Origin of the sequence: Xanthomonas sp. BRIP62411, from assembly GCF_003993525.1 — a bacterium.
GTDB classification, from domain to species: Bacteria; Pseudomonadota; Gammaproteobacteria; order Xanthomonadales; family Xanthomonadaceae; genus Xanthomonas; species Xanthomonas euroxanthea.
In genome coordinates, this window is sequence record NZ_QEZI01000011.1 from 57672 (window position 1) to 115342 (window position 57671).

Annotated in this window: 43 protein-coding genes (2 of these 43 cut by a window edge); 8 read left to right on the top strand and 35 right to left on the bottom strand. The window is 66.2% G+C overall.

Features of this window, described 5'->3' with window-relative positions; all coding sequences use genetic code 11:
- The 11 genes from EO139_RS08345 to EO139_RS08395 form a co-directional block, all read right to left on the bottom strand.
- Window positions 1-824: the 5' portion of a methyl-accepting chemotaxis protein gene (locus EO139_RS08345; protein WP_126970214.1), read on the bottom strand. Its footprint begins 1435 nt before the window's first position; the window shows 824 of its 2259 coding nt (coding positions 1-824); the start codon lies at window positions 822-824; its stop codon lies off the left edge, out of view.
- 211 nt (window positions 825-1035) lie between these two features.
- Complete coding sequence (locus EO139_RS08350) at window positions 1036-3822, bottom strand: methyl-accepting chemotaxis protein (RefSeq protein ID WP_164739789.1); 2787 nt, start codon at window positions 3820-3822, stop codon at window positions 1036-1038.
- 51 nt (window positions 3823-3873) lie between these two features.
- Window positions 3874-6051, bottom strand: a complete 2178-nt coding sequence (locus tag EO139_RS08355) for a methyl-accepting chemotaxis protein (protein WP_115677184.1) — start codon at window positions 6049-6051, stop codon at window positions 3874-3876.
- Window positions 6052-6400: 349 nt separating this feature from the next.
- Complete coding sequence (locus tag EO139_RS08360; protein WP_047125429.1) at window positions 6401-6928, bottom strand: hypothetical protein; 528 nt, start codon at window positions 6926-6928, stop codon at window positions 6401-6403.
- 452 nt (window positions 6929-7380) lie between these two features.
- Window positions 7381-9384: a chemotaxis protein CheA gene (locus EO139_RS08365; protein WP_104648668.1), complete on the bottom strand. Its 2004-nt coding sequence runs from the start codon at window positions 9382-9384 to the stop codon at window positions 7381-7383.
- Window positions 9385-9416: 32 nt separating this feature from the next.
- Complete coding sequence (locus EO139_RS08370) at window positions 9417-9782, bottom strand: response regulator (protein ID WP_002806565.1); 366 nt, start codon at window positions 9780-9782, stop codon at window positions 9417-9419.
- On the bottom strand, window positions 9779-10087 hold the full coding sequence (locus EO139_RS08375; RefSeq protein ID WP_026064926.1) for an STAS domain-containing protein: 309 nt from the start codon (window positions 10085-10087) through the stop codon (window positions 9779-9781). Before EO139_RS08375 ends, EO139_RS08370 begins: the two co-directional genes overlap by 4 nt.
- Before the next feature lie 103 nt (window positions 10088-10190).
- Entirely contained in the window at window positions 10191-11444 is a 1254-nt protein-coding gene (locus tag EO139_RS08380) for a chemotaxis protein CheW (RefSeq protein WP_119106955.1), read from the bottom strand.
- On the bottom strand, window positions 11441-12223 hold the full coding sequence (locus EO139_RS08385; RefSeq protein ID WP_016904758.1) for a ParA family protein: 783 nt from the start codon (window positions 12221-12223) through the stop codon (window positions 11441-11443). The genes EO139_RS08380 and EO139_RS08385 overlap by 4 nt, the downstream gene beginning before the upstream one ends.
- Before the next feature lies 1 nt (window position 12224).
- Complete coding sequence (gene motD / locus EO139_RS08390; RefSeq protein WP_104585116.1) at window positions 12225-13199, bottom strand: flagellar motor protein MotD; 975 nt, start codon at window positions 13197-13199, stop codon at window positions 12225-12227.
- A gap of 7 nt (window positions 13200-13206) precedes the next feature.
- Window positions 13207-13947, bottom strand: coding sequence for a flagellar motor protein (locus EO139_RS08395; protein WP_026064871.1), 741 nt, complete (start codon window positions 13945-13947; stop codon window positions 13207-13209).
- Window positions 13948-14595: 648 nt separating this feature from the next.
- On the opposite strand from EO139_RS08395, the gene EO139_RS08405 reads away from it, so the two are divergent.
- The 8 genes from EO139_RS08405 (at window position 14596) to EO139_RS08445 (ending at window position 28560) form a co-directional block, all read left to right on the top strand.
- Entirely contained in the window at window positions 14596-17748 is a 3153-nt protein-coding gene (locus EO139_RS08405) for a TonB-dependent receptor (protein ID WP_206515134.1), read from the top strand.
- A 326-nt stretch (window positions 17749-18074) separates the two neighbouring features.
- Window positions 18075-23480: an ATP-binding protein gene (locus EO139_RS08410; RefSeq protein ID WP_206515131.1), complete on the top strand. Its 5406-nt coding sequence runs from the start codon at window positions 18075-18077 to the stop codon at window positions 23478-23480.
- Window positions 23481-23852: 372 nt separating this feature from the next.
- Window positions 23853-24197: a hypothetical protein gene (locus tag EO139_RS08420; protein WP_241235936.1), complete on the top strand. Its 345-nt coding sequence runs from the start codon at window positions 23853-23855 to the stop codon at window positions 24195-24197.
- The gene (locus EO139_RS08425; RefSeq protein WP_126970220.1) at window positions 24194-24610 is read left to right on the top strand and encodes a SymE family type I addiction module toxin; all 417 of its coding nucleotides are present in this window, start codon (window positions 24194-24196) and stop codon (window positions 24608-24610) included. The genes EO139_RS08420 and EO139_RS08425 overlap by 4 nt, the downstream gene beginning before the upstream one ends.
- An 85-nt stretch (window positions 24611-24695) precedes the next feature.
- A complete protein-coding gene (locus tag EO139_RS08430) occupies window positions 24696-25301 on the top strand; it encodes a hypothetical protein (RefSeq protein ID WP_126970222.1) in 606 nt (201 codons plus the stop codon).
- 100 nt (window positions 25302-25401) lie between these two features.
- Entirely contained in the window at window positions 25402-26103 is a 702-nt protein-coding gene (locus EO139_RS08435; protein ID WP_241235937.1) for a hypothetical protein, read from the top strand.
- Between the two features lie 104 nt (window positions 26104-26207).
- Window positions 26208-27110, top strand: a complete 903-nt coding sequence (locus tag EO139_RS08440) for an XVIPCD domain-containing protein (RefSeq protein ID WP_164739808.1) — start codon at window positions 26208-26210, stop codon at window positions 27108-27110.
- Between the two features lie 340 nt (window positions 27111-27450).
- Window positions 27451-28560, top strand: coding sequence for a serine hydrolase domain-containing protein (locus EO139_RS08445; RefSeq protein WP_126970228.1), 1110 nt, complete (start codon window positions 27451-27453; stop codon window positions 28558-28560).
- 292 nt (window positions 28561-28852) lie between these two features.
- On the opposite strand, the gene EO139_RS08455 is transcribed toward EO139_RS08445, so the two are convergent.
- From EO139_RS08455 to fliF, 24 genes are all read right to left on the bottom strand, one after another.
- Window positions 28853-30505 (bottom strand): chemotaxis protein CheA, encoded by a 1653-nt coding sequence (locus EO139_RS08455; RefSeq protein ID WP_104585130.1) that lies wholly within the window; start codon window positions 30503-30505, stop codon window positions 28853-28855.
- Window positions 30506-30507: 2 nt separating this feature from the next.
- Window positions 30508-31134: a protein phosphatase CheZ gene (locus tag EO139_RS08460; RefSeq protein ID WP_104585132.1), complete on the bottom strand. Its 627-nt coding sequence runs from the start codon at window positions 31132-31134 to the stop codon at window positions 30508-30510.
- The gene (cheY, locus tag EO139_RS08465; protein WP_002813536.1) at window positions 31134-31526 is read right to left on the bottom strand and encodes a chemotaxis response regulator CheY; all 393 of its coding nucleotides are present in this window, start codon (window positions 31524-31526) and stop codon (window positions 31134-31136) included. Before cheY ends, EO139_RS08460 begins: the two co-directional genes overlap by 1 nt.
- A gap of 35 nt (window positions 31527-31561) precedes the next feature.
- On the bottom strand, window positions 31562-32329 hold the full coding sequence (locus EO139_RS08470; protein ID WP_047125417.1) for an RNA polymerase sigma factor FliA: 768 nt from the start codon (window positions 32327-32329) through the stop codon (window positions 31562-31564).
- On the bottom strand, window positions 32326-33210 hold the full coding sequence (locus tag EO139_RS08475) for a MinD/ParA family protein (RefSeq protein WP_047125416.1): 885 nt from the start codon (window positions 33208-33210) through the stop codon (window positions 32326-32328). The genes EO139_RS08470 and EO139_RS08475 overlap by 4 nt, the downstream gene beginning before the upstream one ends.
- Window positions 33197-34879 (bottom strand): flagellar biosynthesis protein FlhF, encoded by a 1683-nt coding sequence (gene flhF / locus EO139_RS08480; RefSeq protein WP_126970230.1) that lies wholly within the window; start codon window positions 34877-34879, stop codon window positions 33197-33199. The genes EO139_RS08475 and flhF overlap by 14 nt, the downstream gene beginning before the upstream one ends.
- Before the next feature lie 906 nt (window positions 34880-35785).
- Window positions 35786-37858 (bottom strand): flagellar biosynthesis protein FlhA, encoded by a 2073-nt coding sequence (gene flhA, locus EO139_RS08485; RefSeq protein WP_024937671.1) that lies wholly within the window; start codon window positions 37856-37858, stop codon window positions 35786-35788.
- A 17-nt stretch (window positions 37859-37875) separates the two neighbouring features.
- Window positions 37876-39006 (bottom strand): flagellar biosynthesis protein FlhB, encoded by a 1131-nt coding sequence (gene flhB, locus EO139_RS08490; RefSeq protein ID WP_104585136.1) that lies wholly within the window; start codon window positions 39004-39006, stop codon window positions 37876-37878.
- 369 nt (window positions 39007-39375) lie between these two features.
- A complete protein-coding gene (locus EO139_RS08495; protein WP_126970232.1) occupies window positions 39376-41463 on the bottom strand; it encodes an EAL domain-containing protein in 2088 nt (695 codons plus the stop codon).
- 306 nt (window positions 41464-41769) lie between these two features.
- Window positions 41770-44691: a ligand-binding sensor domain-containing diguanylate cyclase gene (locus tag EO139_RS08500; protein WP_164739792.1), complete on the bottom strand. Its 2922-nt coding sequence runs from the start codon at window positions 44689-44691 to the stop codon at window positions 41770-41772.
- Window positions 44692-45093: 402 nt separating this feature from the next.
- The gene (locus EO139_RS08505) at window positions 45094-48045 is read right to left on the bottom strand and encodes a ligand-binding sensor domain-containing diguanylate cyclase (protein ID WP_164739793.1); all 2952 of its coding nucleotides are present in this window, start codon (window positions 48043-48045) and stop codon (window positions 45094-45096) included.
- A 119-nt stretch (window positions 48046-48164) separates the two neighbouring features.
- Complete coding sequence (gene fliR / locus EO139_RS08510; protein WP_053051291.1) at window positions 48165-48956, bottom strand: flagellar biosynthetic protein FliR; 792 nt, start codon at window positions 48954-48956, stop codon at window positions 48165-48167.
- Window positions 48957-48969: 13 nt separating this feature from the next.
- Entirely contained in the window at window positions 48970-49239 is a 270-nt protein-coding gene (locus EO139_RS08515) for a flagellar biosynthetic protein FliQ (RefSeq protein WP_005917968.1), read from the bottom strand.
- A 375-nt stretch (window positions 49240-49614) separates the two neighbouring features.
- The gene (gene fliP, locus EO139_RS08520; protein WP_039521458.1) at window positions 49615-50460 is read right to left on the bottom strand and encodes a flagellar type III secretion system pore protein FliP; all 846 of its coding nucleotides are present in this window, start codon (window positions 50458-50460) and stop codon (window positions 49615-49617) included.
- A 1-nt stretch (window position 50461) separates the two neighbouring features.
- Window positions 50462-50869, bottom strand: a complete 408-nt coding sequence (fliO, locus tag EO139_RS08525; RefSeq protein ID WP_104582709.1) for a flagellar biosynthetic protein FliO — start codon at window positions 50867-50869, stop codon at window positions 50462-50464.
- Window positions 50866-51204, bottom strand: coding sequence for a flagellar motor switch protein FliN (fliN, locus tag EO139_RS08530; RefSeq protein WP_104648690.1), 339 nt, complete (start codon window positions 51202-51204; stop codon window positions 50866-50868). The genes fliO and fliN overlap by 4 nt, the downstream gene beginning before the upstream one ends.
- Entirely contained in the window at window positions 51201-52214 is a 1014-nt protein-coding gene (gene fliM, locus EO139_RS08535) for a flagellar motor switch protein FliM (protein ID WP_104582707.1), read from the bottom strand. The genes fliN and fliM overlap by 4 nt, the downstream gene beginning before the upstream one ends.
- Before the next feature lie 10 nt (window positions 52215-52224).
- On the bottom strand, window positions 52225-52773 hold the full coding sequence (locus tag EO139_RS08540; RefSeq protein ID WP_180496968.1) for a flagellar basal body-associated FliL family protein: 549 nt from the start codon (window positions 52771-52773) through the stop codon (window positions 52225-52227).
- Window positions 52774-52938: 165 nt separating this feature from the next.
- Complete coding sequence (locus EO139_RS08545) at window positions 52939-54219, bottom strand: flagellar hook-length control protein FliK (RefSeq protein ID WP_126970236.1); 1281 nt, start codon at window positions 54217-54219, stop codon at window positions 52939-52941.
- Window positions 54216-54671 (bottom strand): flagellar export protein FliJ, encoded by a 456-nt coding sequence (gene fliJ / locus EO139_RS08550; RefSeq protein ID WP_104582704.1) that lies wholly within the window; start codon window positions 54669-54671, stop codon window positions 54216-54218. Before fliJ ends, EO139_RS08545 begins: the two co-directional genes overlap by 4 nt.
- Before the next feature lie 3 nt (window positions 54672-54674).
- Window positions 54675-56057, bottom strand: coding sequence for a flagellar protein export ATPase FliI (gene fliI / locus EO139_RS08555; RefSeq protein WP_104648693.1), 1383 nt, complete (start codon window positions 56055-56057; stop codon window positions 54675-54677).
- A complete protein-coding gene (locus EO139_RS08560) occupies window positions 56054-56674 on the bottom strand; it encodes a FliH/SctL family protein (protein ID WP_104582702.1) in 621 nt (206 codons plus the stop codon). Before EO139_RS08560 ends, fliI begins: the two co-directional genes overlap by 4 nt.
- On the bottom strand, window positions 56671-57660 hold the full coding sequence (fliG, locus tag EO139_RS08565; RefSeq protein ID WP_016904678.1) for a flagellar motor switch protein FliG: 990 nt from the start codon (window positions 57658-57660) through the stop codon (window positions 56671-56673). Before fliG ends, EO139_RS08560 begins: the two co-directional genes overlap by 4 nt.
- A gap of 10 nt (window positions 57661-57670) precedes the next feature.
- On the bottom strand, window position 57671 holds a 1-nt sliver of the coding sequence (gene fliF, locus EO139_RS08570) for a flagellar basal-body MS-ring/collar protein FliF (RefSeq protein WP_104582701.1). 1730 nt of this gene lie beyond the right edge of the window; only 1 of the gene's 1731 nt is visible here; its start codon lies off the right edge, out of view; its stop codon straddles the right edge of the window (only 1 of its three bases is visible, at window position 57671).

Here is a 57671-nt window from a genome sequence, read left to right on the forward strand (position 1 = left end):
AGGTGCGACATGCGCGCGGTCTCGTCGCTGAAGCGGCGCAGCATCTGCGTCATGCCGCCGGTGGCCTCGAGCATCTGGCCGATCTCGTCGTTGCTGGTCTTGTGGACCTGCACGCTCAGGTCGCCGCGCGAGACCGCCTTGATGGCGCCCAGCGCCTTGGACAGCGGATTGGTGATGCTGCGTGCGATCAGCCAGCCAAAGGTTACCGACAGTGCCGCCATCAGCAGCGTGCCGAGCAGCAATACCACGCTGGTCAGCTTGAACGAGGCGGCGCTGGCCGCGACCATGTCGCTCAGTGCCTTGGACTGCTGTGCATAGAGCTTGTCGACCGAGGCGAACACCTCCTTGCGCAGTTCGCCGGACTGATTGCGCGAAAATTCCATCGCCGCGCTGCGATCGGGTTGTGCATAGAGCGCGCGCAGCTGCCGGTTGGCGGCGAAATAGCGCGTGCTGGCATCGGTCAGCCTGGCGTATTCGGCCTTCAGCGGCGAGGCAGCGCCGATCTTGGCGTCCAGGAGCTTTTGCGTCTCCACGTACTTGGCCTGGATCTCGTCCATGCGCTTGAAGAACATCGCATAGCGTTCCGGGTCGTCCAGATTGGCGAACTGGCCCACTTCATAGACGCGGAATTCGCCGGCAAAGCCACGCAGCTCGGACAGGCGGCTCAGCACCGGCACCACGTCCTGGTTGATCAGGGTGGTCTGCTGCTGCATCTGCCGCATGCGGGAATAGCCCAGGCCGCCCAGCAAGGCGGTGAGCACGGCGCTCAGGCAGAAGGCAACCATCAGTTTGCGGCGGATCGGCCAATCGTTGAACTTGTTCATCAGTGACTCCGGGACATTGCGCAGGGACGCTCTCCAGCACGCTAACGGCCGCCCGGGATGATTCTTTATTTTTGAAGGACGAACGGTAGGGCCGCCGGCCGGTGTGTGCGGCGATCAGCCGCCGGCAACGCGGCCGTGGCGGGCAGGGTGCGCACGCCGGTGGCGCTGAAGGTGCACGGGAGCCGCCCCGGTCAGGGCAGCGCCGCTGCACTCAGAAATCCTGCCACTGGCTGTCGTTGCCGGCGACACTGCCGGGCGACTTGCGGGTAGGGGGACGCGGCGGCATGGCAGCGCGCTTGCCGGCCGGTGTCCGTGTGGAGGGCGCAACCGGGCTGACGCCGGGTGTGGCGGCGGCAATCGCCGCCGGCCTGCCAACGTGGCCGAGCTTGAACACCGCCACCGCATCGGTCAGCTGGCCGGCCTGTTCTTCCATCGCGCGTGCCGCGGCGGTGGCTTCTTCCACCAGTGCCGCGTTCTGCTGGGTGGCTTCGTCCATCTGGGTGACGGTGAGGTTGACCTGCTCGATGCCGCTGGACTGCTCCTGCGAGGCGGCGGAGATCTCGCCCATGATGTCGGTCACGCGCTGCACGCTGGCCACGATCTCGGCCATGGTGGTGCCGGCCTGCTGCACCAGCGACGCGCCCTGCGCGACCTTGCCCACCGAGTCGTCGATCAGGTGCTTGATCTCCTTGGCCGCGCCGGCCGAGCGCTGCGCCAACGTGCGCACTTCGGTGGCGACCACGGCGAAACCACGGCCCTGTTCGCCGGCACGCGCCGCTTCCACCGCCGCGTTCAAGGCCAGGATATTGGTCTGGAAGGCGATGCCGTCGATCACGCTGATGATCTCGGCAATCTTCTTCGAGGAGATCTCGATGCCGGACATGGTGGTGACCACCTGCGCCACCACCGCGCCGCCATGCGAGGCGACATCGGCCGCGCCGATCGCCAGCTGGTTGGCCTGGCGCGCGTGCTCGGCGTTCTGCTTGACGGTGGAGGTGAGCTCCTCCATCGAGGCGGCGGTTTCCTCCAGGTTGGCGGCCTGTTGTTCGGTGCGTTGCGACAGGTCGCTGTTGCCGGCGGCAATCTCGCTGGCGGCCGCGTTGATCTGCGTGGCCGAGGTCTGGATGCCCGCCACGATGCCGGTCAGTTGCGCCACGGTGGCGTTGGCATCGTCGCGCATGCGGGCGAACACGCCCTGGAACTGTCCGTCCATGCGCACGGTGAGGTCGCCCTCGGCCAGCGCGCTGAGCAGGCTGGAAATACGTTCCAGGCCTTGCGAGGTGGTTTCCAGCAGGCCGTTGAGCTGACGGCCGAATTCCAGATAGAAGCCGTGCTTATCGTCCAATGCCAGGCGTTGGCCGAAGTCGCCCATCAGCGCCGACTGCACCAGCGCGGCGACCTCTGCCTGCGTGCTGACCTCGGCGCTGACATTGCGCCACAGCAGCATGCTGCCGCTGCGATGACCATCGGCGGCGTACAGCGGGGTCATGCTCAGATCCAGCGTCACCGGCCCGAAGGCGTAGCGCTCCAACGTGGTGGACTGCAGTTGCTGCAGGCGCTGCATGCGTGCCTTGCCGTCGGCATCGGTGCCGAACACATAGTCCAGCGGGTTGCCGACCACCGCATCGGCGCTGAAGCCCTGCTGGCCCTTGGCATGAAACGCCGCTTCGCTGCGCTTCAACGAGTTGTGCAGCGCCTGGGTGATGAACACCGCCGTGTGCTGCTCGTCGGCCAGCAGCACTTCCATCTCCGAATGTTCCAGCGCGGTGCGGATGCGCAGGTTCTCGTTGGCGATCTGCGCATCGCGTTCGATGCGCTGGCGCAGGTCGGTCTGCATGCGCTGCATGGCGCCCATCAGGCGGCCCACCTCGTCCTGGCGCTGCGCGGCGATCTGGTTGTCCAGCTTGCCGGAGGCAATGGCACCTGCCACCTTTGCAGCGGCATCCAGCGGGCCCACCACCTGACGGCGCAACAGTGCGAACAGCGCAACGCTGAGCACCAGCGCCGAGCCCAGGCCGACCGCCAGGATGGTCCACAACAGGCGATGTGCCTGCTGCATGATCGCCGCATACGGCACCACCACGCCCAGCGCAAAACGCTCCTGCGCGTGGCCGATCTGCAACGGCACATAGGCGCTGACCGTGCCGGCGGCGTCCGGCGTGAAGTCCAGATAGTCCTTGCCGGCCCTGGTGGCCTCCAGCATCGCGCGGTAGTCGGCACCGTCGGCCGGCTTGCCGATCCGCGCAGCGTCGCGCGAGGCCAGAATCACCCCGGCCGGCGAGATCAGCTCGACATAGCCATCGTCCATCGGGCGCAACGCGCTCAGGCGCTTCTGCAATGCTGCCAGGGCGAAATCCACCGACACCACGCCCACATACTTGCCCTGGTCCAGGATGGGCGTGGACAAGGTGGTCATCAGCACCGGCTTGCCGCCGATCTGGTAATCGTAGGGGCCGGCCACGATCTGCCGGCCCAGCTCGCGGGGCTTGAGGTACCAGTCGCCGTCGCCGGGCTTTTCGTAGCCGACCAACGGCTCGCGGATCAGCGACTGCCCGTTGTAGGCCCAGTAGGTCATGAAACGGCCGGTGTTGTCGTGGCCCTGGGCATCGACATAGTCGCCGTCCTTGCCGTCGAAGGCCTGCGGCTCCCACAAGGTGCCCATGCCCACCCATTCGGGATGGTTCTGCAACGCGTCGTGCACGATCGCCGCCGCCGCCTCGCGGCTCACCCCGCCATGCGCACGCTGCGCCAGCAGGGCGCTGGCGAGCGACTGGCCAGTGGTGAATGCCTGCCCCAGCTCGCTGCCGATCTGCTCGGCCTGATAGCGCGCCGCGTTCTGCATCGTGGTCTGCGCCGACGCGATCAGCGCGCGACTGCTTTGCCAGTAGCTGATCGCCGCGGTCAGGCCGAAGCACAGCAATGCAGCGACCGCGGTGCCGAGCATCAGGCGGTACGCCAGACTGCCGCCGGAGCGGGATTGCGTGGGGGGCGAGGGCATGGGCGTGGCTTCGAAGTGAGGAGGTGGTACGGGAGAGCGATCTGGTGGCGATCAGCTGGCGACGCGCAGGGCCTCCGCGCGCGCGGCACCACGGCCGGGGCCGCGCTGCACGGGCGAGGCCGCGGTCACCCGGAAGCTGGACACCGCCTCGTCGAGCTGCTGCGCCTGCTGCTGCATGGCGTTGGCGGCGGCGGTGGCTTCTTCCACCAGCGCGGCGTTCTGCTGGGTGCTCTCGTCCATCTGGGTGACGGTGAGATTGACCTGCTCGATGCCGGCCGATTGCTCCTGCGAGGCGGCAGAGATCTCGCTCATGATGTCGGTCACGCGCTGCACCGAGGACACGATCTCGGCCATGGTCTTGCCGGCCTGATCCACCAGCGCCGAGCCCTGCGCCACCTTGCCGACCGAGTCGTCGATCAGGTGCTTGATCTCCTTTGCCGCGCCGGCCGAGCGCTGCGCCAGCGTGCGTACCTCGGAGGCAACCACGGCAAAGCCGCGGCCCTGTTCGCCGGCACGGGCCGCTTCCACCGCCGCGTTCAAGGCCAGGATGTTGGTCTGGAAGGCGATGCCATCGATGACCGAGATGATCTCGGCGATCTTCTTCGACGAGGTCTGGATGCCGGACATGGTGTCCACCACCTGGCTGACCACCTGGCCGCCTTGCGAGGCCACCGATGCCGCGCCGATTGCCAGCTGGTTGGCCTGGCGGGCGCTTTCGGCGTTCTGCCTGACCGTGGAGGTGAGCTCTTCCATCGAGGCGGCGGTTTCTTCCAGGTTGGCTGCCTGTTGTTCGGTGCGCTGCGACAGGTCGTTGTTGCCGGCGGCGATCTCGCTGGCCGACCCGGTGATGGCGCCGGCGGCCTGCTGGATGCGCCCGACGATGCCGGCCAGCTGCGTGGCGGTGGTGTTGGCGTCATCGCGCATGCGCGCGAACACGCCGTGGAACTCACCGTCCAGGCGCGCAGTGAGGTCGCCCTCGGCCAGCGCGGCCAATAGCTCGGAGAGCTTGCCCAGGTTGCGGTCGCTGACGTCCATCATCGCGTTGAGGTCGTTGATCATGCGTGCCGAGTCGTGCCTGAAACGCGTGGCATCGCCGCGCTGGCTGAAGTCGCCATTGGCCGCAGCCTGGGCCAGCCGCTTGATCTCGGTGTTGATCGCCAGCAGGCTGGCCTTGGCGGCATCCATCGCTTCGTGCAGCACCGCCCGGGTACCGGGCAGGCGCGCGGCGTCGCGCGACAGATCGCCTTGCGCGTACTCGTTGAGGATGCCGATCGCATCGATGATGGCGTCCAGGTGTTCGAAGATCATCGTGTTGATGCCGCCGGCCAGCTCGCCGTAGACGCCGGGAAAATCGGTGGGCATGCGGTGGCTGACGTCTTCGCCGGCGTGCATGTGCATCATCACCTTGGTCTGCGCGGAGAAGCGCTCCAGCGTATGCACCATGTCGTCGGTGGCCTTGAGCATCTGGCCGATTTCATCGCTGCCATGCTGGGCGGTGCGCACGCTCAGATCGCCACGCGCCACGCCCTTGATGGCGGCAAGCGCGCGCGACACCGGCTCCAGCACCGAATTGCCGATCAGCCAGCCCACCAGCAGGTTGAGCAGCACCAGCACGCCGCCGGCCAGGGTGACGATGCCGGTGAAGACCAGCGCCTGCGCCTGGGTGTCGTCCAGATACACGCCGGTGCCGATCACCCAGCCCCACGGCTTGTACAGCGAGGCGTAGGAGGTCTTCTGCACCGGCTCCTTTTCGCCGGGCTTGGCCCAGGCGTAATCGACGTAGCCGCCGCCGGCCTGCGCCGCGCTGACGAAGGCCGGGAAGATGCGCTTGCCGTCAGGGCTCAGCACATCGTTGAGCGGCTTGCCGATGAGGTCCGGGCGGGTGGGGTGCATCAGCATCACCGGCGTCTGGTCGGTGACGTAGATGTAATCCACGCCGCCACGTGCGCGCATGGTGGACAAGGTATGCAGCGCGGCCTTCTTGGCGCTGTCCACATCCATCTCGCCTTTCTCGGCGCGCTCGGCATAGCCATTGACCACCGCGATGGCCATTTCGATCTGGCTCTTGAGCCCGTCGCGGCGCGTATCGGTGAGATCCACGTATTGCAAGCGTGCGGCGATCACCGCCAGCACGATGATGCCCAGCGCCACCAGCGCGGTCTGCGCCAGAAACTTGCGCTTCAGCGGTACGTTGGCCAGCGTGTTTGCAATCGTGGTCTTGAAGGTCATGGCAGGTATCCAGCAAAGGAATGTGACCGAGGTAAGTCGAATAGCGACCTGATCCCCAAAATGTTGAGCAGTGCGCGACAGCCGGCATGAGGGCGTTTTTCAGTGCGTTTTTGCAGGTGCGCCAGCCGCACCTTGGGGGCGTCATACGGTTGCCATGGCGATGCGGTGGCGCGTATCGGGCCGGGCAGGGCACGCGGCCCGTGGACCCGCTGGCAAAGGCAGTGCGCACGAGGGCGATAGGACCTGCAGCGCAGGCCGGCGCTTCGGCGCACGTCGCGCAGCGCGGGGCTGGCTGGCTGGAGAGCCTACGACGCCGCTGCGACCATCGCGGTCGCGAGGCGGGCAATGCTCAGTGGCGTTGCGTTGTGCCCACGCTGGCCATCGATTGCTGCAGGGTGTGCAGTTGCGTCCACAGCCGTGCGTCGCCTGCATGGTCCAGCGACAAGGCCTGCGCAGCCTGCAGGTCGCCGGCATGCAGGGCGCGGTTGGCCTGGCGCTGCTGCGCCAGATACTGGCCCAGTTGCTGCTGCACCAGCGCAAACTGGCGCGCCTGCTCACCCTGTGGCGCGCTGGCCTGGACGTAGCCCGCATGCCGTGCGATGCGTTGACGCAGGTTGCCCAGGCGCTCGTCGTAGGCCTCGATGCGGGCGGGGTCATGCGCTGCGGCAAGCTGCGCCCGCTGCTCGTCGCGCAACTGCACCAGGTCGATGGCGAGCGACTGCAGCGCGTTCACCGGCACGTTGTCCAGCAGGACCGACACCGGCGCGGCCGGTGCTGCGAAGGACGGCGGCAACGAGATGCTGGCAGCCAGCAGCGCGGCGGCGCACACCGAGCCCAGCAGGTGGCGGACAGCGCGTGGTGAGTTGACGGTGGGCATGCGGACTTCCTTCGACGTGGCGCGGGCCAGGCAGCCCTCATTGCTCCCTGTATCGGCCGCCGCGGCGCGGGCTTGATCACCTTTCGACGGACGGCACGTTTGCGGGGAAACGCAGCGGGTATTACGAAGCGCGTGCGTCTGTCGGTCGCTGCCAAATGGCAGAACGCCCCGGCAGGATCGGGGCGTGTTGAGCATCGTCGTGGTTGGCCCTGCGCGCGTGGATAGGCGCTGCGCCGGACATGTTCCGACACGCCGGGGCAGCGGCTGCAGGCCATGCGGCACGCGTCGCGGGGCAGGTGCGCAATTGCAGGACTGCGCCGGGCACTGCGGTGCCTGGCAGAAATGAAAAGCCCCGGCATCGCTGCCAGGGCTTTGTCGTGACCGCACATAATCTGCGGCCTTTCTCCCGCGGGAGAAGGAGCCACACCGCGCTTGTTGCGTGGCCTGGCGTGTTACGCGGCCTGCGGCACACGCAGCGAGCGCACCAGCCCGCCGATGTCCACGATCAGCGAGACCCGGCCATCGCCCAGGATGGTGGCGCCTGAGACACCCGGGATACGGCGGTAGTTGTTCTCGATGTTCTTGACCACGACCTGTTGCTGGCCGAGCAATTCATCCACTTCCAGCGCGATCTTCTGGCCGTCGCCTTCGACCACCACCACCAGCGGTTCCTGCGAGGACTGCTGCCCGCCGAAGCCGTAGTAGTCGGTAAGCGACAGGATCGGCAGGTACTCGCCGCGCACCCGCAGCACCCGACCGTCGCCCGCCATCGAGCGGATGTCTTCCGGCGCCGGCTGCAGTGCCTCGAGCACGTAGGCCAGCGGCAGGATCAGGGTTTCGCCGGCGACCGAGACGGTCATGCCGTCCAGGATGGCCAGGGTCAGCGGCAGGCGGATCAGCACGCGGGTACCGCTGCCGGCGTTGCTTTCCAGCTGCACTTCGCCACCCAGGCCCTGGATGTTGCGGCGGACCACGTCCATGCCCACGCCACGACCGGACAGGTCGGTCACTGCGTCGGCGGTGGAGAAGCCCGGCGCGAAGATCAGGTCCCACACCTGCGCATCGGTCGGGTTGTCCGGCACGGCGATGCCGCGTTCGGCGGCTTTTTCCAGGATCTTGGCGCGATTGAGGCCGCGGCCGTCGTCGCTGACTTCGATCACGATGTGGCCGCCCTGGTGCGAGGCCGCCAGGGTGATCGTGCCGGTCTCGTCCTTGCCGGAGGCGCGACGCGCATCGGGCATTTCCAGGCCGTGGTCGATCGAGTTGCGCACCAGGTGCACCAACGGATCGGCAATCTTTTCGATCAGACCCTTGTCCAGCTCGGTGCCTTCGCCGATGGTGCGCAGGCGGACCTGCTTGCCGAGGCGGCTGGAGAGGTCGCGGACCAGGCGCGGGAAGCGACGGAACACCGCGTCCACCGGCAGCATGCGCACGCCGATGACCGCTTCCTGCAGATCGCGGGTATTGCGTTCGAGCAGATCCAGGCCGGCGAACAGCTGTTCGGCATGCGCCGGATCCAGGCCGGTGGAGACCTGCTTGAGCATGGCCTGGGTGATGACCAGCTCGCCGACCAGATTGATCAGGGCATCGACCTTGTCGACGCTGACGCGGATCGAGGTTTCCGCTTCGGCTGCGGCGGCCTTGGCCGGCGTGGCAGCGGCGGCGGCAGGCTCGGCAGCGGCGGCAGGTGCCGCAGCAACGGCGACAGGCGCAGCGGCGGCTTCGACGGCCAGGCTCGGCGGCGGGCCGGGCACCGCCATCGGGCGGATCTCCAGCTCGCAATCGTCCACCACCCAGGCGAAGGTGTCTTCGATCTTGCTGCGCGGAATCTTGCCGATCAGGCCCAGATCCCAGGCCAGGTAGGCTTCCAGCGGGTCGATGTTCTCAAAGCCCGGCATGCGCTCCAGGCGCGCGGCAATCTGCAGCGGGCCCAGGTGCTCGAGCTCGCGGATGATGCGCAGCGGGTCGTTGCCGCTCATGAACAGCGACGGCGCCGGGGTGAAGCCGATATGCCAGGCTTCGGGTTCTTCTTCCTTCGGCTTGGCCACCGCCGCGGCGGTCGGCGCTTCGCCGGCCAGCACCGCGTTCAAGCGGGTATGCACGGCCTTGACCGCGGCCGGGTCGGCCGGGGTGCCGTGTTCGGCTTCGCGCAGCAGCGCGCGCAGCACGTCGACCGAGCCGAGCATGGCATCGACCGCATTGGGCTCGAGCTGGCGCTTGTTGGAGCGCAACTCGTCCAGCAGCGTCTCCAGCACGTGGGTCAGGCCGGCGACCGCTTCGAAACCGAAGGTGGCAGCGCCGCCCTTGATCGAGTGCGCGGCGCGGAACACCGAGTTGATGATTTCCGGGTCGCGGTTGCCCTCTTCAAGGGACAACAGCCCGGCCTCCATCGCGTCCAGCCCTTCGCGGCTTTCCTCGAAAAAGGTGGCGTGGAAACGTTGCAGGTCCATGCTCATGGGCGTGACATCCGATGGTGAGGCAAGTGGAATTAACCCAGAACTTTCTGGACGGTGGCGATCAGCTGTTCCGGGTTGAACGGCTTGACCAGCCAGCCGGTGGCACCGGCGGCCTTGCCTTCGGACTTCTTGTCGGCCGCCGACTCGGTGGTGAGCATCAGCATCGGGGTGAACTTGTAGTCCGGCAGCTGGCGCAGCTCACGGATCAGCGAGATGCCGTCCATGTTGGGCATGTTCACGTCGGTCACCACCGCGTTGAAGCGTTGGCCCTTCGCGCGGCCCAGCGCCACGGCGCCGTCCTCGGCTTCTTCGACGGCAAAGCCGGCAGAGGTGAGGGCGAAAGAGACCATCTGGCGCATTGACGCCGAATCGTCCACCACCAAGATACGTGCGCTCATGCGGCGTTCTCCACAGATTTCAGGTTGTCATTGGATGCGGAAAGTCCGAGCGCGTCGGTGACGCCGAGCAGACGGGCCGCATCTCTAAAAGTGTCGTTGCAGCCATCGAATTCGGTATGCAACCCCGCCTGGCGGCGGGTCTGCACAAAGGCACAGAGCAACTGCACGCTGGCGGTATGGATACGCCGGACGTCGCCGGCATTGAGCACCACTTCGCCGTCCTGGGCCAGGAACGCGGCAAGCTTCTGCTTGAGGTCGGCGCTGGTCTCGATGCCGAGATCCTCACCCAATGTCACTGTGCTCATTGTTGCTCCGAACGGATGGTTCTATGCGTACTAACGGCGGGCGGCGGGAAAGCTTTAACGGTGAATCGTTGCGCGTGCAGGTGCGCGTCAGCTGCGTGCCGGATCAATGCAGCAAATGGCTGGCATCGAGCAGGATCATCGGCTGATGGCCCAGCCGCGCGACGCCGCGGAACAGGTTGTTGGAAATGCGGCACAGGCGTGCGTTGTCCGGTGGTTCGATCTGCTGATCGGTCAGGCTGGTGACATCTTCCACCGCCGACACGCGCAGGCCCATGGTCTCGCCGTTTTCCTCCAGCACCACCACGCGCGTCTGCAGATCCATGTTGATCGGCGCCGAGCCCAGGTGCATGCCCAGGTCGATCACCGGCACCACCTGGCCACGCAGGTTCATGATGCCGAGCATCGCGCTGGCGGTGCCGCGCAGTGGCAGCAGCGGCACCGGCAGTACCACCTCCTGCACCTTGAGCAATTCCAGCGCATAGGTCTGTTCGCCGCAGCGCAGGCGCAGCCAGCGCGTGCTGCGTTCGGCCGCGCGCCGCTCGGCCTGGATGTGCTCGGCCTGGCCGGGGGCCAGCAGTGCCTGCAGGCCTTGCGGATAGATCGGCGACGGCGGCGCGCGGTGCGGTGCCTGCATCGGTGCCGGCGCAGGCCGCGCAGGTGCCGGCGCGGCGGGTGCGGCATCGGCAAAGGCCGGGTCGGCATCCATCTCCGACAGCAGATCGGCGGCCAGCAGGTCGGCGCCGGAGGCAGCGCTGGCGAAGGCCGGGTCTGCGTCCATCTCGGCCATCAGGTCGGCGGTGCTCATGAACGGGCTGGGCGCCGCCGTGGCGAACGCCGGGTCGGCATCCATTTCGGCGAGGAAATCGGCAGCGATGTCTGCAGCGCTGGGCGCGGCGACCACCGGCGGGCCGAAGGCCGGATCGGCATCCATTTCGGCGAGGAAATCGGCGGCGATGTCCGCGGCGCTGGGCGCGGCGACCACCGGCGGGCCGAAGGCCGGGTCGGCATCCATTTCGGCGAGGAAATCGGCGGCGATGTCCGCGGCGCTGGGCGCGGCGACCACTGGGGGGCCGAAGGCCGGGTCGGCATCCATTTCGGCAAGGAAATCGGCGGCGATCGCATCGGCGCTGAGCACCGCGGCGATCGCGTTGGAAGTGGCCGCTTCGGAGACAGCGGCGGCTTCGGGGGCCGCGTCGGCCTGCACCGGCGCTTCGGCCAGCGTGACGTCTGCCTCGGCAGTTGCCGGTGCCGCCGCGACGGTGGCAGTGGCAGCCGGGGCAGTGGGCTCGACGCCGGCATCGTGCAGCAGGCCTTCCAGATAATCGTCCAGCTCACCGTTGGCGGTGTGGTTGCTCATGCGGCTTGCTCCATACGCACCGCGTCATCGGCCAGCACCCATTCCAGCGCACGGCGATAGGCGGACAGGCCGCGGCCCTGGTAGTCGCCGCCGGTGGCGGGGACGGTCAATGCGGCGGCATTGCAGATTCGGGTATCCACCGGTACCGCGTCTTCCCAGACGACGGCGCCGTAGGTGTCCTGCATCTCCTTGAGCGTCTCGGTGCCGGCGCGGGTGCGGCGGTCGAACAGGGTCGGCAGGATCGACACCGGCAGTGCGCGGCGACGCGAACGCTGCACCATGTCGGCGGTACGCACCATGCTGGCCAGGCCATGCAGCGCCAGCGGCTCGGCCTGGGTCGGCACCACCACGCGGTCGCAGGCGGCCAGCGCGTTGATCATCAGCAGGCCGAGCGTGGGCGGGCAGTCGAGCAGGATGTAGTCGTGCTGGCCGGCATGCCGGGTCATCGCGTTCTGCAGGGCCAGGCCCAGCCCGGGCTGGTTGGCGCTGCGGCGTTCCAGCGTGGCCAATGCGGCTTGCGCGCAGACATAGGACAGGCCGGGGATGGCGCTTTCGTGGGCCAGGCTGGCCAGGTCGCTCGGCGGGGTGCCGAACAGGTCCAGCACCCCGCGCGGCGGCGGGTCGATCGCCACACCGAACGCGCGGGTGAGTGAGGAGTGCGGATCGAGGTCGATCAACAATACCCGGTGGCCGAGCGCGGCCAGGCCACGACCCAATGCCAGCGTCGTGGTGGTCTTGCCGACGCCGCCCTTCTGGTTGGCGATTGCCCAGATACGCATCTCACTGCACTCCTTGAATTACGGCGGGAACGGAACTTGTGCCGCTTTCGGTGGTGACGGCCGTTTGGCCGCCGTCAGACTTGGGAAGCTTGGGCGCCCCGGCGGCGGTCGCATGCAGCTGCGATGGCGGATCGGGTGCGAGTGAGCCAGCCGAGTCAGCGAGGATGATCAACACCACACGCCGGTTCGCATTCCGTCCCGCCTCAGTGCTGTTATCGGCACGTGCGCGGAATTCTCCATAGCCCACCATCGCCAATCGCTGCGGGGCGATGCCGTCGTCGGCAAACAGGTGCACCACGCTGGCGGCGCGCGCGGCCGACAGCTCCCAGTTGGAGGGAAACTGTGCGGTGGCGATCGGCTGGTTGTCGGTATAGCCCTCCACGCGCACGCCGTTGGGCGCATCGCGCAGCACCGCGGCCAGCGCCGAGAGGGTGCCGCGGGCGCTGCCGGCCAATGCCGCCGAGCCGGTACCGAACAGGATGTCGCTGTTGATCTCCACCTCGATCCACAGATCGTTGCGGCGGATGGTGATGAGTTTCTGGTCGATCAGCGGTGCCAGCGTCTTGCCCAACTGCTGGGCCACCGCGTCCATCTGCCGCTGCGCACGCGCCAGCTGCGCCTGGTTGCGCAGCGACACCGGCATGCGCATCTGCGCGGCCATCGACGGCAGCAGGGTGGGGTCGGTCGGTCCTCTAGACGCGGCCATCGGCGCGCCGGCCTTGATCACCGACGGGCGGTCGTAATCGGCCCCCAGGGTCTGGGTCCTGCCGACCTGCACCGGGCTGGCGGCGGTGGACGCGCCACCGAAGGCGGTGGTCAGCGCCTGCGCCATGACCTTGTACTTGCCCTCATTGAGCGAGGAGATTGCGTACATCACCACGAAGAACGCCAGCAGCAGCGTCATCAGATCGGCATACGGAATCGCCCACGCTTCGTGGTTGCCATGGTCTTCGTGATGTTTGCGACGGCGGGCCATGACGGGACTAATGCAAGTAGCCTGCCAGTTTCGACTCGATGTTGCGCGGGTTCTCGCCCTGGGCGATCGCGATCAAGCCTTCGATCGCCATTTCGCGCTCGTTGGTGCTGCAATGGATGACGCTCTTGAGCTTGGCGGCGACCGGCAGGAACAGCAGGTTGGCCGAGGCGATGCCGTAGATGGTGGCGGTGAAGGCCGCGGCGATGCCATGGCCGAGCATGGCCGGGTCGGCCAGGTTCTTCATCACCGCCATCAGCCCGAGCACCGCACCGATGATGCCCAGCGTGGGCGCGTAGATGCCCATGCCTTCGAACACCTTGGCCGCGGCAAGATCCTGCCGCTCCTGGTTGTCCATTTCGATCTCGAGCATATGCCGCATGGATTCGGGCTCCACGCCATCGACCAGCATCTGCAGGCCCTTGCGCAGGAACGCGTCGTCCTGGCGCGGCAGCTGGTCTTCCAGGCCCAGCAGGCCCTGGCGGCGGGCGATGTTGCTCCACTCGACGATGCGCGCCAGCAACTGCGGGCGGTCGCTGGCCGGCGGCTGGATCACCCAGCGCAGGATCTTGAAGGCGCGCCGGAAAACCGCCGGTGAGGTGTGCAGCAGGATCGCCGCCACGGTGCCGACGATCACGATCACGAAGGCAGCCGGCGACCACAGCGACGAAATGCCGGCGCCTTTCAACACGCTGCCGCCCACGATCGCCACGATCGCGAGCACCAGTCCGATAATGCTGAGTCTGTCCATGGAGGCGATATCGGCGCAAGCGCGGCGGACTTGATAGAGCAGATGGTCGAGAGCGCCAGAAAGTTGTCGTTTTGCGGCATGGGCCGCTTCCAAGCTGGCGTCGATGCAGGGGTGACAGGTCATCGGCGCATGCGCTCCCGACCAGCGCGTGTCATCAATGCCGCGGCAGGCCCGCCCCCCTTGCGCGTGCACGCAGGCAACAAGCGCGCGCATGTTCGGTGTGGCGACCGCGTTGGCGATGGCCGCCACGCGGCGTAGGGTGGGCGATGCCCTCAGCTCCATCCAGTCTCTTGCTGAGCTCGGTTTTAAACAAGGTGTGTGCTGGCGCTTCGGCAAACCGCTTGCGTCCGGTTGCGGGCGAGGCTGTGTTGCTTGCAGCGATCACGCTGCTGCAGCCGCGACGCGGTCGGCTGTGCCGTGCCGCGTGCACGCGTGGCGGGCCGGCCGCCCATCGTGGATGCCTCGCAACGCCGCCGGTCTGTTGCGCGGCAGAATGCGCTGCCGCTTGGGCTGTGCTACTTAGCTTTCCACGGCATTAGAACGATCTAATCGCATCTGCGTGGAAGCGGACGCAAGAGGAGGGGGCAGGTTGCCGCAACGGCGACGGATCGTTTTTGTGTCACTTCGCGCAGCGTTCTTGGCCGATCGCTGGATCGACAGAAATCCGCCGAAGCCAATCACCTTTGGGAGAGCATGATCGAAATGAACTGCATGCCATTCGCACGCCACCGCAGCACGCTGTCCGCCGGTATCGCCATCGCCTTGTTCGCGAGTGCCGCCTCCACCGCCGCCGCCCAGCAGGCCGACGGCACGCCGGCGCCCACGGGCCAGGCCGAGGTGCAGGCCACGGACCTGGACGCAGTGACGGTAACCGGCTACCGCTACGCGATCGAAAAAAGCCTGGAGCAGAAGCGCAACGCCAACGCCGTGGTCGATGTGATCACCGCCGAGGACGTGGGCAAGTTCCCCGACAAGAACGTGGCCGATGCGCTGCAGCGCGTGCCCGGCGTGGTCATCAGCCGCGACGGTGGCGAGGGCAAGAACGTCAGCGTGCGTGGCCTGTCCTCGGAGCTGGTGCTGACCGAATTGAACGGCAACTACATCGCCACCGCCGAGTCCAACGGCGACCCGACGCGCTCGTTCAACTACACGCTGCTGCCGTCAAACCTGCTGGGCAGCGCGGAGCTGTACAAGACCCCGGAAGCACGCATCGACGAAGGCGGCATCGGCGGCACGGTGATCCTGCAGACGCGGCGCCCGCTGGAACTGGAGCCAAACTCCGGCTTCGTCTCTGCCGAGGGCACCTGGTCCGATACCAGCAAGAAGACCGACGGCCAGTTCTCCGGTTCGTATTCGTGGCACGACAAGGACAACCGCTTCGGTGTCTTCGTCGGCTACACGCAGCAAAAGCGCACCGCACGTACACTCGATGCCAGTACCGAGAGCTGGCAATGGTACGGGCGCGACGAAGTCGGCCCGGCGGTCGACGTGAACGGTAATCCGTCGGACTTCAATGCCAACTGGTGGGGCGGGACCGGGTTTTGGAACCAGGACGGCAATTACTCCACCGGTTTCATGATGCCGACCGCGGTCAGCCTGGGCGCCAAACGCGAGGAGCGCGAGCGCAAGGGCGGGCAACTGACCTTGCAGTTCAAGCCGACCGACGACCTGACGCTGACCGCGAACTACTTTCGCTTCGACCTGTCGCAGGACTCGCAGACCAATACCATCAAGATTCCCGAGTGGAACATCGCGCGCTATGACGGCGACGGCAACTGGCGCGGCGGGCGTCTGCTCGACCGGCTGCAGTTCGATCCCAGCGGCACCATCGTCACTGGCGCCGCCTACAGCCTGCGCCCGGGCAAGACCTACTACTGCAACGAGGCGCAGGCCGCTGCGGCCGGCCTGCCGCCGGGCGGCTGGGGCTCGGACGACTGCACGGTGCCTACGCCGCAGATCACCGGCAGCTACAACATCGAAAAATCGCTGTCGCAGACCGTGGACCTAGGCGGCGAATGGCGTGGCGAGCAGGTGGACGTGGCGTTCAAGGTCGGCCGCACCTGGGCCAAGGGCGGGCCGGAGCTGCAGTTCTCCCTGCCGATCAAGCCGCGCCTGCAGAACGCCGACGGCAGCTGGACCAACGGCAACTTCGCCAGCGCCTGGGACCTGACCGGCACGCCGTCCATGACATTCTCGCCGCAGCTGATGCAGAACCTGCGCGACGGCATCCTGCAGGTCGACCTGGGCTCGACCGGCTCGTCCTGGACCCGTAACACCAATCAGCAGCAGTACGCGCAGATCGATACCACCTGGCATTTCGACGGCGAGGTCTTCGACTCACTGCAGTTCGGCATCAAACGTCGCGACGGCGGCATCCACCGCAGTACCGGCAACAACTACTGGGTGTGCCCAGGCACCGACCCGAGCGACTACGACAACCGCTACTGGAACGGGCGCTGCAATGCCATCGCCACACAGTTCTCGCCGGGGCTGCTGTTCGCGCAGGACAACCTGGCCGGTGGCGTCAATGCCAGCGCGTTCCCGGCGATCAACTTCCCGGGCTACATCGGCTACTTGAACCAGACCTACGGCGCGATGCAGACCCGCAGCGAAAACAACTTTGTCTACAACGTCGACGAAGAGATCTATTCCAGCTACCTGCAGCTCAACTTCCACACCGAGCGGCTGCGTGGCAACGTCGGCGTGCGGGTGGCGCGCACCGGCCAGCGTGCCGATTCCACCGACAAGGTGACCGCCTACAACGACTATTTCTTCGACGGCGCCGACGGCAACCCGCTGGCCTGCCAGCAGGGCGCCGCCATGCCCGGCGGCGCCCCGGCCGACACCTATTGCGGCACCGAAGGCTACTGGCGCTTGGCCGACAGCGTGCAACGCACCGAGTCGTTCGTGGTCAGCGGGCTGGACCGCAACTACACCGACGTGCTGCCCAGTTTCAACCTGGCCTACGACCTGACCGAGAACCTGCTGCTGCGCGCGGCAGCCGCGAAAGTGATTGCACGCCCCAGCTACAACGACATCGCCGCGCCCGGCAGCCTGGAGTTTTACAGCCCCGAGTACGTGGCCGACCGGCGCCTGACCGGCGGCGCCAGCGAGCAGGGCTGGTACGGCTCGGGCAGCAACAAGAACCTGGAGCCGTACAAGGCCAACCAGTTCGACCTGGGGCTGGAATGGTATTTTCTCCCGGGTTCGGTGGCGGGTGTGGGGCTGTTCCGCAAGAACGTGGAGAACTTCGCGGTCGACGTGATCAGCGACGTCAACATGATGGTCGACGGGCAACCGGTCACCGTGCAGAACTACAGCACCCAGGCCGGCGGCCAGGATGCGGTCTCGCAGGGTGTGGAGCTCTACGCGCAGCACACGCTGCCGTTCGGCCTTGGTGTGCAGTTCAACTACACCTACAACGATGCCAGCAAGGCGGCGGTGCGGCTGGAGGACGGCACCGAGGTCGGCAAGACCTCCATGCCGGGCAGCGCCAGAAACCAGACCAACCTCACCGTGTTCTACGAGACCGACAGCCTGCTGCTGCGCGCCTCGTACAACCGTCGCGGCGAGCTGGTGCAAGGCCTGGTCAACGGGTTGAACGTCTTTGAGGAGCCGTACTACCAGGTCGATCTGAACGCGGCGTACAACATCACCCCGGCGCTCAGCCTCACCGCCTCGGTGCTGAACCTGACCAAGCAGGAGTCCCGCTCGCACCTGGGCGAGGACACCCGCGCCCGCTTCTATACCGGCGGATACGCAGGCCGGCTGGCGTACCTGGGGCTGACCTACAAGTTTTAGGTCGCAGCGTGTCGTGCCCATGCCTGCCGCGTGGCGGCCGGTATGGGCGCGACGATAAAGAAGTGAATCTGGAACCTTTATTTCCGCTGAGAGAAGTGAACCTGGAACCCTTATTTCATTCATGCACCTTCTCAAGTTCTCGCGTGTTCATCCAGAACCGGGAGCCGGCCGGCAATTTTTAGGAAAAGCTAGTTTTTAGACATTGATCGGCTATGGCTGACGATCATGTCACGAACCGAAGATAAGCTGATTGCTGGTGCTACATCAGGCAGCTTCCGGCAGAAAGCGAAAACCAGGTAGGCGATTCGGACCATCTGATACTGTGCTTGATCGACAAGGATCATCCACCACAAATGACCTCTCCTGAGCTAACCGGCGGAGCCGGATATACATACGAAGATGCGGTCACGGCGCACTACCTTGCAGCTATGATCGGCGGCACAACGGCGACTGCTCTCGATGCAAGGATCGTGCAGAGGGTTGCGCAGCAACAGGCCGACTTCGGAGAGCCGCTCGACGACGTGGTCATCGATGCCGCGTCCTTAGCGGACGGATCGAACATGCGGCTTTCGCTGCAGGTAAAGCGTTCGCTCACGATCTCCGCGGCGGAAACCAACAACGATTTTAGAGAAGTAATCCAGCGTAGCTGGGAGACGCTGCAGAAGCCCGACTTTCGCGAGCATGTGGACCGTGTCGGTGCGGTTACAGGGGTGGTCGCGGAAGAAACGTTCCGAGCTTTCGTAACCGTGTGCCAGTGGGCTCGGGCTAGCGATGCGACCCTCGCCTTCATGCAGCGGTTTGTCGCCGACGGTAATGCTTCAGCCACTCATCGCGCTGTGATCGAAGCGGTGCGTACCGCGGCTCAGGCGCCTGACGTTCCACTGTCAGACGAAGACTTGTATCGTCTGCTGTCGCATCTAGTACTGATCCGGTTTGATTTCCTTCATGCCGGATCGACGAACGAGGCCGAGGCCATTATCAGCCTGCAGCGCTCGCTTGTGCCTGGGCAGGTGGAACGTGCAGGTGATTTGTGGGACTTGCTGCGCCAGCTCGCTCGCGACGGGGCGGGGCGCTGCGCCGTACACAAACGAGCATCACTTCTGCTCGATTTGCCTGGCTGGCGCTTCACGGGGGCTCCTTCCCTCGCCGGCGACATGCAAATCTTGCGCAACAGCACGCGCTACTGGCTGGATCAGCAGGTCGACGACATCGGTGGAGCTCACCTCAACCGTCAAGCGCTGCGCGATAAGCTTAGCGCACAGATGGCGGTCCACCGCCTGACGCTGATCACGGGCTTACCTGGGGCCGGCAAAACGGTACTACTCCGCGGCTTGCTACAAGAGCTGGCCGCCGATGGAACTACATTGTTCCTTACCGCAAATCGACTCTCTGGTCGGAGCTGGCCGGAGCATGCCCGCACGATGGGCTTGGCGGTCAAATCGATCGAGCCGTTACTCGTAGAGGTTGCGGCTACAGGTCATGCCACGATACTTATCGATGGCCTAGATCGTATCGCACCGGAACACCGCGCCATTGTGACCGACGTGCTCGGCCAGATTCTGACGAATCCCGCGCTTTCCGACTGGCGAGTAGTCGCTACCGCGCGCGACGCAGGCATAGAGCCCCTGCGCAATTGGATGCCTCCCGCGCTACTCGCCAGCGAAGGTGTCGGCTATGTCAGTGTGGGTAACTTGGCGGACGAGGAGGCCGGCTTGCTCGCAGATTCGCTGCCAGCTTTGCGCCCGCTGCTTATGGGCGGGGATGATCGGGTGAAAACGCTGGCACGACGGCCATTCTTCGCCGCGGTGCTGGCTCGGGGGTTTTCGCGGGCCGCATACGCTGCTGGGTTCGCCCCTAAGTCGGAGGTAGACCTCGTTGAGGCTTGGTGGACGCGGGGTGGCCATGATGCACTAGCGCCACACACGCTAGCTCGTCAACGCGGGTTGGTTGAACTTGCTCAGCGCAGCGCACCAAACCTAGGCCGCAATCTGCGAATCCGTGACCTGTCACCGGCGACGCAGAACGTGCTCCCCGCGCTGGAAGAGGATGGCTTACTACAGCAGGTGCGTACCGGGCATACGGCCCAGTTCAGTCATGACATCTTCTTCGAGTGGTCTTATTTGCACCTCCTACTCGATCAGGGGGATGATTGGATCACGGCCTTGAGCGCAGCCGGCGAGCCACCTGCCTTGGCGCGGGTGGTTGAGTTGCTGTCGCAGGCGACATATGTGCTCCCCGAGCAGTGGCCGCGCGAGCTTCATGCAATTGAGCGGGCTTCGCTCCGGCCGCAGTGGCTGCGGGCCTGGCTTATGGCGCCAATTTTCAGCCCGCGGTTCTACGAGAACGTCGATATGTTCGCTGTGTCATTGACCGCGGACGGGCATCGACTTTTCGGAAAGCTCTTGGTCTGGATGCAAGCAGAGAAAACAACCCCAAACCCTCTTGTGCTGTCCGGAATCTTGGGCGGCAATCTGGATGCCGCCGCACGTATCCGCGTCGCAGACGCGCTAGGCTGGCCTTCCGACCTCGTGGCGTGGCGCCGCCTACTTGCGTGGACTATCGAACATGTCAAGTCGATTCCTGACGAACAACTGAGTGACCTGGTCACGCTGTTCGAAACTTGGCAGGCCTGCGCTGCGGACCATCCCAATGCAGTGTCACAGAGTATCGTCACCCTGTGTGCAACCTGGTTACACGCGATCGAGGACGAGGATGTGAGTCTTAGGCTTCGACGCCACGCGCATGCAGACGATGGCGTGCCGCGCGAGCGCGTTCCGAGGCAGCTGGAGACGGAGCTCCGTACCTTAGTGCTACGGGCAGCTCGTGCTTACCCTGAAGTGGTAGGGGCATATCTCGCGAAGGTCGAGACCATTAAACGCCCGTCAGATAAAGCGCTCCGCCAGCTCATGGAATTTGCGCCACTACTGGCGCAGACACATCCAGTGCCACTAGCGAGCGTTGCTAAGTGCTGGCTTATGGAGGAGCTGCCGGACGAGGCGTTGGCACGGTGGCGCCGTGAAGCGCATGAAGAGGATCTCCGTCGCAGAGAGGCTGAGGCCCTTCCGCCGGGAAGCATGTCGCGGCTAGACGAGCTTATGCTTTCGAGTGAGTCTTTCATGGATCACTCGTTCGGCCACCACGATTGGGATCAACTTTCAATCGGCGGCGATCATCAAGGGTTCTTTCCTGCTTCGCCTATCCGGGAGCCGTTCCACTCGCTTCTCACGCATGATCCCGGGACTGCACTTGAGCTGATCAGAGATGTGACGAACCACGCCACCATCGCATGGCGTCAGCTACATCAGCACTGTCATGGCAGCTTGACGCCGTTACCGCTGGTAGTTGCCTGTCCTTGGGGACAGCAGGAGTTCTGGGGAAGCGATCGACACTATTCTTGGTTCCGCGGGCACGGCGGGCCACAAGCAGTTGAGTGCGGGCTTATGGCTCTCGAGAGCTGGGCTATTGCGCAGCTCGATGCGGGACGTTCCTTGGAGGGCGTGCTGCAGGAGCTCTTGGACGGGCATACGAGCATCGGCGTCTTGGGGATCGCGGTGCACCTCGCCTTGCGAGCCCAGCAAGCTTCGCTAGGGACCTTGGCGTTGTTGAGTAGCCCGCGACTCTGGAGGCTCGACCTGGAACGGCAGGTGCAAGAACACTCGTTGCAGTCTGCGGGGTTGATTGGTTTCCGTGGAGCAGGTCTTGACTCGGAGCACCGAAGAGTAGTCTCCGACAGTAACCAGATGATCTCGCGAGGTTTTGAGCTGCGCAGTTTGGTTCCTCTCTTCGTACTCGGAGGAGACGAAGGCTTGCGTGCCGCGTGCCGCACCGTTCTCGATGCCTTTCCGGATAAGTTGGAGTTCGCTTATCAGGAGGATGCGGACAACCCGGAGTATGTGGCCGAGCTTCGCAGTACGGTTGAGCTGTGGTCAGAGTTCGGCAAGGCTGAGAATTACACGGCAGTTCCGATACCGGGCCGCAGTGATGCGGTCGAGATCTCGATGAGCAGTCCACGACACGAAGCCCCAGAAGTAAAGGAGGCCCTGCAACGTTTTGTGAAGATTACGCGTGAGACGGAATTGTGGTTGTGGGTCGAGAAGTGCTTCACGGCGGGTCATTGGACACCGGGTTTTTCCGTAGACGAAGCCGTCGGACGTGCGAAAGAACTGGCTGGTGAAGCTTCTGAAGATTTCTCTATGTCGCGGATACATGGCGGGGGGCTGACTGAAGGTGCGATCGCGGGAGCGGCAGCGGCCGTGATTTGCTTCTCCGAAGCGAGCGAGCATGAAGCTTGGGCGGATGCCACAATCGAAAACTACATGATTTCCCAAAGCGAGATTTCCGACGATACGCATCCTGGATCGATAATCCCTTGGCACCCGAAGATCTTCGTTGCGCATGCTTTGGCCGCACGTATCAGATCGACCGGCGGACGCCCCGCTGATCGCGAGGGGCTGTATCGCTTGATTACGCACCCGCTCGATGCGGTTTCGCTCACTGCGCTTTCCGGCGTAGTAGCCTGCTGGCAGCGTGACCCACGGCTCACTTGGTGTGGTCTTAACCTCGGGTTGCGGTTAGCGCAGTTCGTGAGAGTGCGAGATATACACCATCTGGATGCCGAGGCGCGGAGCCAGGTGGAGTCGGACCGCCGCGACGCGGCGTTGGTCGCGGCTATCAATGAATATCTTGCACCAGACTCGTTGCCCGCCTTGGTGTGCCCACAGCCTTCTTGGGCGCGGGTGGAGCCGAACGCTGAAGCTCCGCAGACTCTTCATGAGGACGAGGCCGAAGGCTGGCAGCGCACTGGCGATCTCTGGAACGGGCGGTACGCTGCTAAGGTCTTGGAGCGAGTTCCGGTGGCGCTGGCTATGGCTGGCGTGGGCCGCCCGCACCTTGTCGACGCGGTCGAGGGACTTGTGGGCTGGACGCTCGACACGATCAACCCATTGTGGCGAAGTGAGGCGCAGGGTGGACGGGAGCGTGGCGATCGAAACCTGCACGAGTGGCAGGATCAGCTGAGTCGGATGTTGGCAAAGATTGCGGCCCATCTTTCCGCTGAGGAGATCCTACAGCGGCTGCTAAGGCCAATCCTTACGCAGCCAGATGAGATTGCTATGCGGATGCTCGCACCATTCACTATGTCGCTGGTCTGCAGCGAAGTCCTCGATGCGCCGGAGCTGCGCAACGATACCCTGCGTCTTCTACAGGCCGTGTTAGAACGAGCGCTGGAGCACGACGACTTGCGCCGTTCACGGTATAACAGTGGGAGCATGCGTGGCTTCGACCTCCCAAATCTGATTGAGTCGATGTTCTTCGTGATGGTTGAGCGCGCGCCGGATGCAGCGCGTTTTGCTAACGGTGTTTGGGATGACATCGGGACAGTGATGCCGCTGATCAACCGTATGGTGTGCGCTTCCGGCTGGCATCCGTGCGTTGCCCGCCATTTCGTGACGCTATGCGAACGTTCCAGTGCCGCATACCCGACTGATGCGTTCGCAGACCAGATGCTGGCACAGATCGTCGATGGGCGTCTGCCTGCGCACTGGAAGGGCACCTCTATACCTGCCGCGATCGCCTCGCTGGTACAGGCGCACGCTGACCGACAGCATCCGCTGCAGGCGGCTCTGGCCCGCAAGCTGCTGCGGGTGCTTGATGCTTTGGTCGATCTTGGTGATCGCCGCAGTGCAGCCTTGCAGCAGAGTGAGTGCTTTCGTGGCGTCTGTGTGACCGCCTAGCCTGGCGCGAACATCTTCCCGCCCTCCTAAGGTGACACTAGCGAGGTGCGTGGGTGCGACCGATAGTTGGGTGGTGGCTCGTGATGGGGTCAGGTGCACTTATCAAGCGACGGTGCTCGGCTTGCGTGGCCCGTATGGAACTGCGCCAGCGGCGGACACAGGCGCGGGAGACCTGCCAGCGTGTATTGACACGCGAGACCGCGTACTTGCAATCTAGCCCCAAGGAGCGTCGAAACTCCTCTCATAGCGGTACCCACCTCCGTCAAACCGGTGGGTTTTTTGTGCCTGCGTCCTGCAGGTGCAAGCCGACGCAATGCCTGTGTCGGGAGGGCGGCTAATACAACACCCGCAAGGGGAATACGCCCGCCGGCTATGAGCGGTTTCGAACCTCCCGACATCCCGTCGCCGTTGGCGGCGGTTCTTGGGTTGTTCCAGGAGGGCGTTGCCATGTCTATCGCACCATCCATGCCGGCATCTGTGCCGGTTGATCTATTGCCAGCCTTCGCTCACCGCCTGCAGTGGGATGTGGGCGAGGTGCTGCGCCGGCTCGCCGCACGCGCGGCTGTTGAGCAGGTGCGCGACGATCCCGTGCATCCACTGAGTCGTCAGCCCGGCGTGTTACCGCACATCTCGCACCGCCAGTTCGCACGCAGGGCCGTGCCGTTGCATCAGTGCGTCGCCGCATCCATCACCCGCCATCACCGGGAGGCGCCATGACACGCCGCCGCCCACCTACGGCATCTGCCAGCGCACGACCCGCCCGCACCCGCACGCGCCCCACGCCGCCCAAGCGGGTGCAGTGGGTGGTTGTGGAACCCGACCGCACCAAGCTGCCACCGATGCTGCCGCCGGACCCGGATGCCTCTCCGCAAGGCCCCGGCACGCTACGCGCACCCCGCCGCGCCCGCCGCCCGCGCCAATGCACCGTCAGCTACACCCATTACCCCGGTGCCCACGACCACGCCGGCGACCAGCACGTGCCCCACGTCCGCCTCAGCGGCCTATGGCTGGAACAACTGGGCTTTGCCATCGGCACCAAGCTGCGCATCACCGCCAGCGCGGGGCAGTTGTTGATGGAGGTGTTGCCGCCAGTGGAGGTGCCGGCCAAGGCGCGCAGCGTGCGGCGATGATGGTGCGGGTTACAGAGACCTGCGATTGACCTCAGTGCCGCATGCCACTAGCGTCGCAGCGACATCAGCGCACTACGGACGCTTCATGCTCTACGCCTTGCTCGCCACCCTGGCTCTGGGAGCTTGCGCCCACGCGGCGGGCGGCGCAGCTCCGGCAACCGTCACGGAGACATCCGCCCTGAGTTCATCCAGCCCTGCCACTGTGCCGCCTGACAAGCCCACTGCGGAGGGTTTGCTTGGCCACCTGCTTGCGTTGATCAAAGGCAGCCAGACCATTTCCGACTTCACTCCCGAGCGTCTGAAGTCGGCAATGGGGCAGGTCGTTCAATTCGTAAAAGACGATGAACGCCTATACCGTGCTTTTGGCCGGCTCACCAAAGAGTGGAGCTACGGCTTTGGTGTTGATGAAACCAAACTCGATGGACGCTGGTTTGAATTCCGTTTTGATCGCAATGTGGCCGGTGCATCGCCTTTAATGACCGAGATCTGTCGTCTGGACTTCGACCGCTTTACCCAGCAGCTTGAGCTAATGGGATTTGCGCGCGAGCGCAACATCGTCGAGGACGGCCGCTGGATGAGTGATCTCTACACGCGCCCAGGGATGCGTGTAGAGGTTTTCCCGAGAGGCGAAGCTGCGGAACCGCAAGAGTTGCTAGCGCACAAATGCGTCGAATGGGTCTACATCCGATAAGCTGAGGTAGCGGACATGTCACTCAGCCCTGGAGTTGTCAGGCCTCATAAAGCAATGCGTGCATAGGGCATTGGGGTACTTGAGAGGCGTGCATGACACGATGACATTGAAAAACTGTCAAAATTCCCCCTGCAGCACCAACACTTATTGGAGAAAGGCCGTGCCCCTTGCAAACGATCCAATGCGCTTTGCACTCACGGCATTGATTACCTGCCTGATCGCTGGCTGCAGCCTGCAACCGCCGCCTGCAAACGTGCCTATCGCAAAGGAGCAGATAGAGATGAGAACGGTCGTCCCGTTGGTACGGAGTTTGACCTCACATGATCGTGGGCCTACAGAGCTGGAATTCGATGTGCCCGCACTGCCCGACGACGCGACTCCTCCCGTTTTCATCGGTGTGCGGATCACCGGTGTCGATCCAACTGCCGTCTCCCAAAGTGCTGACAGGCTGATTAGCGCTGGTGTTTCGGCCGAGCTCCACTTGGAGCGTATTGAACCATCCGGTCCGGTCTCCGTGGAATTGCAGCGTAGTCAGCGTGTGGGAGTAGGTCAGCAGGCGTCCATTCCCTTGTCAGCTGATGGTATGGCTCCTGGTCTGTTCGCTTTTGATGCGGACGGTACGACGCTGCAAGACGCCGGTTTGTCTACTGAACAGACCGCGTCCAGGGAGTTGGCGTTCGGCTATAGCAATGCTGTCCAGCCAGGCCGTTATCGGCTCAAACTGCGCTTTGATCAGAACGCCGAGGCGCTGGTTGCGGCTAATGCTCAACTTCTTGTCGCTTACACCTACAAAGGGAAGTGAGGGGAATGAGCATGGATGATCATGAAAAGCGCTATGCAGTCATTGTCTACGTCGCTGCCGCAGGTACGCCATTGATGGCCGGAGGCACATCCTTCGGTGGCCATATGTACTACTCGATTGACGACGGAACGACTGTCAAAAGTTATGGGTTCTCACCCATCAAGCATGGCGAGGCTAGCGGGCCAGGAAAAGTTTCGTTCAATGACGTTGATACCTACCAAAAACCATATTACTCACGCACGATGGAGATCGATAAGGCGCAGTATGAAAAGCTGGAGGCCTTCGGCGCGGCCCCTGCTAAGCACGGGTTCAATATGGAATATCACGGTGCTAAAAACAGTTGTATCGACTTCACATGGGATGCGCTCAATCACGCTGGACTGCACCGGAAGACAAAAGACGGAATCGATAAAGGCTTCGAGGGGGATATCAGACCCGTAGAAAACGTAGATGATATCAAGAGCATTCCTGCTCCTGTGCCTAAAAGTGAGTTGAATAAGGAGCACATCAATCCGAAGCCCAAGCAGGAACTTTGGCAGAAGGTGATTGGTGAGGCGCAGCCGCCCGGTGAGCAGGTATCTCCACTACAGGAAGCAACACAGCTCGCGAGAGTGCTGCCAACAGATCCGCTGCATCACCAAGCAGAAGAAGCCGTTCGCCGCCTTGAGCAAGGTCTCGGCCGCGAGTACGACGACAACAGCGCACGGCTGGCAGCGAGCAGCGCGTATTTAGCCAAAGAAAACGGGCTGTCGCGAATCGATCATGTCGTGCTGAGCGAGAACACCAAGTCCGTGCGGCAGGGCGAGAACGTCTTCGTTGTGGAAGGTGCGTTGAACGATCCCGCTCACAAGATGGCGCATATGAAGACGAGCGATGCGATTGCGCAGCCCGTCGAGCAATCTTTGGCGCAATTACAGGCCTTGGGCGAAACTCAGCGCCAACAGCAATCCCAGCAGCAAGAGCAACAGCGAGAGCAGTCGATTGCGCCTCAACACCGGATGGTGTGAGGGCTAGTGAAATAACGGTTCCAGGTTCACTTCCACGGCAGCCAAAAGAGCGGGGTCAGATTCACTAAAGAAATTCAACCTGACCCTGAGGTTTGGACCCGTTATTCGACAAATAGATGCCATTGTTGAATGGCCGGGATTGGTGGAATGCGGAAAGGCTGGTTTCGAAGCAGCTAAAGCGATTCTCGCCGCTTAGCCGTATCACCAAACCGGCGAGAGATTTCTGTCTTGCGAGGTGGCGACACCATACAACGTCGCGTATTCGGACAGGAAGCATCCGCCCGAATAGGGTGATACCCTCTGCATGGCTCAAACGCTGATGTTGGAGTGAGGAGTAAAAATGGTCGCCTCAATTAAACGCCGCACTGTTTTGGCTGCGGCATTATCCATGGCCCTGCCGATGCGTAGCTTTGCCAAACCCGGAATTGAAGCTGATAGCGTGTCCTCGGCCCTTCGCCGTCGCGTAGCCGAGGAAAAGCAGGGCACCGGGGCCGTATTGGGGGTGGTACGCGCAGGCGAATTGAAGACCTTCCACTACGGAACGGTTGGCCTAGGTAAACTCCAACAGCCGAATGATCGGTCAGTATTTCAGATCGCCTCGCTAACCAAGATATTCACGGCACTATTACTTGCTGACTGCGTTCAACGCGGTGAAGTGAATCTCGTCGATCCACTATCAATGTACATTGCAGTTCCTCCCGCCACCTTCGACGGGAATGAAATCACGCTTCTCGATTTAGCCACTCATACGAGTGGGCTACCACTTCGGCCATCCAGTCGCACCGGCCTCAGTCAAGGCAACCCCTATGCCGGCTACACCGAGAGCGATCTTTGTGCTGATTTAGGTCGTGTCCATCTCACGCGCTTACCGGGGTCGAGTTTTGAATACTCAAATTTTGACTACGCGTTATTGGGTTACGCGTTGTCACAGCGCCTTGGCAAAACGTATGCTGACCTCTTGCGAGATCGCATTCTTGAACCGCTTCGTATGGACGAGACTACGCTTACTCTATCAACGGCGATGCAGCACCGGGAAATTTGGGGTTACGATGCGGACTTCCACTCGGCTCAACCCTGGGAATTTGGTGCGCTTGCGCCGGCAGGCGGCCTTTTTTCGACGGTGAAGGATCTGTCGAAATTCATGACACTTTGGACAAACAAAGAAAGCGGTCCCCTCTCGCGGGCGGCTTCAATGATGCTGACCGTAGATAGGCCCGGCGATAATACCGATACTAGAATGGGTATCGGCTGGCGGAAGGTCCATCCGGATGGCCAGAGCATAGCTTGGAGCAATGGAAATGGCGGCGGCGTTCGTAGCTTCATGGGCTTCAACGCCGACACGCGCGTCGCCGCAATCGCGTTTATCAACAAAACATCGGGTTTTGGAGTTGACGACATCGCGCTTGGGATGCTTGCACCAGCTGGCTCGCATGTTCCCCCGTTTTTCTAAAACCCGGGCTGGTTTAAGATGCTTAAATATTAGCTGTAAATAACGGTTCTAGGTTCACTTCTAAATAACGATTCCAGGTTCACTTCCACGGCAGCCTGACCGTCGCCAGACCATCGCGCCCATGCCTGCGCGCGTAGCGACATAGATCGACAGCGATGCTGGTAGTGAAACGACAACGGCCGCAGTACGCGGCCGTTGTCGTTAGATCAGGCATCCAGGATCGTCTTGACGATTCCCGATTCCCGATTCCCGATTCCCGATTCCCGATTCTCCCAATCCCGAATCCCCAACCTCAATGATCGCTGGAGCGCAGCCCATCCACATCCAGGATCAGCGCCATGCGGCCATCGCCGATCAGCGTGGCGCCGGCGTAGCCGGGCAGGCCGCGCAGGGCACGGGGCAGGGGCTTGATCACCACTTCCTCGCGGCCGCGGACCTGGTCCACCACCAGGCCGAAACGGGTTTCGCCGGCCTGCAGCAGCACCACGGTCAGCAGCGGCGGCTGTTCGGCAGGTACGCCCAGCCAGCGGCGCAGGTCGATCAGCGGCAAGGTGTGCGAGCGGCGGTCCAGCACGGCGCGGCCGTCGAACCAGCCCAGCGAGGTCTGCGGGGCATGCAGCACCTCGACCACGCGGGCCAGCGGCAACGCATAGACCGCTTCGCCGGCCTGCACCAGCAGTGTGGGCAGAATCGCCAGGGTCAGCGGGACGCGGATCATGAAACGGCTGCCGCGGCCCAGTTCGGACTGGATCTGGATCTGCCCGCTGAGTTCGCGGATGCGCGATTGCACTACGTCCATGCCAACGCCGCGGCCGGAGATGTCGGTGACCTCGGCCTTGGTGGAAAAGCCCGGCATGAAGATCAGATGCAGGCACTCGTCGGTGCTCAGGCGGGCAGCGGCTTCGGCGTCGATCAGGCCCTTGTTGCGGGCGATTTCGCGCAGGCGCTCGGGGTCGATGCCGGCGCCGTCGTCCTGGATTTCGATACTGACGTAGTCGCCTTCCTGCTGTGCGGACAGGCGCACATGACCGCTGCGCGGTTTACCGGTGGCTTCGCGCAGGGCAGGGGACTCGATGCCGTGGTCGATCGCGTTGCGCACCAGGTGCACCAGCGGGTCGGCCAGGGCCTCGACCAGGTTGCGGTCCAGTTCCGTCTCGGCGCCGATCAGTTCCAGCTCCACTTCCTTGGACAGGGTGCGCGCGACATCGCGGGCCACCTTGGGAAAGCGCGAGAACACCTTGCTGACCGGTTGCATGCGGGTGCGCATCACCGCGGTCTGCAGGCGTGCGGTGGCGATGTCCAGCGTGCTGACCGCGCGGTCGAGTTCTTCGTCGCGCAGGCGGGTGCGCAGGGTCTTGAGGCGATTGCGCGACAGCACCAGTTCGCCGATCAGGTTGACGATGGCATCCAGGCGCTTGGTGTCCACGCGCACGGTCTGCTCGGCGTCGGCTCCCTTGGCCGCCGCCTTGGGCGCGGCCTTGGCGCCGGGCGCAGCGGCGCCATGTGCGTCGTCGGGTGCGGGCGCTGCGGCGGCGGCCTTGGGCGCGGCCTTGACCGCCGGCGGGCCGCTCTTGGCATCGAACTGCGCAATCAGCGAGGCCGGTGCATGCGGCACGGCTTCGCCCGAGCCCATTGCATCCAGCATGGCCTGCAGGTAATCCAGCGACTGCTGCGCGGCATCGAAGTGATGCGCCTGCAACACCGCCTGGCCGGAGCGCGCCATGCCCAGGGTTTCCTCGGCGGCGTGGCAGAGCTCGACCATGGGCTTGATCGCCAGAAAGCCGGCGCCGCCCTTGAGCGTGTGGAAGCCGCGGAACACCGCGTTCAGCTGGTCGGCTTCGTCAGGTGCCTGTTCCAGCGACACCAGCTGTTCGCCGAGGCGATCCAGGATTTCCTGGGCCTCGACGATGAAATCGGCAGCAATATCGTCTGGAACAGCACTCATGGTTACAGCCCCAATCCGGACAGCAGGTCATCGGCGTCGTCCTGCGACACCGCGTGACGGTCCAGGCCCTTGACTGCAGGACCGGCAAGACCGCCGTCGTCTTTCTTCGGCTCTGGATTCTTCGGCGGCAGGCCGAGCGCACCGAAACCCTCGTGCACGCGCCGGACGATGCCGGCCACGCGACGGATGATCTGCCCGCTCAGGTCCTGGTAGCTCTGCGCCAGCGACAGCTCGGTCAGGTTGTGGCGCATCTTGTCCATCAGCGCGCCCTGGTCCTGATTGAGTCCACCGTCGCGTAGCTGGTTGGCCAGCTCGCGGCATTCCTCGACCAGATCCAGCGTGCGATGGCTGGCCTTCTCGGTCATCTCCACCACGTGGTCCAGGCGCGAACACGCATCGTCCAGCTCGCCGGCTTCCTCGGGCACGGTGGGCAACTCGCCCAGCGCCTGGCCGAGTTCGCGCGCAAGCCGGCTCAGGCCCTGCATCATCGGGCGCGTGCGCAGGGCGGCGAGGTGGTCGACCTCGCGCTTCCACGCAGCTTCGTCACCGCTTTCCAGTGCATCGAGCGCGCCCTGCAGGCGGTCGATCAACGCGGCGCGTTCGGCATTGGTGTCCACGGTGGCGTTCATCAGGCGGTCGCCGCCAGACGTTCGAACACCTTGCCCAGCTTCTCTTCCAGCGTCTGCGCGGTGAACGGCTTGATGATGTAGCCGTTCACGCCGCACTGGGCCGCTTCGATGATCTGCTCGCGCTTGGCTTCGGCGGTCACCATCATCACCGGCAGGTGCTTGAGCTTGGCGTCGGCGCGGATGTTGCGCAGCAGGTCGATGCCGGTCATGCCGGGCATGTTCCAGTCGGTGACCACGAAATCGAACGGGCCGGCCCGCAACGCTGCCAATGCGCTGTTGCCGTCTTCGGCCTCTGCGGTATTGGTGAAGCCAAGATCGCCCAACAGATTCTTGACGATACGCCGCATCGTCGAGAAGTCGTCCACGATCAAAATCCGCATGTTCTTGTTCACATCAAGCTCCTAACACTAAAAAATACGCGAAAAAATCATTCGTCAATTTCGACACCGGCATCGGCCAGTTCGAAGACCTTGAGGCGGCCGCGCAGACGCACCACCGCCTGGCCATGGATCTGGCACACGCGCGATTCGCTGACACCGAGCACGGCGCCGATTTCTTTCAGGTTCAATTCCTGTTCGTAGTACAGCGACAGCACCAGCTGCTCGCGCTCGGGCAACTGGCCGATGGCCTTGCCCAGCTCGCGGCCGAACTCGCCGCGCTCCATCATCTGCTGCGGATTGGGGCCACCCTTGGCGGTGGTGTCCAGCTCGCCGTGATCCTCGATCCGCGACTCCAGGCTCAGCACCTGGCCGCGGGCGGCATCTTCCATCAGACGCAGGTAGTCCGGCAGCGGCATCTCCATCGCGGCGGCCACTTCGGTGGCGGCGGCGGCGCGGCCGGTGTGCTGCTCGATCTTGCGCACGGCCGCGGCGGCATCGCGTGCACGGCGGTGCACCGAGCGCGGCACCCAGTCGCCACGGCGGATCTCGTCGATCATCGAGCCGCGGATGCGGATCGAGGCGTAGGTCTCGAACGAGGCGCCCTGCTCGGAATCGTAACTGCGCGAGGCTTCGATCAGGCCGATCATGCCGGCCTGGATCAGGTCGTCCACTTCCACGCTCGCCGGCAGGCGCGCGGCCAGATGGTGGGCGATGCGGCGCACCAGGTCGGCGTGCTGGGTGACGATGTCGTTGGCGTTGTTGCGCTGCACGGCACGGTACTGCGCGGTGGCCGTGGTTGCGGTAGCGGTGCTCATGCGGCCACTCCCCGTTGGATGATGCGTTCGACGAAGAATTCGACGTTGCCGCGGGACACGGTCGGGGCCTGCCAGCGCGAGGTACGGCGAGCGATTTCTGCAATGGCCTGCGCCGACGGACTGGCGGGGTAGGCCTTGATGACCGGTTGCTGGCGCTGTACCGACAGGCGCAACCAGTCGTCCTGCGGCACGTGGCCGAGGTAGTTCAGCGACACGTCGCCGAGGAATTTTTCGCAGACCCGCGACAGCTTGTCGTACAGCAGGCGGCCTTCGTTGGGGTCGCGCACCATGTTGGCGATGATCTGCAGGCGGTCCACGCCGCGTTCGCGCGAGAGCACCTTGATCAGCGCGTAGGCGTCGGTGATCGAGGCCGGCTCGTCGCAGACCACCACCACGGTGTCCTGGGCGGCCTGGCAGAAGGTCAGCACGCTGTCGGTGATGCCGGCGGCGGTGTCGATGACCATCACGTCCAGGTCGCGCTCCAGTTCGGAGAACACGTTGACCAGGCCGATGTGCTGGGCCGGGGCCAGTTCGGCCATGTGGCGGCGACCGGAGGCGGCCGGGACCACCAGTACGCCGCCGGGACCTTCGATGATCACCTCGTCCAGCGTGCAGCGGCCGGCGATCAGGTCGGCCAGGGTGTACTTGGGCGACAGGCCCAGCACCACGTCCAGGTTGGCCAGGCCCAGGTCGGCGTCCAGCAGCAGGGTGCGCTTGCCCATGTCGGCCAGCGCCACGGCCAGGTTGGCGGAGATGTTGGTTTTGCCCACGCCGCCCTTGCCACCGGTCACGGCAATGGTGCGCACCGGGCCCAAAGGCTCGGGACGGGTCGCCGACAGGGGGAAGGCGTTGGTCAGCTTGGCGTATTCACGCGACTGCATGGTTGTGCTCCGGAGTACAGGGCTTATCGGCAGCGCGCCGCAAATCTTCAAGGCGAAGAACGAGACTGGCGGCATTGGCGCGGTGCAGGTCGTCGGGGACCCGCTGTCCGTCAGTCACCCAGGTGATGGGCATTTGGTGATCGACGACGACCGACAGCGCACTACCGAAGCGGCCGGTCTCGTCAAGTTTGGTCAGCACCACGCCCTGGGGCTTGGCGTGGGCGAAGCGGCGCACGACCTCGTCGAGGTCGGAAAAGTGCGCGTTGGCAGGCAGCACCAGCAGCGAGGTGACCTGGTGCGCGGCGCGCAGCCAGTTCAGCTGTGCGGCCAGGGCGCGGTCGCGCTGGCCCATGCCGGCGGTGTCGATCAGCACCAGCTTGTAGTCGCGCAGGCGCTCGAGCAGTTCCAGCAGGCTCTCGGCGCTGTCGGCTTCGTGCACGGCGATGCCGAGCTGACGGCCGTAGCTGTGCAGCTGCTCGCGGCCGCCGACGCGCTGGGTGTCGGTGGTGACCAGGGCCACGTCGCGCGGGGCGTGCTGGGCGGCGAAGCGCTGCGCCAGCTTGGCGATGGTGGTGGTCTTGCCGGCACCGGTCGGGCCGACCAGGGCGATCACACCGCCGCGTTCCAGCGGGTCGACCGGGGCCACCGGCAGGCGCTTGGACAGCAGGCCAAGCATCAGCCCGCGGCCGCGGTGCAATTCGGTATCGGCCGGGATCTGCAGCGCCACATCGCGGATGAGTCCGGCGTCGAAGCCATAGTCGTCCATCAGCTCCAGGGCCTGCGCACGCACCGGTGAGCCGCGCAGGCGCTCGTCGGTGAGGCGGTTCATTTCGCGCTCGATCATCTGCCGCATCAGCGCCAGCTCGCCGCGCAACTGCTTGAGTTCTTCGTCGTTCTGCGGCGCCGGGACGGCGGCGGCCGGCACCGCGGCCAGCGCCGGCGGGGCGGCCACCAGCGGCGGCAACGCGGCCGGCGGCAGGATCTGCGGCAGCGCGTCCAGGTCGAAGTCGGCGTCGTCGGCCAGCGCGTCTTCGTCCTGGTCGTAGCCGGCCTGCACAGGGGCCGCGGCGGCGGCCATGATCGGGGTCGGCGCCTGCACCGGGGCGGCCTGCACGGCGGTGCGCTGCACCGGGGCGGTGGTCAGGAAGTCGGCGAACAGTTGTTCCGGCACCGCCGACAACGCGTGTTCCTGGCGCGGCGCGGCGGACACCGCAACGGCGCGGGCCAGGGCCTGGGCGGCGGGCGAGGGGACGGCGGCGGTACGGACCGGTGCGGCGACCGGGGCCTGACGCGGCACGTTGACCGGCTGGCGCAGCGCCATCGCGGCGATCATGTCTTCGGCGGCGCTGGCAACGCGCTGGCGCTGGCTCGTACCGGTATCGGCGGCCGGCGTGAGCGGTGCGTGGACCGGCGCGGCCGCGGCTTGCGGGGCCGGGGGCTGCTGGGCAGGTGCCGACGGGATCGGCGCGGCGGCAACCGCCGGCGTCTCGGAGCGCGCGGTTTCCAGGGCGCGCTGCACGAGTTCTTCGTCGTAGTTGCTGGCAGCGACGATCTCGATGCCTTCGGCGGTACGGCGATTGGACAGGATCACTGCGTCCGGGCCGTGTTCTTCACGCACCATGCGGAATGCGGTGCGCATGTCCGGGGCAACGAAGCGTTTGATTTTCATGCCAAGTGCCTCCAGGAACGGGACCCGCCGGACGCCGGACGAGTGCGCGATGAATGTGGGTGCGTTGCCAGCGTCATGAGGTGCCTGTCCCGTTCGGTTGTTCCAAGTGCTGCTCTCGCCCCGCAGCGGTGACGCTGGCTGCGGTCTCGCCAGAGCTAATGCACGCGGCGTGCCAAAACACGGTGCCAGGGTTCCGGCGCGGGACCCCTGGCCAGTCGGGGTGGGGCGGCGGCTGTGCGCCTGGTCCGGGTTGGGAGGTTCAAGTCAATGGATTGATTGACTTTTCTCCGGGCCGGCACGGTGTTGGCAATGCCCGTGCGGGCGGATGCGCTGGCGGTGCGGGCGCCGGGATTGCTGTGCCCGGAACGTCTCGACACGGCCGGCGGCGTGCAATCGATTGGATGGCCGGACTGGTGGCGGCTTTCCGACGCCGGATGTGGCGGTCGGTCTGAACGCGGTGCCGGTCGGCGTGGTGGAGGCACAACGGCCTGACGATTTCGTAGGAGAGCACCCGGGCGCGACGGGCTGTCCCGGTAACGCCGGTCGCGCCCAGGTGCGCTCCTACAGGGGTGTCCTGGTTTGCGGCGTGCCGTCGGCTACCCGGCGCGTCGTAGGAGAGCACCCGGGCGCGACGGGGCTGTCCCGGTAAGGCCCGTCGCGCCCAGGTGCGCTCCTACAGGGGTGTTCTGGTTTGCGGCGTGCCGTCGGATACCCGGCGCGTCGTAGGAGCGCACCCGGGCGCGATGGGGCTGTCCCGGTAACGCCGGTCGCGCCCAGGTGCGCTCCTACAGGGGGTGTTCTGGTTTGCGGCGTGCCGTCGGATTGCCCGGCGCGTCGTAGGAGCGCACCAGGGCGCGATGGGGCTGTCCTGAGAAAGCCCGTCGCGCCCGGGTGCGCTCCTACGCCTCAGCTGATCGTGCCGACCAGCTTCAGGCGCTTGTCTTCGGGCACTTCGCTGTAGGCCAGCACCGACAGGCTCGGGACGCTGTGGCGGACCAGGCGGGCCAGCGCGGCGCGGACCTGGCCGGGCACCAGCACCACCGCCGGTTCGTTGCGGGCTTCTTGCTTGCCGACACAGTCGGCCAGGCTCTGGTGCAGGCGCTCGGCCAGGCCGGGTTCCAGCGCCACGCCGTTGCCGTGGGTGGATTCCTGCAGCACGCGCTCCAGCTGCGGGGCCAGCGTATAGACCGGCAGCTCGGCCGACATGCCGGCGATCTCCTGCACGATGAAGCGGCCCAGCGAGGTGCGTACTGCGGCGGTGAGCGTGGTGGGGTCCTGGCTGTGCGGGGCGTGCTCGACCAGCGCTTCGACGATCTTGCGCAGCTGGCGCACCGGGATGCGCTCGATCAGCAGGTTCTGCAGCACGCGCACCACCACCGACAGCGGCAGCGCCTTCGGCGTGAGGTCCTCGACCATCTTCGGCGCGGTCTTGGCCAGGGTCGCCAGCAACTGCTGCACTTCCTCGTGGCCGAGCAGTTCCGGGGCATGTTCGCGGATCAGGTGCGACAGATGGGTGGCGACCACGGTGGCCGGGTCGACCACCGTGTAGCCCATCGATTCGGCATAGGCGCGTTGATGCGGCTGGATCCAGGTGGCATCCAGACCGAACGCCGGGTCCTTGCCGGGAATGCCGTCGAGCTGGCCGAGCGCACCGCCCGGGTCCAGCGCCAGTTCGCGATCGGGATAGATTTCCGCGGTGGCCACCGGCACCCCGTGTACCAGCAACCGGTAGGCGTTGGCCGACAGCTCCAGGTTGTCGCGGATATGCACCGGCGGCACCAGGAAGCCGATGTCCTGGGTGAGCTTGCGGCGCACGCCCTTGATGCGCGCCATCAGTTCGCCGCCCTGGTTCTTGTCCACCAGCGGAATCAGCCGGTAGCCCACTTCCAGGCCCAGCGGGTCGATCGGGCGCAGCTCGTCCCAGCTCAGCTCGGAGCTGGCCTGGGCGGCGGTGGCCGCCGCGGCGGCCTTGGGGTCGGTGGCCGGGTCGCCGGTCGGCGGGATGACCAGGCTGCGCTTGTACATTTTCCAGGCGATCACGCCCAGGATCAGGCCCAGCGTCAAAAACGCGACGTTGGGCATGCCGGGCACCAGGCCGACCAGGCCCAGGATGGCCGCGGCCACCGCGAGGGCGCGGTGCTGGCCGAACACCTGGCTGATCATGGCGCCGCGCATGTCCTGCGCGCGCGAGGCGCGGGTCACCAGCAGGGCCACCGAGGACGACACCAGCAGGGCCGGCAGCTGTGCCACCAGGCCGTCGCCGATCGACAGCAGGGTGTAGGTGGAGGCGGCATCCACAAAGCTCATGCCGTGCTGGAACATGCCCACCGCCATGCCGCCGACCAGGTTGATGAACAGGATCAGGATGGCGGCGATGGCGTCGCCGCGGATGAACTTGTTGGCACCGTCCATCGCACCGTAGAAGTCGGCTTCCTCGCGGACTTCCTCGCGGCGGGCCTTGGCTTCCTCGCGCGTCAGCAAACCGGCGTTGAGGTCGGCGTCGATGGCCATCTGCTTGCCGGGCATGGCGTCCAGGATGAAGCGCGCGGTCACTTCCGACACGCGCCCGGCACCCTTGGTGATGACCACGAAGTTGATGATGGTCAGGATCGCGAACACCACGATGCCCACGGCGTAGTTGCCGCCGATGACGAACTGGCCGAACGCCTCGATCACCTTGCCGGCCGCGGCATGGCCGTCCTGGCCGTTGATCAGGATCACGCGGCTGGAGGCCACATTCAGCGCCAGCCGCAGCATCGTGGTCATCAACAACACGATCGGGAAAATGGTGAATTCCAGCGGGCGCTGCACGTACACCACCGCCAGCAGCACCATCAGCGAGATGGCGATGTTGAAGGTGAACAGGGCATCCAGCACCGGTGCGGCCAGCGGCACCATCAGCATGGCCAGCATGGCCATCAGGGCCAGTGGCGCGCCCAGGCCGTTGCGCAGCAACTCCATGATGCGCCGGGCGTTCATCGGGGCGGGTTGGGCGCTCATGCGCTGGCTCCCTTGCCGAACTCATCCACGTCCAGCGACGGCAATTCCGGCATCGGGCCGCCGTTCCAGCCACGCAGCTGGTAGACGTAGGACAGCACCTGGGCCACGACCGAATAGAGTCTCACGGGAATTTCCTTGCCAATTTGCGCTTCTCTATACAAGGCGCGTGCCAAAGGCGGGGCGGTGACGATCGCCACCCGGTGCTGTTCGCAGGCTTCGCGGATGCGGAAGGCCATTTCGTCCACGCCCTTGGCCACCACGATCGGCGCGCGCATCTTGCCGCCTTCGTACTTGAGCGCCACCGCATAGTGGGTCGGATTCATCAGCACCACGTCGGCCTTGGGCACCGCTTCCATCATCTGGCGCTGCGACATCTGCATCTGCATCTGGCGGATGCGGCCCTTGACCTCCGGGCTGCCCTCGCTTTCCTTCATCTCGCGCTTGATCTCTTCGCGGGTCATCTTGAGCTTCCGCAGCCAGTTCCACTTCTGGTACGGGGCGTCGATGGCGGCCAGCAGCACCAGCGCGCCTGCGGTGTAGAACAGCAGGCTCTTGGTGAAGTCCAGGCCGTTGCCCACGGCCTGTTCCAGCGGCTGGTTCACCAGCGAGCGCAGGCCGTGCAGGCCCTTGGAGATGCACAGGCTGGCGGCCAGGCCGACGAACAGCAGCCGCAGCACCGACTTGACCAGCTCGGCCAGGCTGTTGCTGCCCCACATGCGCTTGATCCCGTTGGCCGGGTTGAGCTTGGTGAGGTCGGGCATGATCGCCTTGCCGGAAAACCGCAGCCCGCTCATCAGCAACGGGCCGGCCAGGCCGGCGGCCAGGCAGATGCCGATCAGCGGCAGCATCACCCACAGCAGTTGCAGCAGCAGGTCACCGAAATGGCCGAACAGCGCCATCGGGTTTTCACGCATCTTCGGGTCCGGGCTGAGCGCAGTCTTCATCCACACGCTGGCGCCATCGCCGATGCCGCGGGCCAGGGCCATCAGCGCGAATACGCCGGCGCCGAACACCGCAGCGGTGGACAACTCGCGCGATTGCGGGATGTTGCCCTGCTCGCGGGCTTCGCGCAGGCGTTTTTCGGTGGGAAGCTCTGTGCGTTCGCCGCCGTCTTCGGACTCGGACATGGAGATGCCGGTGGGGGATCAGCCTGGTCTCATGCAAGCTGCGTTCCAGTTGGTGGCCGGGAGTCGGGAATCGGGATTGGGGAATCGGAGAGCGGTGATCGCGTGGAGCCGCTGGCGGGGTGTTGTGGTTGGTGGTGAGCAAGCGCACGCCGGGTTCTGTGGATGGCGCTGCCATCGCGATAGATCGCCCCGCCTGCGCGCCTGCGACAGCTGTTGCAGTTGGAAGGCACGCAGGTCGCCGCGTGCGCGGGGGAAGCCGCAGGCAGGAAATGGGGGCGGCGGACCAAGTGCAGGCTGGTGCTTGGCTTGGTTGGCGGGTCAGAGAGTGATGGCAGATGCCGGGGCGGTGGTCGTTTTGACGCCTTTCGCTTAACCGGTCGGGCGAGTTGCGCCGTCGCGTTGGGCGACCACCACCGCGATGAAGTGCTCGGCGTCCATCGGCCGGCCCAGCAGATAGCCCTGCAGCTGGTCGCAGCCCAGCCGTTCCAGGGTGTTGCGCTGGGCGGCGGTCTCCACGCCCTCGGCCACCACCTGCAGGCGCATGGTGTGGGCCAGTGCCACCACCGCGGCGACGATGGCGATGTCTTCGGGGCCGTTGTCCAGGGCCTGCACGAAGCTGCGGTCGATCTTGAGTTCGTGCGCGGGCAGCTTGCGCAGGTACATCAGGTTGGAATAGCCGGTGCCGAAGTCGTCGATGGCGATGCGCACGCCCAGCGTGTTGAGCTGGCCGAGCGTGCGCAGGCAGGCTTCGGCATCGCGCATGGCCATGCTCTCGGTGATTTCCAGGGTGAGCTGGGCCGGCGGGATCGCATGGTCGGCCAGGGTGGTGGCCACCTCGTCCAGCAGGCTGGGCGAGGCCAGTTGCGTGGCCGACAGGTTGACCGCCACGCGCCAGTGCCCATGTCCGGCCTCGCGCCAGTCACGCATCTGCCGGCAGGCCTGCTGCAGGACCCAGCTGCCGAGCGGGCCGATCATGCCGCTGCGCTCGGCCAGCGGGATGAAGCTGTCCGGCGGCACCAGGCCGCGCTCGGGGTGCTGCCAGCGGATCAGCGCCTCGGCACCGATCGGGCGGCCGTCGTCGGCGCAGTACTTGGGCTGGTAATGCAGGACGAACTGGCCCAGTTCCAGCGCACGCGGCAGATCCTGCAGCAGCTGCAGGCGTTCGCGGGTGGTGCCGGTCATCGAGCGCTCGAAAAAGCTGTAACGGTTGCGCCCGGCCTGCTTGGCGTGACGCATCGCCGCATCGGCATGGGTCATCAACTGGTGCTCGCTGCCGGCATCCTCCGGATACAGCGCAATGCCGACGCTGCTGCTGAGGCGCAATTCCTGGTTGGCGACCAGGAACGGCACCGCCAGTGCCTGCAGCAGATGCGCGGCGATCGCGGCGGCATCCTCGGGGTCGGCGATGGCCGATACCAGCACGAACTCGTCGGCACCCAGCCGCGCCAGGCTGCCATGGGCGCGCCGGTGTGCACGCATGCGCTCGGCCACCGCCACCAGCAACTGGTCGCCGAACGGGTGGCCGTAGCCATCGTTGATCGCCTTGAATCCATCCAGGTTGATCAGCATCACCGCAAAGCGTTGCCCGTCGCGTTGGGCGCGGTCGATGCCCTGCAGCACGTGCTCGTGCAGCAGCACGCGGTTGGGCAGGCGGGTGAGCGGGTCGTACAGGGCCGCCTGCACCAACTCGGCATTGGCCTGTGCCAACGACGCGGAGAGCACGTCGGTGCGTTGCTGGAACCGCCGCGACAGTACCGAGATCACCAACGCCAGCGCCAGCAGCGCCAGCGTGACCAGCACCACCACGGCCGCCAGCCAGGGCAGCGGCAGGTGCGCACCGGCCGCCGCACCGCAGAGGCTGCCGGGCGCGAACCGCGCGGCCGCCATGCCGGTGTAATGCATGCCCACGATCGCCACGCCCATGATCATCGCCGCGATCAGCCGCAGGCTGTAGCGGCGGCCGCCGTGGCGCAGCCGGAAGGCGATCCACAACGCCGCTGCCGAGGCGCCGATGGCGATGAGGATGGACAGCCCGAACAGCAGCGGGTCGTAGCTGATGGCCGGGGACATGCGCAGCGCGCCCATGCCGATGTAGTGCATCAACGCAATGCCCAGCCCCATCAGCACCGCACCCAGGCCCAGCCGCGGCCACGGCAGGTTCGCACGCGAGGTCAACCACAGCGCCAGGGCCGCGGCCAGAATCGCCGCCAGCATCGACCAGGTGGTCAGCGCCAGGTCGTAGCCCAGCGGAATCGGCAGGCGAAACGCCAGCATGCCGACGAAGTGCATCGACCAGATGCCGATGCCCATCGCCACCGCGCCGCCCATCAGCCAGGCCACGGCATCGCTGCCACGACTGGCCGTCACACGTGCGGCCAGATGCAGCGCGGTATAGGAGGCCAGCACGGCCACCACCAGCGACAGCATCACCATGCCAGGGTTGTAGGTTCCGACCACCCATCCACTTCCAGCGCCGAAGGACGCGCTTGCTCAAGCACGTAGCGACCCCGGGCGCCAGTTCTTGAGCGCCTGCGGGCAGCCAGCGGCGATCCAACGCGCATGCGCTGATCGGCCTGGCGCGGGCGGCAGGCGATGCGGTGATGTGGCGCGTCAGCCATGCAGTTTCTGCGCAAGGCGACGATGCTGCCGCACCTGTGATCGGCAGGCGGGTCGGCGTCACTGCACGCGTGGGTGCCGTGTATCGGAAGCAGGATCCGTACCTGGGTGTCGAACCGACCTACGCCCGAGCGGCAACGCGCATGCTCATGCCACCGACGATTCGGGCTCTTCCGGTTCGATGCGATTGCGGCCATGCCGCTTGGCGCGGTACAGCGCTTCGTCGGCACGCGCCAGCAGCGTGGCGGCGTTGTCGCCGCTCCGGAACCAGGCCACGCCCACCGAACAGGTCACCTGCAGCGGCCGGGTGGTGCCGACCTCGTACGGTGCCAGGCTGAGCTTTTCGTGGATGGCGCGCAGCCGGTGCTGGCTGTGCCGCGACATGCCCGGCAGCAGCAACAGCAGTTCCTCGCCGCCATAACGGCCCACCTTGTCCGAGTCACGCAGGCAGCTGCTCAGGCGCGCACCCACCTTGGCCAGCACCGCATCGCCGACCAGGTGCCCGTGCTGGTCGTTGACCAGCTTGAAGTGGTCCAGATCGATCAGCACCACCGCCAGCGGATGGCCGCCGTGCGCGCAGGCCTGCAGTTCTTCGGCCATGGCGTCGAGCACGCCGGAGCGGTTGAGCAGGCCGGTCAGGGCATCGTGGCTGGCCTTCAGGGCCAGCGCTGCGCGCGCGCTTTCCAGGTCGCGTTTTTCGTGTTCCAGCTGGTAGGTGCGCTCGGCCACCAGTTCGGCGAGCATGCGCTCGCGTGCAACCAGATGGCGATGCCGCCAGCGCCACAAGCCGGCCAGCAATGCGCTGCCGATCAGCACATACAACGCGATCGCCGGCGGACTGCGCCACCACAGCGGCGCCACCGCAAACGCCAGCTCGGCGATCGGCGAGGCCGTGCGGCGGTAGCGGTCCAGGACCTGCACCTGCAGGCGGAAATGCCCGGAGGGCAGCGGCGGTTGGTCGATCGACAGGTCCTCGCTCTGGATCCATGCGTCGTGCAGGCCGCGCAGGCGGTAACGCACCGTCAGGCGGCTCGGGTCGTCGTACACCTCCATCGTGGACAGCTCGATATGCAGCGGCTTGTCGCTCCAGCCCAGCAACTGGCCTTGCTGCACCGGTACGCCGCCGCGGCTGACGCTGTCGATGCGCACGCTGGGCTGGCGCGCATCGAACAGCTGCGCCGGATCCAGCAGATGACTCACGCCGCGCGAGGTGCCGATCCAGACCGATCCATCCGGATCCTCGGCGAAGGCCGCTTCGGAGATGTCGTCCCACAGCAGGCCCTGCGACTGCGACAGATGCGCCCAACGCTCCCCGTCGTAGACCTCCACGCCGCGTGCGTGTCCCACCCAGACCCGGCCGAGGCTGTCGCCACGCATCAGGTAGACGCCGACCTCGCGCAGTGCTTCGTCGCTGATCGCCTGCAGGTCCAGCCGGTCGCCCAGCAGCATGCCGTGCCAGAGACCGGGCCGATAGAACGCCAGCCACACCTCGCCGCCATCGCTGATGTGGAACTTGCTGATCCACGGGTCGGACGTGCCGCCGTTGACCAGCACCTCGACCCTGGACCAGCGCGCGCCTTGCAGGCGGAACAGGCCGTTGGCGGTGGACACCCACAGCGTGCCGTTGGCGGTCTGCTGGATGTCGGTGTAGGCGATCGTGGGCATGTCGGCGACCGCTTCCATCGTGCCGCCTTCCAGCGGGCGCCGGATCACGAACAGCCCGCCCGCGCTGAGCATCCACATCCGCCCCTGCCGGTCGATCAGCAGGCGGCGCGCGGTCCGCGGCAGCTTGGCGACCTGTGTACTGTGGCCATCGGGCCAGGTGCGGCGCAAAAAGCCGGCCGAATTGAGCGTCCACAGGCTGCCGTCGGCACTGCGTTGCATGCCAATGATCTGGATCCCGGAGGCCGGCAAGGCCGGGACGAACCGTCCCCCGGGATCGGCCTGGCGGCCGGCACCGTGTTCGTTGCCGACCAGCAGCGCCCCCTGCGCGTCGCGGGCGATCGACCAGGTGGGGGCGGCCGGCATGCCTTGCGAGGCGTCCCAGTTCTCGATCCATTCGTAGCCGGCCCAGCGCACCAGGCCTTCGCCATCGACGGTCATCCAGACATCGCCATCGCGGTCCACCAGGATCGCGTCGCTGCTGCCGGGCGGCAGCCCGTTGCCGGCACCGAAGCTGCGCCAGCGGCCGTTTTCCCAGCGCGCCAGACCGTCGTTGCGGCGGACCAGCACGCGCCCTTCGCGGTCCAGCACCAACGGCGCCTGTCGCCCGATGGTGCTGCCATCGAGCAATGGCAGCGGCCGCACACTGAATCTGCTTGCGCCCGGCGCGCGATACAGCAGGGTGCCGGTGCCACGCACCCACAGTGCGCCGTCATGGTCGCGCAACACGCTGTACCAGCGATCTTCCGGCACGCCCTGGTCCGGCCCGTAGACCTGCACCTTGCGCTGCGCATCGATGGCGCACAGCCGCCTGGCGCAGCCGGCCCACAAGGTGTCGCCTTCCACCGACAGGCTCAGCACCTTGGCCAGTTCGGGCACGCGCACCCGGGTGGCGGTGTCCAGCAACGGTTCGCTATGCCAGCGGCCATTGCCGCGTGCGCTCAACCGCTCCAGCGTGCCGCCATTGGCCAGCACCGTGCCCCAGGAGGGACTGGCCAGCAGCATGTCTTCCTGCAGATGTTCGGCCTCATCGGGGGCCAGCTTGCGGAAGCCGTGCTCGTCGCCGACAAACAGCGCCTGGAAGCCGGCCACCCACAGCCGCCCGTCGGCGGCTTCGCTCATCGAGGCAATCGGTTCGTTGCGCAGGCCATCCAGCTCGACCTGCTGGAAGCTGCGCCCGTTGTAGCGATACAGGCCGCTTTCGGTGCACACCCACAACAGCGTGGTGCGGGTCTGCAGCAGGCAGGTGCCGGCAAGCCCGAGCAGGCCCTGGTCGCGGGCATAGCGACGAATGCTCGCGCTCTGCGCGGCAGCCAGATCGGCCAGCGACAGCAATCCCAGCAGCAGCACCGCCAGCAACGGTGCATACCGGTGTGACGACCTGCATTGGCGGTACTCAGACCCCACGGGCGTTGCACTCTCCCACGCGTCGGCCTGCGTGCTCCGCGCCCTTCGCGCGGGTGTCTCACGCTTGCCATGGGCGGCCCCCATCGTAGGCCGCAGTAAACCGACTAGCGGCTGTTCACGTGTGTTTCTTTAATGCGTGAGCAGGCATGGTGGCGTGATTGCGCAGCGGGCACCGCCATACCAGTGGCCTGTTGTTCCCGAGCCGCGCACTGTCGCTGCAGGCGCGATCACGCAGATTGCTTGATGCCGGTTGCGCAACGGCTGCGTGCTGCCCGCGTCCAGGCCTCCATTGGGCAGCAGACATGGCGTTGTCGGCGATGCGTCGGTAAGGCGCTGCGTGCCCCTGCCGGTTTGCAGATCGCAGCATTGGCGCTGCTTTTCAGCTTGCGTGGCAATGCAGGTTCAGCCGTTGGCCGCCGCGTGGTAGGCCACCTGGTCGTAATCGATGCGGTTGCGTCCACTGCGCTTGGCGCGATAGAGCGCGGCGTCGGCCCGGGCCAGCAGTTGTTCCAGGGTTTCGCCCGGCCGGAACCAGGCCACGCCCACCAAACAGGTCACCGGCAAGACGCCGCCATCGATGGGGTAGTCGCCGCAGATGCCGCGATGCAGCGCCTGCAGGCGATGGCTGGCCTCGGCACCGAGCCCCGGCAGCAGCGCCAGCAATTCCTCGCCGCCGTAGCGGCCGATGCGGTCGTCGCCGCGCACCAGCGTATCCAGGCGCCGGCCGACCTCGGCCAGCACCGCATCCCCGGCCAGGTGGCCATGCAGGTCGTTGACCAGCTTGAAGTGGTCCAGGTCGATCAGTGCCACCGCCAGCGGCTGCGCGCTGGTATCGGCATGGGCCAGCATGCCGCGCAGCGCGTGCAGGATGCCGGCGCGGTTGAGCAACCCGGTCAATTCGTCGTGGGTGGCCTTGAGCGCGAGTTCGGCGCGCGCCGCTTCCAGCTCGCGCTTGTCCTGCTCCAGCTCGGCGGTGCGCTCGGCCACCAGCTGCTCCAGCTCGCGCTTGCGTCGCAGCAGCTTGCGCGTGCGCCAGCGCAGCAACGCGATCACCGCCGCAATGCCCAGCAGCACGTAGCCGGCCATTGCCGGTGCGCCGCGCCACCACGGTGGGCGCAGCACGAAAGGCAGCCGCGCCACCGGGCTGGCGCTGCGCTGGTAGGCATCCAGCGCCTGTACTTCCAGCGTGTAGGCCCCGGGTGGCAGCAGGGGATAGGTGAGGTGGCTCAGCGAGGTCGTGGTCCAGCGCGCCTGGTGGCCCTCCACCCGGTAGCGGAAGCCGATGCGGTCCGGGCCGCCTTCGGCGCCGGGTGCGCTGATGTCCACATCCAGCGGCACCTGCGACCAATCGACCTGTGTCCCTGCGGTGATCGCCTGGTTGCCACGCCGCACGCGCAGGATGTCCGCGCGCAATGGCGGTGCGGCGAACACGCGCAACGGATCGATCAGATGGGTGGCGCCGCGACTGCTGCCGAGCCAGATGCTGCCATCCACGTCCTCGAAGAATGCATTGGCCGACATGTCGTCCCACAGCAGGCCCTCGGTGCGCGTGGCCCGCGACCAGTGGCCGTTTTCCAGCATGTCCAGGCCCTGGCTGCTGCCCAGCCACAGCCGGCCCTTGCGGTCGTGGCGCAGGATGAACGGCATCACCCGCGCCACCAGCGGGTCGTCGACCGCGCGCAGCGCCAGCACGCCATCGGCCTGCAGGCGGCCATGCCACAGCCCGGTATCGCGCAGCGAGATCCACAGCTCGCCATCGGGGGCAAAATCGATCAGGAAGAAATCCTGGCTGGGCAGCGCGCCACGCACCTGCACGCGTTGCCAGGTGCCGTCCGCCCGCCGGTTGTACAGCCCCTCGCGGGTACTGGCCCAGAGCCGGCCCCGGGGATCGAGATCGACATCGCCTATGAACGCAGCCGGCACGCCCGCATCGCGGGTGGCCTGATACGGCGCGCCCGGCGGCATGTGATACAGGCCGCGCGGCGTGGTGATCCACAAGGTGCCGGTGGCGTCGAACAGCAGCTTGTTGATCGGCAGGCCCAGTTGCAGCACGTCGACGGTCCTGCCGCTGTGCGGATCGCGCCGCGCCAGTGCGCCGGATGAGCGCGCCACCCAGGCCGCGCCGTCTGCCGGCGAGAGCGCCATGGAGATCGACTGCAGCAGCGGCTGCCCGTCGTCCAGCGTCCAGGGTTGCATGCGCCCGCTGCGCGGATCCAGCACGTTGGAGCCGGCGTCGCCGCCGACCAGCAGTTCCCCGCTGGGCAGGCGCTGGATCATCCAGGTCGGCGCTTCCGCCAGCCCCTGCTGCTCGTCCCAGTGCTCGATGTTGCCGTAGCCCAGCCAGCGCTGTACGCCCAGGCCGCGGGTGCCGATCCACAGCTGGCCGGTGCTTTGCATCATCAGCGGGCCGACCATCGGGCTGATCGGCAGCCCCTGGTCATGGCCGAAATAACGCCAGTGATCGCCTTCCCAGCGCACCAGGCCGCGATCGGAACGCGTCAGCAGGCGGCCCTGTGCGTCTTCGGACAGGGTGGTGGCCGCCGAGAGCGTGTCGAAGCTGGTGCCTGCCGGTGCCGCATGACTGCGGAATACGCGCTCGCCCGGCGCACGCGCCAGCACCAGGCCACCGCCACGCAGCCACACGGTGCCCTGGTGGTCGCGGAAGATCGCCCGCCACTGCCGCTCCGGCACACCGTCGGCTTGCCCGAGCAGCTCGCTGCGCCCGTTCGCGTCGATCCGGCAGACGTGCTGTCCGCAGCTGGTCCATAGCGCCGTGCCATCGGCCAGCAGTGCCTTGCCGGCGGGCAGGGAGGTGCCATCGGCCAGCTGCAACGGCAGCGGGCGCACCGACCAGCCGCCCGCGCGCTCCGGCGACAGGCGCAGCAAGGCGTTCTCGCTGACCACCACCATGCCGTCGGCGTAGGCGGCCAGCACGTTGCCGCTGTCGGCGCGGATCGGTTTGCCGTCATGCAGGAGTTGCACGAATGCACCGCCGTCGCGGACGAACACGCCGTTGGCACTGGCCACCCAGAGCCGTCCTGCCGCATCCAGCGCCAGTGCACGGATGTAGCGCGCATCCAGGCCGCTTTCCTGGCCGACCGGTATGAAGCTCTCGCGCTCGAAGCGGTGCAGGGCCAGCTCGGTGCCCACCCAGACCACGCCCTGGCGGTCTTCGAGCAGGCTGTTGACGGTCATGCCCTGCAGGCCGTCGGCCTGGGCGTAGTCGCGGAAGCTGTAGGTCTGTGCCTGGGCGTGCCCGCACACCACCAGCCCCAGCATCCAGACGCAGGCCCGGGCCCACCAGTGGCCGCCTCGTGACGCAATCGGAGCGAACAGCGCAGACACGTTGGGCATCGGTTCCCGCGGGCGTTGGCGTGGGGTGAGTGATGGCGACTGGCGGTGTCAATCGTCCTGTGGCGTTGACGGCTGGCCAGGGCGAAACTTGAGGCAGTTCACAGTTACGGATGTGCCCGCTAGGCGGTCAATTCCCTGGCGGCGTCGAAGGCGGTATCGAACATGCGCTGCACGGGCGGGGCGAATTCGCTGGCGAAGCTGGACAGCAGGAACAGCCCCAGCAACACCGTCAACGGCAGGCCCAGCTGCATCGGGTTCAACGCCGGCGCGGCCTTGGCCAGCGCACCGAAGGCCAGGTTGACCGCCAGCATCGCCACCATCATCGGCAATGCCAGGGTGAGCCCGCCGCGCAGGATCTGCAGGAACAGGGTGGGCGCCACCTCCGCGAATGCGGCGGCGTCGGGGATGGCGGTGCCGATCGGCAGGGCCTTGTAGCTGTCCACCAGCAGCGCGATCACCGCAAGATGGCCGTTGGCCGCGAAGAACAGCAAGCCGAATCCCAGGTAGAACCACTGCGCGATCACCCCGGAGGTCACCCCGCGCAGCGGGTCGGACATCTGCGCGAACGACAGGCCGGTGGACTGCGACACCAGCTCGCCGGCCATCGCGCCGGCCTCGAAGATCAGCTTGAGCATGAAGCCCATGCTGGCGCCCACCGCCAGCTCACGGGCGACGCTGAGCACCGCCTGCGCGGTGAATCCGTCCCAGTCCGGCACCGGCGGCAGCAGCGGCGCCAGCACCATCGACAAGGTGCCGGCCAGCATCACCCGCACCCGTCCCGGTACCGCGCGCGTGCCGATCAACGGCATCGCGGTCAGCAACGCACCGGTGCGCAGCATCGTCCACATGATCGCCCCGACCATCGCGAACGCGCGCTGGCCGTCGATCACCATCTGGGTGGCAGCATCCATCCGCGCTGGTCCGCTAACCGATCAGATGCGGAATGCGCTGGAACAGCGCAATGGTGAACTCCACCAGATGCCCCAGCAGCATGCTGCCGGTGGCGAACAAGGTGGCCGTCAGCGCGACCGCCTTGGCCACGAAGGCGATGGTCGGCTCGTTCAACTGGGTGGCGGCCTGCACCACACCGATCACGACACCAACGACCAGCACCGCCAGCAACATCGGTCCGGCAATCCACAGGACGGTGACCAGGCCACCACGCAATTCGGTCAGGGCGATTTCAGGGCTCATGGGTGTGGTGATGCAAGTGGGGTGCCAAAGGATGGGATTGGGGATTGGGGATTGGGGAGTCGGGAATCGGGAATCGGGAGGAGATTTGAGCTGTGCGACGGGTATGGGCTGACGAAGGTGCGGTCTGCAGAAGCTCGCCCCTCTCCAGCGGGAGAGGGGTTGGAGTGAGGGTGCGAGGCGAAGCCACGCGTGTTGGGTGGTTCGGCTGGGGCATTGCGCAGCTGTGCGCTTCGGCCGCTATTGGCTGCACTGGCTATCGCGGTCGTTGTTTGCTCTGCGGTTGCGTCGGCGTTTGCGGCTCGGCCTTGGGACTGCACACCGACGCTGGCAAACCGGGTGGACACGCCGGCAGGCGGCGCGTGTGCAACCGCGCGGCTACGACGCGTTGAAGCTCGCCGCCAACGTGCCGACCACCAGCACCCAACCGTCCACCAGGATGAACAGCAGGATCTTGAACGGTGCCGAGATCAGCATCGGCGACAGCATCATCATGCCCATCGACATCAGCACGCTGGCGACCACCAGATCGATGATCACGAACGGAATGAAGATCAGAAAGCCGATCTCGAACGCGGTCTTCAGCTCGCTGGTCACGAACGAGGCCACCAGCACCGGGAACGGCACCGCGTCCGGGCCGGCGTACTTGCCGTCGCCGGCCATGCCGGCGAAGGTCATCAGGTCGGTCTCGCGGATCTGCGCCAGCATGAAGGCGCGCAGCGGCTGGGTGGTCAGCGTCCAGGCAGTCTGGAAATCGATCTGGTTGTTGAGGTACGGCGACAGCCCGGCGCCCCACATCTTCTGCCACACCGGCATCATCACCAGCGCGGTCAGGAACATCGACAGCCCCAGCAGCACCTGATTGGACGGGGTCTGGCCGGTGCCCAGTGCCTGGCGCAGCAGGCCCAGCACGATGGTGATGCGGGTGAAGGCGGTCAGCACCAGCAGCATCGACGGCAGCAGGGTGATTGCCGTCATCAGCAGCAGGGTCTGCAGCGGCAGGCTCACCGGCTGGTCGCCGATGCGGCCGACGCTGACATTGGGCAACGACGGCAGCTGATTGGCGCCGGCCGGAGCGGCCGCCGGCGCTGCGGCGGGAGCGGCGGCCTGGGCCATGGCCGGCAATGCGGCAGGCGTGGCCGCGGCCAGCAGCGGGCAGCTCATCACCAGCAGGATCAGCACCAGGCGGAGGCTACGCCCCCAGCGATTCCAACGACTCAACATGTCACGGGTCCTTGCGCAGCTTCTGTGCCAGCAGCTGGGCGAAATTGGGAAGTTGCTTGAAGTTGGGCAGGGTGGGGGCGGGCGCGGGCGGCAGCGGTTCGGACAGGGTGTGCAAGGTGTTGATGCCGCCGGCGGTGACGCCCAGCAGCAATTGCTGGCCGTTGACCTCCACCACCACCACGCGTTCCTTGGCACCCACCGCCAGGCTGGTCACCACGCGCAGGCCCTCGGTATTGCGGAAACCGCTGCCGGGCATGCGCTTGAGCAACCAGCCCAGGCCGACGATCAGCGCGAGCACCAGCAGCAATGCAAAGACCGCGCCAAACAGGCTGGGCGAGGACGGCGCCTGCGCGCCGACCTGGGTGGCCTTGGCCGCGACCGGCGCGGCAGCGGCCAGCAGGCCGATCACCGCAGCCTCCGGATCCGTTCGCTGGGGCTGACCACGTCGGTCAGGCGGATGCCGAAGCGGTCGTTGATGACCACCACTTCGCCATGCGCGATCAGGGTGCCGTTGACGTACACGTCCAGCGGTTCGCCGGCGCCGCGCTCCAGCTCCACCACCGAACCCTGGTTGAGCTGCAGCAGGTTGCGGATCGGGATGCGCGCGCGGCCCACTTCCAGCGACAGCGTCACCGGCACGTCCAGGATGACGTCCAGGTTGAGGTCGGTGGCATTGTTGTCGTGCTCGGCCTGCAGGCTGTCGAAGGTGGCGGGCGCGGCGTCGAGGGTGTCGGAGTTGATCATTTGCTGGAGTCCTGGGAGGGAACGGCGCGTGGGGCTTGCACGCCGGGCGGGCGTACGGCGGTGATCTTGACGGCGTTGTTGCCATTGGAAACGCCGAATTCGCCGGTGAACAACGGGATGTCTTCCACGCACAGCGGCACCTGTGCGGGCAGGTCGATCGGCAGGATGTCGCCGACCTTCAGGCCGGTGAGCTGGCGCAGGCTCATGCGCTTGCTGGCCAGCACGCTGGACAGGGTCACCTCGGCGGTGTCCAGCTGCTCGCGCAGCATCACGTTCCAGGAGTCGTCGCGGTCGTTGCGGTCGCTCTGGATGCCGGCATCGAGCAGTTCGCGGATCGGCTCCAGCATCGAATACGGCAGGGTGATGTGGATCTCGCCGCCGCCGCCTTCCAGTTCGACATGGAAGCGGCACACCACCACGTACTCGCGCGGGGTGACGATGTTGGCGAAATGCGGGTTGATCTCCGAGTTGATGTACTCGAAGTCCACTTCCATCACCGGCGCCCAGGCTTCCTTAAGGTCGGCGAAGGTCTGCTTGAGCATCAGCTGCACCACGCGCATCTCGGTGGCGGTGAATTCACGGCCTTCGATACGGGTGTGGTAACGGCCGTCGCCGCCGAAGAAGTTGTCCACCACGGTGAACACCAGCGTGGGTTCGAACACGATCAGGCCGGTGCCGCGCAGCGGCTTGAAGCGGATCAGGTTGAGGTTGGTGGGCACATACAGCGAGTGCATGTACTCGTTGAACTTGACCAGGTCGATGCCGCGCACCGACAGGTCGGCAGAGCGCCGGATCAGGTTGAACAGGCCGATGCGCCACAGCCGCGCGAAGCGCTCGTTGACCATCTCCAGGGTCGGCATGCGGCCACGGATGATGCGGTCCTGGCTGGACAGGTCGTACTGGCGCGCCTCGCCGGGCAGCGGCTCCGGCTCGGTGTTGACCGCACCCGAATCCACGCCATGCAGCAGGGCATCGATTTCGTCCTGGGAAAGCAGATCGCTGACGCTCATGGGGCAGGCCTTACTGGGTGACGAAACTGGTGAACAGCAGTTCTTCGACGCACTTCTTGCCGGTCTCGCCGGTCATGACCTTCTGCGCTTCGGCCAGGGCCGCCTTCTGCAGCTTCTGCTTGCCGACTAGGTCGGCCACATCGGCGGCCTTGACCTGCGACAGCAGCATCAGCAGATGCGCGCGGATGGCCGGGGCGTTTTCGGTGATCAGCTTGAGGTCTTCCGGGTCGCGGGTGACCAGCTGCACTTCGACCTGCAGGTACTGCGGGCCGTCGCCGGGGTCGGCCAGGTTGACCACGATCGCCGGGTCCATCGGGAAGTACTGCGCCGGCTTGGGCACCTCGGCCACCTTGGGCGCGTCGTGCTTGCCGCCCTTCTCCTCGCCCTTGTGGCCGAAGAAGAACCAGGCGCCGCCGCCGGCCGCGGCCAGCACCACGACCCCGACGGCGATCAGCAGAAGTTTCTTGCCACCCTTCTTCTTGTCGCCCTTGTCGTCTTTGTCTTCGGTCTTCTTGGGTTTTTCAGCGGCTGCCACAGTCTGCTCCAGGGGAATGCTCACCCAATGGATGCAATTGGCATGCCAATGATGCGACGGTTTCCTGGCGCAGGTGCAGGTTCAACGACAAAACCCCCGCAAGCCTTGCGCTGCGAAGGTGGGTGGGCGGTGCCGGCACGTGGCGACACGCGGTTTTCGGCCGCGCCGGGACGTTCCCGGCGCGCGGGCTCAGGCGTAGGCGTCCAGCAATCCACGCTGGCGTAGCACCACCGACGGAATTCCGACGGGTGGGCTGTCGTCCAGGCTGAGGCCGTTGGCGTCGCTGCCGCCACCGTTGCGGTTGCCGGACTGGCTCTGCTGTTGCTGGCCGACATCGGCCTGGCCGAGCTGGAAACCGTTCTGGCCGAGCATTTCGCGCAGGCGCGGCAGGCTCTGCTCCAGCGCCTGGCGCACGTCGGCATTGGCGGAGCTGAAGCTGGCGTTGACCTTGTCGCCGTCCAGATGCAGCCGCACCTCGACCGGGCCCATCTCGTTCGGGGTCACCTTGATATGGGCATGGCCGATCTTCTGGTCGGCGAGCCAGCTCATGCGCGCGCCGATGGCGTCGTCGAAGGTGTCGCTGCCCATGTCCGGGGTCGGGGTTGGCGAGGCGCTGAACACCGGCGCCGGGTCCTGCAGGCGGCCGAGCGCGGTCGCGGTGGTGGTCGGCAGCACGAACGCCGGGGCGTCCGGCGCGGCCGGGCCGGCGCTGTCGTCGGCGCCCGGCTCCAGGGCCTTGGACGCCATCCCCATCAGCGCGGCCGTCTGGGCGTCGCCGCTCAAGGCGGTGACGGACGTGGGCTTGGCGCCCGCGGCGGCAGCCGGTGCCAGCGCGCCCAACGCGGGCAGGGCGGTGCCGGCGGTCGTGGGTGCAGCGGATGCGGCTGCATCGGTCGGCAGCGCGGTTGCGGTCGGCGTGGTGCCGGCGGCAGCGGTCACGCCGGCCGCCAGTGCCGCGGCCGCGGCGGCGAGTACATCGCCACCGGGCAGTGCCTGCGTCAGCAGGCCCATACCGAAGCCGCCCAGGCCCGGCGGTGGCCAGCCGGTGTCGGTGGCGGTGGCTGCGTCGGCCGGCGCGTCTTCGTCGTTGGTTGTGGTCTTGCCGGTCTTGGCGGAGCCGGCGGCGCTGCTGCCGTCGGCGGCAGCCGGTTCCTTGGCGCCGGCCTTGGCGGCCTTGGCATCGCCATCCTGCGCGCGCGGGCGTGCGGTGGCATCGCCGGGCGCATCGTCGCCGTGGTCGTCGTCGCTGCGCTGCCTGTCGGGCTGGCTGGGCTTGGGCGCGGCCTGCTTGGCCGGCACGCGCTCGGGCGCCTGCGGCGGGGCCTGGTTCGGCGTGTTGGCCGGGTTGAGCATGCGCGCGAACTGGTCCTGGCCGGCGTCTGGCTCGGACGAGGGATCGCTGTAGCTGGATTTCTTACCGGTGCTAGCGAGGGCGCCGAGGCCGGCTGCAAAGGCGGACAAGGGATTCATGCGGATTCTCCGTGGGTATCTTCGCTGCGGGCCAGGCGCGAACGACGCGCGCCGAGGTCGTCCATCTCACGCTGGTCGCGGCGTTCGATCACCTTGTTCTCCTGTGCGCGGTAGCTGGCGGCCAGCTGTTCCAGCACCTGCTTCTCGCGGCTGGCCAGCAGCAGCCGGGTGCGCTCGGCTTCCACCTTGTTGCGGTTGTTTTCCACCGTCTGCGCCTGCTGCAGCACCGCGCTGTCGAGCCGGTCCAGGAAGGCGCGGCGGTTGCTCAGCGCAGCGGCACTGGTACCGGCCATGTGGCTGTTGGCGTATTCCTCGGCGTAGCGGCGCAGCTCTTCCAGGCGCGACTGGTGGGTGTCCAGGGCGCGCTGACGCTCGGCCAGGTCGCGCGCCACCTTGTCTTCCTGTTCCTGGGCGCGGCGCAGCAGCGGGTCGATCCGTTTGGATTGCATCATGGATTAGTTCTCGGGTTCGACCAGCCGCTGCAACGCGGATAGGCTGTCGGGCAGGTCGGCGGCCCGGTGGACGTCCTGGCCGAGGAATTCGACGATCTCCGGCCAGCGCGCCAATGCTTCGTCGGTGGCCGGATCGCTGCCGCGCTGGTAGGCACCAATGGCGATCAGGTCGCGGTTGGCGGTGTAGGCCGACAGCAGCCGCTTGAGCTTGCGGATGCGCAGGCGCCAGGTGTCGTCGGCGATGTCCTGCACCACACGGCTGACCGATGATTCGACGTCGATGGCCGGGTACAGGCCGCTGTCGGCAACCCGGCGCGAGAGCAGGATGTGGCCGTCGAGAATGGCGCGCGCGGCGTCGGCGATCGGGTCCTGCGGGTCGTCGCCTTCGGTCAGCACGGTGTAGAAGGCGGTGATCGAGCCGCGCCCCTTGGCGCCGTTGCCGGCCCGTTCGACCAGCGCCGGCAATTTGGCGAACACCGACGGCGGGTAGCCGCGGGTGGTCGGCGGCTCGCCGACCGACAGGCCGATCTCGCGCTGCGCCTGGGCGAAACGGGTCAGCGAGTCCATCAGCAGCAGCACGTTCAGGCCCTGGTCGCGGAACCATTCGGCAATGGCGGTGGCGCGGTAGGCGCCATGCAGGCGCGCCAACGGCGGGCGGTCGGCCGGGGCGGCCACGACCACGGCGCGGCGCAGGCCTTCTTCGCCCAGGGTGGTTTCGACGAAGTCGCGCACTTCGCGGCCACGTTCGCCGATCAGCCCGACCACGATCACGTCGGCCGAGGTGAAGCGGGTCATCATGCCCAGCAGTGTCGATTTACCGACACCGGAGCCGGCGAACAGGCCGACACGCTGGCCACGGCCGATCGGCAGCAGCGCGTTGATCGCGCGCACGCCGACATCCAATGAGGTGGTGATCGGCTCGCGCGCCAGCGGGTTGATCGACACGCCGGCCATGCTGACGCTGCCTTCGCCGCGGATCGGGCCCTTGCCGTCCAGCGGGGTGCCGTCGCTGTCGATGACGCGGCCGAGCAGGCCTTCGCCCACTTCCACGCCGCCGCGGCGCCGCGAGGGCACCACGCGGGCGTTCGGCAGCAGGCCATGCAGTTCGGCGCTGGGCATCAGGTAGGTGCGTTCGCCGGCGAAGCCGACCACTTCGGCATCGACCCAGCCGCCGTCGACCTCGACCTTGCAGGTGGCGCCCATCGGCGCCTCGCAGCCGGTGGCTTCCAGGGTCAGGCCGACCGCGCGACGCAGGATGCCTTCGCGGATCAGGGTGCGCCCGGCCGTGGGTTCCAGCCCGAGGCCGCCCAGGCGGGTGGCCAGGCGCAGGTTGCGCGCGTCCAGCCAGTCGGCCGGGGCCGGGGTGGTGCCCAACAGGTCGCTCACAGGCCCGCTCCGGATTTACGCATGACCGTCTCCAGCGCGGCCCGCAGGCGCGCATCCAGTGTTCCGTCCACGCGCACGCTTTCGGCGTGCACGCGCAGGTCGCCGCGGCTCAGGCTCAGGTCCGGGGCCACGCGGGTGGTGCTGCTGGGCGCCAGATGCGGCAGCAGCGCGGTGATGTCGTCCGGGTGCAGGCGCACTTCCACTTCGCGGCCGGCCCCGCCGACTGCGTCGATGGCCTCGTGCACCAGCTCGGCCAGCAGCTGCGGGTCGGCCTGATAGGCTCGCCCGACCAGCGAACCGGCGATGCGCACGGCCAGCTCGCCGAGCGCGCCGACCACTTCGTTTTCCAGCCGCGCCAGCGGGCGGGTGAAGTTGTCCAGAATGCCGTCGATCTGCGCGGTCAGGCGGCGCACCTCCGACTGGCCCTGGGCAAAGCCGTCGGCATGCCCGCGCGCAAAGCCTTCCTGCTGGGCGGCGTCTTCGATGGCCTGGATCTCTTCCAGGGTCGGCGGACGCAGCACCGGCTCGTACACCGCCGGTTCGTCGAATTCCGGCTCCGGCGGGGCCGGCTCCAGGTGCAGGTCGGGGGCCAGCCAGCGGGTGACGATGTCGGTCATACCATCGCCTCCGCACCGGCACCGCCCAGGCTGATGGCGCCTTCGTCAGCCAGGCGGCGGACGATGGTGAGAATTTCCTTCTGCGCCGCTTCCACGTCGGCCAGGCGTACCGGGCCGCGCGCTTCCATGTCCTCGAGCAGGATCTCGGCCGCACGCTGGGACATGTTGCGGGTGATCTTCTCGCGCACCTTGACGTCGGCGCCGCGCAGGGCCAGCCCCAGGCGCTCGCCGGAGACTTCGCGCAGCAGCGTCTGCAGGCCGCGGTCGTCCAGGTCCACCAGGTTGTCGAACACGAACATCAGGTCCTGGATCTTGCCGGCCAGGTCGGCGTCGATCTTGCCGATCTCGCCCAGCACGCCCTGGTCGGCGCCGGTGTCCAGGAAGTTGAGGATGTTGGCGGCCACCTTGATGCCGCCCACGTTGGACGACTTGAGGTTCTGGTTGCCGGAAAACTGGCGCTCCATGATGTCGTTGAGCTCGCTCAGCGCATTGGGCGGGATGCCGTCCAGGGTGGCGATGCGCAGCAGCACGTCGGCGCGGGTGCGCTCGGGCAGCAGCTTCAGGGCCTCGGCGGCCTGGTCGCTGTCCAGATGCGCCATGACGATGGCGATGATCTGCGGGTGCTCGTTGCGCACCAGGTCGGCCACCGCGCGCGGGTCCATCCACTTCAGGGTGTCCAGGCCGGTGGTGTTGCGGCCGAGCAGGATGCGGTCGATCAGGCCACCGGCCTTGTCGGCGCCCAGCGCCTGGATCAGCACGTTGCGGATGTAGTCGTCGGCGCCCACGCCCAGCGAGGTCTTACCGGCCAGTTCGCCGTTGAACTCGTCCATGACCTTCTCGACCTGGTCGCGCGAGATGCCGGTCATGGTGGCCATGGCGATGCCGATCTTCTGCACCTCCTTGGGGTCCATGTGCTTGAGCACTTCGGCGGCGTCGCTTTCCCCGAGCGACAGCAGCAGCACGGCGGCGCGTTGTACGCCGGTCATCGGTGGTGTAT

Coding starts and splice junctions, on each gene's coding strand:
- EO139_RS08350 (WP_164739789.1), bottom strand. CDS start 3,822: ATGCCCTCGCCCCCCACGCAATCCCGCTCCGGCGGCAGTCTGGCGTAC.
- EO139_RS08355 (WP_115677184.1), bottom strand. CDS start 6,051: ATGACCTTCAAGACCACGATTGCAAACACGCTGGCCAACGTACCGCTG.
- EO139_RS08360 (WP_047125429.1), bottom strand. CDS start 6,928: ATGCCCACCGTCAACTCACCACGCGCTGTCCGCCACCTGCTGGGCTCG.
- EO139_RS08365 (WP_104648668.1), bottom strand. CDS start 9,384: ATGAGCATGGACCTGCAACGTTTCCACGCCACCTTTTTCGAGGAAAGC.
- EO139_RS08370 (WP_002806565.1), bottom strand. CDS start 9,782: ATGAGCGCACGTATCTTGGTGGTGGACGATTCGGCGTCAATGCGCCAG.
- EO139_RS08375 (WP_026064926.1), bottom strand. CDS start 10,087: ATGAGCACAGTGACATTGGGTGAGGATCTCGGCATCGAGACCAGCGCC.
- EO139_RS08380 (WP_119106955.1), bottom strand. CDS start 11,444: ATGAGCAACCACACCGCCAACGGTGAGCTGGACGATTATCTGGAAGGC.
- EO139_RS08385 (WP_016904758.1), bottom strand. CDS start 12,223: ATGCGTATCTGGGCAATCGCCAACCAGAAGGGCGGCGTCGGCAAGACC.
- motD (WP_104585116.1), bottom strand. CDS start 13,199: ATGGCCCGCCGTCGCAAACATCACGAAGACCATGGCAACCACGAAGCG.
- EO139_RS08395 (WP_026064871.1), bottom strand. CDS start 13,947: ATGGACAGACTCAGCATTATCGGACTGGTGCTCGCGATCGTGGCGATC.
- EO139_RS08420 (WP_241235936.1), top strand. CDS start 23,853: ATGAGCGGTTTCGAACCTCCCGACATCCCGTCGCCGTTGGCGGCGGTT.
- EO139_RS08425 (WP_126970220.1), top strand. CDS start 24,194: ATGACACGCCGCCGCCCACCTACGGCATCTGCCAGCGCACGACCCGCC.
- EO139_RS08430 (WP_126970222.1), top strand. CDS start 24,696: ATGCTCTACGCCTTGCTCGCCACCCTGGCTCTGGGAGCTTGCGCCCAC.
- EO139_RS08435 (WP_241235937.1), top strand. CDS start 25,402: ATGACATTGAAAAACTGTCAAAATTCCCCCTGCAGCACCAACACTTAT.
- EO139_RS08440 (WP_164739808.1), top strand. CDS start 26,208: ATGTACTACTCGATTGACGACGGAACGACTGTCAAAAGTTATGGGTTC.
- EO139_RS08445 (WP_126970228.1), top strand. CDS start 27,451: ATGGTCGCCTCAATTAAACGCCGCACTGTTTTGGCTGCGGCATTATCC.
- EO139_RS08455 (WP_104585130.1), bottom strand. CDS start 30,505: ATGAGTGCTGTTCCAGACGATATTGCTGCCGATTTCATCGTCGAGGCC.
- EO139_RS08460 (WP_104585132.1), bottom strand. CDS start 31,134: ATGAACGCCACCGTGGACACCAATGCCGAACGCGCCGCGTTGATCGAC.
- EO139_RS08470 (WP_047125417.1), bottom strand. CDS start 32,329: ATGAGCACCGCTACCGCAACCACGGCCACCGCGCAGTACCGTGCCGTG.
- EO139_RS08475 (WP_047125416.1), bottom strand. CDS start 33,210: ATGCAGTCGCGTGAATACGCCAAGCTGACCAACGCCTTCCCCCTGTCG.
- flhF (WP_126970230.1), bottom strand. CDS start 34,879: ATGAAAATCAAACGCTTCGTTGCCCCGGACATGCGCACCGCATTCCGC.
- flhA (WP_024937671.1), bottom strand. CDS start 37,858: ATGAACGCCCGGCGCATCATGGAGTTGCTGCGCAACGGCCTGGGCGCG.
- flhB (WP_104585136.1), bottom strand. CDS start 39,006: ATGTCCGAGTCCGAAGACGGCGGCGAACGCACAGAGCTTCCCACCGAA.
- EO139_RS08505 (WP_164739793.1), bottom strand. CDS start 48,045: ATGCCCAACGTGTCTGCGCTGTTCGCTCCGATTGCGTCACGAGGCGGC.
- fliR (WP_053051291.1), bottom strand. CDS start 48,956: ATGGATGCTGCCACCCAGATGGTGATCGACGGCCAGCGCGCGTTCGCG.
- EO139_RS08515 (WP_005917968.1), bottom strand. CDS start 49,239: ATGAGCCCTGAAATCGCCCTGACCGAATTGCGTGGTGGCCTGGTCACC.
- fliP (WP_039521458.1), bottom strand. CDS start 50,460: ATGTTGAGTCGTTGGAATCGCTGGGGGCGTAGCCTCCGCCTGGTGCTG.
- fliN (WP_104648690.1), bottom strand. CDS start 51,204: ATGATCAACTCCGACACCCTCGACGCCGCGCCCGCCACCTTCGACAGC.
- fliM (WP_104582707.1), bottom strand. CDS start 52,214: ATGAGCGTCAGCGATCTGCTTTCCCAGGACGAAATCGATGCCCTGCTG.
- EO139_RS08545 (WP_126970236.1), bottom strand. CDS start 54,219: ATGAATCCCTTGTCCGCCTTTGCAGCCGGCCTCGGCGCCCTCGCTAGC.
- fliJ (WP_104582704.1), bottom strand. CDS start 54,671: ATGATGCAATCCAAACGGATCGACCCGCTGCTGCGCCGCGCCCAGGAA.
- EO139_RS08560 (WP_104582702.1), bottom strand. CDS start 56,674: ATGACCGACATCGTCACCCGCTGGCTGGCCCCCGACCTGCACCTGGAG.
- fliG (WP_016904678.1), bottom strand. CDS start 57,660: ATGACCGGCGTACAACGCGCCGCCGTGCTGCTGCTGTCGCTCGGGGAA.